This window comes from Sorangium sp. So ce295, assembly GCF_051527405.1.
GTDB classification, from domain to species: Bacteria; Myxococcota_A; Polyangia; order Polyangiales; family Polyangiaceae; genus Sorangium; species Sorangium cellulosum_B.
In genome coordinates this window covers 5,897,672-5,955,342 of record NZ_CP150324.1, presented here as the reverse complement: position 1 = coordinate 5,955,342, position 57,671 = coordinate 5,897,672, and the positions used below count along the sequence as shown (strand labels likewise).

Annotated in this window: 37 protein-coding genes (1 of these 37 cut by a window edge); 22 read left to right on the top strand and 15 right to left on the bottom strand. The window is 70.2% G+C overall.

The genetic code is table 11. The features are described 5' to 3' along the window. Positions 1-117: 117 nt before the first annotated feature. From WMF11_RS22435 to WMF11_RS22385, 11 genes are all read left to right on the top strand, one after another. Entirely contained in the window at positions 118-1,437 is a 1,320-nt protein-coding gene (locus tag WMF11_RS22435) for a CmpA/NrtA family ABC transporter substrate-binding protein (RefSeq protein ID WP_437978852.1), read from the top strand. 81 nt (positions 1,438-1,518) lie between these two features. Continuing rightward, a complete protein-coding gene (gene ntrB / locus WMF11_RS22430; protein ID WP_437554691.1) occupies positions 1,519-2,316 on the top strand; it encodes a nitrate ABC transporter permease in 798 nt (265 codons plus the stop codon). A 5-nt stretch (positions 2,317-2,321) separates the two neighbouring features. Then, a complete protein-coding gene (locus tag WMF11_RS22425) occupies positions 2,322-3,152 on the top strand; it encodes an ABC transporter ATP-binding protein (RefSeq protein WP_437978851.1) in 831 nt (276 codons plus the stop codon). Then, a complete protein-coding gene (locus WMF11_RS22420) occupies positions 3,149-4,030 on the top strand; it encodes an ABC transporter ATP-binding protein (protein WP_437554687.1) in 882 nt (293 codons plus the stop codon). The genes WMF11_RS22425 and WMF11_RS22420 overlap by 4 nt, the downstream gene beginning before the upstream one ends. A 387-nt stretch (positions 4,031-4,417) precedes the next feature. After that, complete coding sequence (locus WMF11_RS22415) at positions 4,418-6,151, top strand: hypothetical protein (RefSeq protein WP_437978850.1); 1,734 nt, start codon at positions 4,418-4,420, stop codon at positions 6,149-6,151. 67 nt (positions 6,152-6,218) lie between these two features. Continuing rightward, complete coding sequence (locus WMF11_RS22410; protein WP_437978849.1) at positions 6,219-7,445, top strand: vWA domain-containing protein; 1,227 nt, start codon at positions 6,219-6,221, stop codon at positions 7,443-7,445. Positions 7,446-7,804: 359 nt separating this feature from the next. Continuing rightward, positions 7,805-12,865, top strand: a complete 5,061-nt coding sequence (locus tag WMF11_RS22405; RefSeq protein WP_437978848.1) for an AAA family ATPase — start codon at positions 7,805-7,807, stop codon at positions 12,863-12,865. Between the two features lie 187 nt (positions 12,866-13,052). After that, positions 13,053-14,075 carry a sugar-binding protein gene (locus WMF11_RS22400; RefSeq protein ID WP_437978847.1) on the top strand — a complete coding sequence of 341 codons (1,023 nt, stop codon included), beginning with the start codon at positions 13,053-13,055 and terminating at the stop codon, positions 14,073-14,075. 79 nt (positions 14,076-14,154) lie between these two features. Then, entirely contained in the window at positions 14,155-15,678 is a 1,524-nt protein-coding gene (locus WMF11_RS22395; RefSeq protein WP_437978846.1) for a sugar ABC transporter ATP-binding protein, read from the top strand. A 45-nt stretch (positions 15,679-15,723) separates the two neighbouring features. Then, positions 15,724-16,860 (top strand): ABC transporter permease, encoded by a 1,137-nt coding sequence (locus tag WMF11_RS22390; protein WP_437910528.1) that lies wholly within the window; start codon positions 15,724-15,726, stop codon positions 16,858-16,860. A 489-nt stretch (positions 16,861-17,349) separates the two neighbouring features. Next, positions 17,350-19,977: a glycoside hydrolase family 15 protein gene (locus WMF11_RS22385; protein ID WP_437978845.1), complete on the top strand. Its 2,628-nt coding sequence runs from the start codon at positions 17,350-17,352 to the stop codon at positions 19,975-19,977. Positions 19,978-20,011: 34 nt separating this feature from the next. On the opposite strand, the gene WMF11_RS22380 is transcribed toward WMF11_RS22385, so the two are convergent. The 3 genes from WMF11_RS22380 to WMF11_RS22370 form a co-directional block, all read right to left on the bottom strand. Continuing rightward, positions 20,012-21,202 carry an ATP-binding protein gene (locus WMF11_RS22380; RefSeq protein ID WP_437978844.1) on the bottom strand — a complete coding sequence of 397 codons (1,191 nt, stop codon included), beginning with the start codon at positions 21,200-21,202 and terminating at the stop codon, positions 20,012-20,014. Further along, entirely contained in the window at positions 21,199-22,485 is a 1,287-nt protein-coding gene (locus tag WMF11_RS22375; protein WP_437978843.1) for a sensor histidine kinase, read from the bottom strand. The genes WMF11_RS22380 and WMF11_RS22375 overlap by 4 nt, the downstream gene beginning before the upstream one ends. Positions 22,486-22,663: 178 nt before the next feature. Further along, positions 22,664-24,172 (bottom strand): cobalamin-dependent protein, encoded by a 1,509-nt coding sequence (locus WMF11_RS22370; protein WP_437978842.1) that lies wholly within the window; start codon positions 24,170-24,172, stop codon positions 22,664-22,666. 226 nt (positions 24,173-24,398) lie between these two features. Here WMF11_RS22370 and pucL point away from each other — a divergent pair, with 226 nt between their 5' ends. Both pucL and WMF11_RS22360 read left to right on the top strand, forming a co-directional pair. Further along, positions 24,399-25,244, top strand: coding sequence for a factor-independent urate hydroxylase (gene pucL, locus WMF11_RS22365; protein ID WP_437978841.1), 846 nt, complete (start codon positions 24,399-24,401; stop codon positions 25,242-25,244). 59 nt (positions 25,245-25,303) lie between these two features. Beyond that, positions 25,304-26,527: a PAS domain S-box protein gene (locus WMF11_RS22360; RefSeq protein ID WP_437978840.1), complete on the top strand. Its 1,224-nt coding sequence runs from the start codon at positions 25,304-25,306 to the stop codon at positions 26,525-26,527. Positions 26,528-26,532: 5 nt separating this feature from the next. Here WMF11_RS22360 and WMF11_RS22355 read toward each other — a convergent pair whose 3' ends face one another. The 3 genes from WMF11_RS22355 to WMF11_RS22345 form a co-directional block, all read right to left on the bottom strand. Beyond that, positions 26,533-27,873: a hypothetical protein gene (locus WMF11_RS22355; RefSeq protein ID WP_437978839.1), complete on the bottom strand. Its 1,341-nt coding sequence runs from the start codon at positions 27,871-27,873 to the stop codon at positions 26,533-26,535. A gap of 37 nt (positions 27,874-27,910) precedes the next feature. Further along, positions 27,911-28,948 carry a hypothetical protein gene (locus tag WMF11_RS22350; protein WP_437910520.1) on the bottom strand — a complete coding sequence of 346 codons (1,038 nt, stop codon included), beginning with the start codon at positions 28,946-28,948 and terminating at the stop codon, positions 27,911-27,913. 323 nt (positions 28,949-29,271) lie between these two features. After that, on the bottom strand, positions 29,272-30,399 hold the full coding sequence (locus WMF11_RS22345) for a hypothetical protein (protein WP_437978838.1): 1,128 nt from the start codon (positions 30,397-30,399) through the stop codon (positions 29,272-29,274). A 908-nt stretch (positions 30,400-31,307) separates the two neighbouring features. Between WMF11_RS22345 and WMF11_RS22340 the strand changes: the two genes are divergently transcribed. Further along, a complete protein-coding gene (locus tag WMF11_RS22340) occupies positions 31,308-33,026 on the top strand; it encodes a DUF1592 domain-containing protein (RefSeq protein WP_437978837.1) in 1,719 nt (572 codons plus the stop codon). A 1-nt stretch (position 33,027) separates the two neighbouring features. After that, on the top strand, positions 33,028-34,413 hold the full coding sequence (locus tag WMF11_RS22335) for a DUF1552 domain-containing protein (protein WP_437978836.1): 1,386 nt from the start codon (positions 33,028-33,030) through the stop codon (positions 34,411-34,413). A gap of 208 nt (positions 34,414-34,621) precedes the next feature. Here WMF11_RS22335 and WMF11_RS22330 read toward each other — a convergent pair whose 3' ends face one another. Then, positions 34,622-35,419, bottom strand: a complete 798-nt coding sequence (locus tag WMF11_RS22330) for a hypothetical protein (protein WP_437978835.1) — start codon at positions 35,417-35,419, stop codon at positions 34,622-34,624. A 252-nt stretch (positions 35,420-35,671) separates the two neighbouring features. Here WMF11_RS22330 and WMF11_RS22325 point away from each other — a divergent pair, with 252 nt between their 5' ends. Both WMF11_RS22325 and WMF11_RS22320 read left to right on the top strand, forming a co-directional pair. Further along, on the top strand, positions 35,672-36,679 hold the full coding sequence (locus WMF11_RS22325; RefSeq protein WP_437978834.1) for an NAD-dependent epimerase/dehydratase family protein: 1,008 nt from the start codon (positions 35,672-35,674) through the stop codon (positions 36,677-36,679). Positions 36,680-36,829: 150 nt separating this feature from the next. Continuing rightward, positions 36,830-38,536: an RICIN domain-containing protein gene (locus tag WMF11_RS22320; RefSeq protein WP_437978833.1), complete on the top strand. Its 1,707-nt coding sequence runs from the start codon at positions 36,830-36,832 to the stop codon at positions 38,534-38,536. Positions 38,537-38,655: 119 nt separating this feature from the next. On the opposite strand, the gene WMF11_RS22315 is transcribed toward WMF11_RS22320, so the two are convergent. Next, the gene (locus WMF11_RS22315; RefSeq protein WP_437978832.1) at positions 38,656-40,608 is read right to left on the bottom strand and encodes an MYXO-CTERM sorting domain-containing protein; all 1,953 of its coding nucleotides are present in this window, start codon (positions 40,606-40,608) and stop codon (positions 38,656-38,658) included. Positions 40,609-40,872: 264 nt separating this feature from the next. After that, a complete protein-coding gene (locus tag WMF11_RS22310; protein WP_437978831.1) occupies positions 40,873-43,335 on the bottom strand; it encodes a heavy metal translocating P-type ATPase in 2,463 nt (820 codons plus the stop codon). Positions 43,336-43,526: 191 nt separating this feature from the next. Between WMF11_RS22310 and WMF11_RS22305 the strand changes: the two genes are divergently transcribed. Then, positions 43,527-44,171: a cadmium resistance transporter gene (locus tag WMF11_RS22305; RefSeq protein WP_437910511.1), complete on the top strand. Its 645-nt coding sequence runs from the start codon at positions 43,527-43,529 to the stop codon at positions 44,169-44,171. 274 nt (positions 44,172-44,445) lie between these two features. Here WMF11_RS22305 and WMF11_RS22300 read toward each other — a convergent pair whose 3' ends face one another. Beyond that, complete coding sequence (locus WMF11_RS22300) at positions 44,446-45,456, bottom strand: hypothetical protein (RefSeq protein WP_437978830.1); 1,011 nt, start codon at positions 45,454-45,456, stop codon at positions 44,446-44,448. 68 nt (positions 45,457-45,524) lie between these two features. Beyond that, positions 45,525-46,940, bottom strand: a complete 1,416-nt coding sequence (locus tag WMF11_RS22295; protein WP_437910509.1) for a protein kinase domain-containing protein — start codon at positions 46,938-46,940, stop codon at positions 45,525-45,527. Between the two features lie 270 nt (positions 46,941-47,210). Between WMF11_RS22295 and WMF11_RS22290 the strand changes: the two genes are divergently transcribed. Further along, a complete protein-coding gene (locus tag WMF11_RS22290; RefSeq protein ID WP_437978829.1) occupies positions 47,211-48,011 on the top strand; it encodes a hypothetical protein in 801 nt (266 codons plus the stop codon). Positions 48,012-48,094: 83 nt separating this feature from the next. On the opposite strand, the gene WMF11_RS22285 is transcribed toward WMF11_RS22290, so the two are convergent. Beyond that, on the bottom strand, positions 48,095-49,498 hold the full coding sequence (locus WMF11_RS22285) for a glycosyl hydrolase family 18 protein (protein WP_437978828.1): 1,404 nt from the start codon (positions 49,496-49,498) through the stop codon (positions 48,095-48,097). Positions 49,499-49,977: 479 nt separating this feature from the next. Beyond that, the gene (locus WMF11_RS22280; RefSeq protein ID WP_437978827.1) at positions 49,978-51,375 is read right to left on the bottom strand and encodes a sigma 54-interacting transcriptional regulator; all 1,398 of its coding nucleotides are present in this window, start codon (positions 51,373-51,375) and stop codon (positions 49,978-49,980) included. 482 nt (positions 51,376-51,857) lie between these two features. Between WMF11_RS22280 and WMF11_RS22275 the strand changes: the two genes are divergently transcribed. Further along, positions 51,858-53,516: a cellulose binding domain-containing protein gene (locus WMF11_RS22275; RefSeq protein WP_437978826.1), complete on the top strand. Its 1,659-nt coding sequence runs from the start codon at positions 51,858-51,860 to the stop codon at positions 53,514-53,516. A gap of 239 nt (positions 53,517-53,755) precedes the next feature. After that, on the top strand, positions 53,756-54,772 hold the full coding sequence (locus tag WMF11_RS22270; RefSeq protein WP_437978825.1) for a glycoside hydrolase family 11 protein: 1,017 nt from the start codon (positions 53,756-53,758) through the stop codon (positions 54,770-54,772). An 88-nt stretch (positions 54,773-54,860) separates the two neighbouring features. Here the strand turns inward: WMF11_RS22270 and WMF11_RS22265 are convergent, their stop codons facing one another. Then, entirely contained in the window at positions 54,861-55,661 is an 801-nt protein-coding gene (locus tag WMF11_RS22265; RefSeq protein ID WP_437978824.1) for a DeoR/GlpR family DNA-binding transcription regulator, read from the bottom strand. Positions 55,662-55,851: 190 nt separating this feature from the next. On the opposite strand from WMF11_RS22265, the gene WMF11_RS22260 reads away from it, so the two are divergent. Then, positions 55,852-57,069: an MFS transporter gene (locus tag WMF11_RS22260; RefSeq protein WP_437978823.1), complete on the top strand. Its 1,218-nt coding sequence runs from the start codon at positions 55,852-55,854 to the stop codon at positions 57,067-57,069. A 77-nt stretch (positions 57,070-57,146) separates the two neighbouring features. Here WMF11_RS22260 and WMF11_RS22255 read toward each other — a convergent pair whose 3' ends face one another. Further along, on the bottom strand, positions 57,147-57,671 hold the 3' portion of the coding sequence (locus WMF11_RS22255; RefSeq protein ID WP_437978822.1) for a class I SAM-dependent methyltransferase. It continues 105 nt past the right edge of the window; only the last 525 of its 630 coding nucleotides appear in the window; its start codon lies beyond the right edge, outside the window; the stop codon is at positions 57,147-57,149.

Sequence of the window (57,671 nt, the reverse complement as noted above, 5' to 3'; positions counted from 1 at the left end):
GGCGATTTCACGGACGGCGCCTCCGGAGCGCAGCCCGTCCAGTCTGCCCCGACCGGCGGGCGTGTCCCTCTCCATGCGCCCGAGGCTCCACGGTCATCCCAGCAAAGGATCTTTGGAATGAAGAGACGAGAACCTGCGCGTGAGGCCCCGAGCGCCACGCCCCTCCACCGCCGGCGTTTCCTCGGCGGTGCGCTCGCGCTCGGGGGAGCCGCGCTCCTCCCCGCCTGCGAATCGCGGTCCGAAGCGTCGGCGAAGCCGGCGGCGAACGCCGCGCCGCTCATCCCGGACGCCGCCAAGCCCGAGGTGTCCGATCTGCGCTTCGGCATCATCGCGCTGACCGACTGCTCTCCTCTCGTGATCGCCCACGAGAAGGGGTTCTTCAAGAAGTACGGCATCAACGCGACCATCGTGAAGGGCGCGAGCTGGGCCGCGATCCGCGACTCGCTCACGAACGGGGATCTCCAGGCGACGCACATGCTCTTCGGCATGCCGCTCGCCTCGACGATGGGGCTCCTCGGATCGCCGAAGATGCCCATGGTCATCCCGTGGCTGCTCAACCGCAACGGCCAGGCGATCACGATGAAGAGCGACCTCCGGGGCAAGGTGGCCGGCGATCCCAAGGCGCTCAAGCCGTTCATCGAGGAGGCGAAGGCGAAGGGGGCGCCCATGACCTTCGCGATGACGTTCCCGCCTGGAACGCACGCCATGTGGACCCGTTATTACCTGGGCGCGGGCGGCGTCCACCCGGACAAGGACGTCGCGCTCGTGACCATCCCGCCCGCCCAGATGGTCGCCAACATGAAGGTGGGCAAGATGGACGGCTTCTGCGTCGGCGAGCCGTGGAACGCCAGGGCGATCGCCGACCAGATCGGCTACACGGCCGTCACCACGCAGGAGCTCTGGAGGGACCACCCCGAGAAGGTGTGCGCGTTCACCGCGGAGTTCGCCGACAAGAACCCGAAGACGGTGAAGGCGGTGATCAAGGCGCTCCACGAGGCGAGCGTCTGGCTGGACAAGCTCGACAACCGCCCCGAGCAGGCGGACGTCGTGTCGAGGCCCACGTACATCAACTGTCCGCCGGAGCTCATCCTCGGCCGGCTGCAGGGGCGCTACGACTACGGCGACGGGCGCACCAAAGAGGACAAGGACTACATGATCTTCAGCGAGCGGGGCTGCAACTACCCGCAGCCGAAGTACGCGCTCTGGTGGCTCAGCCAGTTCCGCCGGTGGGGCATGGTGGAGGGGAAGCCGGACTACGAGGGCGTCGTCAAGCAGGTCATGCGCCCCGATCTCTACGAGGAGGCGATGAAGGAGCTCGGGGTCGCGCACGGCGGCCGGAGCGACGCGCCCGAGACGCTGTTCGACGGCGTGACGTTCGATCCGAAGGACCCGGAGAAGTACGCGACGTCGTTCCCGGTCCACGCCCTGAAGGGATGAACCCACATCGCCATCGCCGCGCCGGCGGGAGGCGCGGCGGCGGAATCGGAAGCGGAATCGGAAGCGGAAGAGGAGTGCTGCATGAGCGAGGCGAAGGCGATCTCTCCGAGGATTCGAGTCGACCACATGATCCTGCCCCTCTTCGGGGTGGCGTGCGTGATCGGGCTGTGGGCCGCCGCGAGCAGCCTGTGGACCCAGGCGCTGCCCTCTCCGCTCAAGACATGGGAGGTGAGCAGGCCTTACATCTTCGAGCCGTTCGAGAAGCGGGGAGAGCTCGACCAGGGCATCCTCCGCTTCACCTGGTACTCGCTCCAGCGGGTCGCCAAGGGTTACACGCTGGCGATCCTCCTCGGGACGCCGATCGGCTTCTTCCTGGGCGCGTCGAGGCTGTTCAGGTCGAGCTTCGATCCCATCATCCAGATCCTCCGCCCGGTCTCGCCGCTCGCGTGGCTCCCGCTCGGCCTCGTGCTCTTCCAGAAGCCCGACCCTGCCGGCGTCTTCACCATCGCGATGTGCTCGATGTGGCCGACGGTCCTGAACACCGCGCTCGGGGTGCGGTCGATCCCGCAGGACTACATGAACGTCGCCCGGGTGCTCCGGCTGTCGCGCATGAAGACGCTGTTCAAGGTGCAGCTCCCCGCGGCGCTCCCCTACATGTTCACGGGCTTCCGGCTCAGCCTGGGCATCGCCTGGCTCGTCATCGTCGCCGTGGAGATGCTGACCGGCTCGCCCGGGGTCGGCGGCTTCCTCTGGCAGGAGTACAACAGCCTCATCTACGAGCACATCATCCTGTGCATCATCACCATCGGGGTCGTCGGCTTCCTCCTGGACGCCCTGATGAGCCTCGTCGAGCGCCGGCTCAAGCTGGCGGGAGCGTGACGTCCATGCCGCTTGTCGAGCTCTGCAACGTCGGGAAGAGTTATGGTGGCGGGGCCACCCGCACCGAGGTGCTCAGGGACATCCACCTGGAGATCGAGAAGGGAGAGTTCGTCGCCGTGGTCGGCTATTCGGGCGCCGGCAAGACGACGCTCATGTCCCTCATCGCCGGGCTCCTCAGGCCGGACACCGGGGAGGTCAAGCTGAACGGGAAGATCGTCGAGGGGCCGGGCCCCGACCGCGGCGTCATCTTCCAGAACTATTCTCTCCTGCCCTGGCTCACGGTCTACGAGAACGTCTGCCTGGCCGTGGACCAGATCTTCGGCTCCTGGCCCGCAGAGAAGAAGCGGGAGCACACCGAGCGCTACATCGCCATGGTGAAGCTCACCGAGGCCCGCGAGAAGAAGCCGGCGCAGCTCTCCGGCGGCATGCGCCAGCGGGTCTCGGTGGCGCGGGCGCTCGCCATGGATCCGGAGGTCCTCTTGATGGACGAGCCGTTCGGCGCGCTGGACGCGCTCACGCGCGCGACGCTCCAGGACGAGATCGCGCGGATCTGGCGCGCCACCCGGAAGACCGTGCTCCTCATCACGAACGACGTCGACGAGGGCATCCTCCTCGCCGACCGGATCATCCCGCTCAGCAAGGGCCCCCGGGCCACGCTGGGGCCAGGGATCACCGTCGATCTCGAGCGCCCTCGGGATCGCAAGGCCCTCAACCACGATCCGCGCTTCAAGGAGATCCGCGGCGCGGTGATCAGCTACCTGCTCGGCCCGGGCGCCGGGCCCAGGGCGGGCGCGAGCGCGCCCGATGCAGCGCGGAGCGCGGAGGCGGTCGCATGAAGAAGTACCTCGAGATCTGGAACGTCACGAAGACCTTTCCCACGCCGAAGGGCCCCTCGATCGTCGTCAGGAACTTCGATCTGAACCTGAGGAAGGGAGAGTTCCTGTCCCTCATCGGCCACTCCGGGTGCGGCAAGTCCACCGTGCTGTCGATGGTCGCGGGCCTCTCCGAGATCACGAGCGGCGGTATCGTCCTCGCGGGCAGGCAGATCCAGGGCCCTGGCCCGGACCGCGGGGTCGTGTTCCAGTCGCCCTGCCTCCTGCACTGGATGACGGCGCTCGAGAACGTCCTGCTCGGGGTCGAGCAGGTCCACCGGCAGAAGAGCAGGAAGGACTGCATCGAGATCGCGACGCACTACCTCGAGCTCGTGGGGCTCGAGGAGTCCATGCACAAGAAGCCGCGCGAGCTGTCGTCGGGGATGCAGCAGCGGGTCGGGCTGGCGCGCGCCTTCGCCCTGTCGCCCAAGATGCTCCTCCTGGACGAGCCCTTCGGCATGCTCGACTCGCTCACCCGGTTCGAGCTCCAGGAGGTGCTCATGAACCTGTGGGCAGAGGACCAGAAGACGGCGCTGATGGTCACGCACGACGTCGACGAGGCCCTGTTCCTGTCGGACCGCATCGCGATGATGACGAACGGCCCGGGGGCGCGGGTCGGCGAGATCCTGGAGGTCCCGTTCCCGCACCCGCGGGACCGTCAGGAGGTGCTGGAGGACCCGATGTACTATCCTCTCCGAGAGCGGCTGATCACCTTCCTCGAGGCCCAGGCCCACAGGGAGAAGCCCGCCGAGGAGAGCGCCCGAGAGTCCGTCCCGGAAGGCGCCGTGAAGACGGGGCGCTTCTGGAACGCGCTCTGGAAGGGGACGAGGACATCAGCGTAGAGCGGGGGAGAAGGGAGCGGACGGCCGTCGCCGGGCTGCCCCCATGAACGTGCCTCTCCCAACAGCCTGCATGTCCTCTCTTCTCGAGGACCGTACAGCCTACAGCGTCGCTTCCTCCGTCGAGGGCTCTTTGCGACGAACCTCACCAAAGCGCGGATTGCGGTCGCGCTGACCGTTCTGGGCAGAGCTCATCACGGCCGGGCGAGCGCGAGCTCTGTGCTGCGCGCACAGGTGCGCGCAGCGCTCACGAGGCTCACCACCTCCGACAAAAATGGAGGGAGCGGGGCATGCCCTGAAACAAAAGCCATACGGACAAGCTGGAGTTGCGCGAATGTATCCTTTCTCCGACTGCGTCGGTTGCGGCAAGCGATCAAGCGAGGAAAGTGCATGCGCGTATCTCGAATCTTCGCGGCTGTCGGCATCGTATGGCTCTCTTCTGCCTGCGGCTCGTCCGAGGGCACCGGCTCGGGAGGTGAAGGTGGCGTCGCCACCAACTCAGGGCCCTCCAGCGGCGCGGCCGGGGGCAGCTCCTCCGCCGGTGGCTCCGGAGGGGCCAACGCTGGCGGCGGCGGGACGACTGGAACGGGCGGTGGCGAGGCGACCGGAACGGGCGGCGCCAGCGCGACGGCCAGCTCTGGAGAAGGCGGCGCGGGCACGGGTGTTGGTGGCGCGGGTGCCGGCGGTGCCGGTGCCGCCGGCGGCGCGGGCGGTACCGACGGCGTCGGCGGCGCGGGCGGCCCTGACACGGGGGTCGAGGTGCCGACCTGCGAGCCCTTCGGGGCCACGTGCGCGCGCTCCGGAGACTGCTGCTCCGGCATCTGCGACAGCGCGACGAGCACCTGCGCCTCGCCGCTCAGCGTCTGCCTCGGGACAGGCGCCGCTTGCGAGGAATCCTCGGAGTGCTGTACCCTCAACTGCGCTTCGGGCAGGTGCAGCGCGACCGCCTGCCTCCCCGACGGATCCGGCTGCACGGCAGGCGGCGCCGCGTGCTGCAGCGGCATGTGCGTCGGCGGGACGTGCAGCGACGTCAACGGCGCCACCGCGTGCCAGACGGGCGGCAACCCGTGCACCGAGGACACCCAGTGTTGCTCCCAGCTCTGCGGGCGAGACAATCGCTGCGTCCTCTACTCCTCGTTCTGTGTGCAGCGCAACGACGTCTGCAAGGGCGACAGCGACTGCTGTACCGGCGTGTGCGTGAAGCGGAACGCATCCGATGCCGCGGGCTACTGCGGCGCGGAGCCGTCGACGTCGAGCCGCTGCAACAGCGGCGGCATCGACGGCGCGGTCTGTGACAGCTGCGGCTTCTGCTGCAGCCGCGTCTGCGCGCCGTACGGCCCCACCGGGATCGCAATCTGCCAGCCGCCGAGCGGCTGCCGCGTGAACGGCGCCCTGTGCCGGCGCAACGAGGACTGCTGCGGCGGCGACCCCACGGCCGCTCTGCCGGGCGCCGGCAATGTCGTCTGCGACAAGTCGGGGGATCCGGACGGGGAGATCGGCCGCTGCCGCAACCCGAACGGCTGCACGCCCCAGGGCGGCGTCTGTCACTTCAAGGACAGCTATTGCTCGGATACGTCCACCAGCGCTCCCAACAACTGCTGCAACTACCTGGGGAACGCCAGCAACTGCCGCCTCGACGCCCTCGGCGTGCCTCGGTGCAATGCGCTCGCGGCCTGCCGCCAGGCAGGCGAGGACTGCGCGTCCGCCGACGACTGCTGCGACGGCGCTCCCTGCGTGCGGAACAGCGAGACGGGGAAGCTCCAGTGTTACGACACGCCAGGAGGGACGACGCCCCAGTGTGTCACGGCGGGCGGACCCTGCACGAACAACGGCGACTGCTGCGTCGGAACGACGTGCGAGTACGAGCCGGGCTCCGTTTCCGGCACGTGCACGACAGACTCCCCGTCAGGCGCGACCGGGAGCTCGAGCGCGACCGGGAGCTCGAGCGCGACCGGCGGAACGGGCGGCGCAGGCGGTTCAGGCGGCGGCGGTGGCTCGGACGGGGCGGGCGGCACCCCGCCGCGATGCGCCGAGTACGGGCAGCTCTGCGGCGCGACGTCCGACTGCTGCAACGCCGGAACCGTGCAGTGTTACAACGGCATCTGCCGCATCCCTCCGGGCTGACGCCGCGTGCGGGCGCGTTGACTCGTGTCGATGCACTCGTGATTCACTCGTGTCGAGGAGAATGGCTATGATCGACAAGAACCGCGGGATCTACGCCCGCTCCTTGTTCCTGACGTCGCTCGGGTGCCTGGGCTGGGCGCTCGCGTCGGGATGTTCGGTATCGGACGGCGGAACCGGCGCGGGCAGCGGCGGCTCCGGAGACGGCGGCGCTGGCGGAATGGACTTCGGTGGAACGGGCGGGGATCCCTCCCTCGGAGGCGGTTTCATCGCGACCGGGCCGGGCGCCAGCTCCGGCGGGGGGGAGGGCGGCGGCGACTGCGGCGGCCAGCAGGTCGAAGCTCAGCCGCGGCAGGTTCACCTCGTGATCGTGCTCGATCGCTCCGACAGCATGAAGAAAGCGTGGGAAGGGAGCGACCGCTGGACGATGATGAAGGGCGCCCTCGGCACCGCGCTCGACGTGATCCAGGACAGGATGTCCGTCGGGCTTCAGCTCTTTCCCTCCGACGAGCACTGCGGCATGCCGGCGGGGGAGGACCTGAGCGTGGCCGTGGCGCCGGGCGCGACCTCGGTCCCCGCCATCAAGACCCTCCTGGATGGCACGGACCCCGGCGGCGCGACGCCGACAGCGGATGCCCTCGCGCGCGCCCTCGGGTACCTCACCGTGGGAGCCGGCGGCACCCTCGAGGGCGACAGGTACGTCCTCCTGGCGACCGACGGCGGTCCCAACTGCAACCAGGATCCGGCCATGACCTGCGAGGCCGCGACCTGCACGACGAACATGGATGGGGACTGCCCTTCGGGCGTGCCGAACTGCTGCGTCGCCGGCTTGACGGACGTGTGCCTGGACGACGTGCGCACGGTGCAGCGGGTGAAGGACCTGCGCGCGGCCGGTATCAAGACCTTCGTCGTCGGCATCCCCGGCGCGACGGCCTATGCCGCTGTGCTGGACCAGCTCGCCGTCGAGGGCGACACGGCCACGTCGGAGACCTCGCCCCGTTATTTCGAGGTGGTGGACGCGGCGAGCCTCGGCGATACGCTGACCAGCATCACGAGGGATCTCGTGAGGACCTGCGAGCTCTCGCTGCAGACCGAGCCGCCGGACCGCGCGAAGGTGAACGTCTTCATCGACGATGAGGTGCTGCCGAAGCCGGGCGACGACGGATGGGACTACGACGATTCGACGACCCCGCCCACCATCGTGATCAAGGGCGCCACGTGTGCGCAGGTGACGTCCATGGGCGCGGAGAGCGTCCGTGTCGAGTTCGGTTGTCCCACCGTCGAGGTGCCGCAATGACCTGCGCCTGTGACGCGCCCTCCCGGCGCGCCGCGTGATCGACCTCCTCCAGCCCTCCGAGAGCCAGCCCACATCGCATGAAGCGCCGCGCCAGCGCCGCACTGCCGCGCTCGGTGACGGGCGTGAACGCCAGACTCCGTCCAAGTTGGATGTCTAGCGCACAAATACTGAAAAATGTCACCCTGGACGAATCAATGTTCCGATTTCGGTGGTGACTCGGGGGCAGCGATCTAGACATAATCCGCCCATGGTGCGCTTGTGCGAGAACACCGTCCGTCCTGCCTGCTCGACGCGAGCAGCAGCGGCGGCGGGCCGGCCCAGCGCTCCGGCGAGGTGAGATGCTCTCCGCGACCTGTTCCGTGAGCCAGCCGATCTACGTCGACTCGAGCATCGAGGTGTTCGAAGGAACCTGGGGTGACGAGCGCAAGCCTGCTGTCTTCAAGGTCCTGAAGAGCGAGTTCCCGAGCGCGCGTGAGCTCGCGGCGCTCCGGCACGAGTACAACGTGCTGTGCGCGCTCGACGTCGCGGGCGTCGTCAAGGCCTACGGGCTCGAGAAGCACAGGAACGGCCTCGCGCTCGTGCTCGAGCGGCCGAGCAGGACGACGCTCCACGACCTCCTGCGCGCCGGCCGGCTGGAGCTCAAGGCGGCGTTGACGATCGCCCGCTCGGCGGCCCGGGTCCTCGACGAGTTCCACCGCCGCAAGGTGATTCACAAGGACATCAAGCCGCACAACCTCCTCGTCGACCCGGACACGCTCGAGGTCCATTTCGTCGGCTTCGGCATCGCCACGCTCCTCCCGCAGGAGACGCAGCAGGCGATAAGCCCCGAGGCGCTCGAGGGGACGCTCGCGTACATGTCGCCGGAGCAGACCGGCCGGATGAACCGCGTGATCGACCGCCGCACCGACCTCTACTCGTTCGGCGTGACCCTCTATCAGATGCTCACCGGCGTGCTGCCGTTCACCGGCAGCGACCCGCTCGATCTCATCCATGGCCACATCGCGCGGACGCCGGTGCCGCCGCCCGAGCAAGTCCCGGGCGTGCCGGACGCGGTGTCCCGGATCGTGATGAAGCTCCTCGAGAAGAACGCGGAGGACCGGTACCAGAGCGCCTTCGGGCTCTTCGCCGACCTCGACGCGTGCCTCCGCCAGCTCTCGAGCTCCGGCGCCGTGGCGCCCTTCGCGCTCGGCCTGCGCGACATCCCCGACACGCTGCGCATCCCGCAGAAGCTCTACGGCCGCGCCGAGGAGGAGCGCGCGCTGCTCGCCGCCTTCGAGCGCGCCGCCGGCGGGGAGGGCGAGCTCCTGCTCGTGTCGGGGTACTCGGGCATGGGCAAGTCGGCCCTGGTGAACGAGATGCACAGGGCCATCGCCCAGCGAGGCGGCTACTTCACCGCGGGCAAGTTCGAGCAGCTGAACCGCGGGGCGCCGTACGCCTCGCTCGCGCGCGCCTTCCGGGAGCTCCTCCGGCACATCCTCACCGAGCGGCCGGAGCAGCTCGCGCGCTGGAGCGCGGCGCTCGCCAGCGCGGTCGGGAGCACCGGCCAGCTCCTCGTCGACCTCATCCCGGAGCTCGAGTGGATCATCGGCCAGCAGCCCCCGGTCCAGCAGCTGCCGCCAGCGGAGGCGCAGGGCCGCTTTCACGCGATCTTCAAGGCGTTCGTCCGCGTCTTCGCGACCGCCGAGCACCCCCTCGTCCTCTTCCTGGACGACCTGCAGTGGGCCGACCCCGCCTCGCTCAAGCTGCTCCAGGTCCTGGCCGCCGATCCGGAGCGCGGCCACCTGCTCCTCCTCGGCGCCTTCCGCGACAACGAGGTGTACGCGGCCCACCCGCTCCGCGTCGCGCTCGACGAGATCGAGAAGGCGGGCGCGCCGCTCCGCGAGCTCACGCTGCGGCCGCTCGCCCTCGCCGACGTGATCGCGCTGCTCTCGGACGCGCTCTCCGCGGCCCGCGCCGACGTCGAGCCGCTCGCCCGCGTTGTGTTCGACCGGACCCAGAGCAACCCGTTCTTCGTGCGGCAGTTCCTGGGCTCGCTCCACGCGGAGGGCCTGCTCCGCTTCGAGAAGGGCGCCTGGACGTGGGATCTCGACGGCATCCGGCGGCGCACGGTCACCGACAACGTCGTCGATTTCATGGCGCGCAAGATCGAGGAGCTCGAGCCCGAGCTCGTCCGCGTCCTCCGCCTCGCGGCCTGCATCGGGCACGAGTTCGACCTGCGCACCCTCGCGGTCATCAGCGAGCGGCCGGCGCACGAGACCGTGGCCGCGCTGTGGAAGATCCTGCAAGAGGGCCTGATCGCGCCGGTGGACGCCGACTACCGCCTCGCGCACGCGAGCGACGACGAGGCGCAGGCCGGCGTCGACTGGCGCGTCACCTACCGCTTCCTGCACGATCGCGTCCAGCACGCGGCGTACTCGCTCATCAGCGAGGATCACAAGCGCGAGGTCCACCTCAGGATCGCGCGGCTCATGCTCGCCAGCTGCGAGGGGGCCGCGCGGGACGAGGCGCTCTTCGACATCGTCAACCACATCAACATCGCGGCGCCCATCGTGACCTCGCCCGCGGAGCAGGCCACGGCCGCCGAGCTGAACCTCGCCGCCGGCAGGAAGGCCAAGGCCGCCACCGCCTACGAGGCGGCGGCGGGCTATTTCCGCGCGGGCCTCGGGTTTCTGCCCCACGGCGGCTTCGACGACCACTACGAGCTCGCGCTCGCGCTCCACAGGGAGCGCGCCGAGGTCGAGTCGCTGTGCGGCGCCTTCGAGGAGGCCGAGCGGCTCTGTACCGCGGCGCTCGCGCGCGCCCGGACGGCCATGGACAAGGTCGCTGTCCTCCTCGTCCAGGCGAACCAGTACCTGCTCCAGTGGCGCAATCACGAGGCGACCCTCGTCCAGAAGGCCGGCCTCCGGCTCCTCGGCTGTCCGATCCCCGAGGCCCGGGAGGAGGTCGCCGCGCTCCTCGAGCAGGAGCTCCAGGCGGTGCCCGTCCTCCTCGGCGCGCGCAGCATCGAGGAGCTCGCCCGCGCCCCGAGGACGACGAGCCCCGAGCACCCCGTGACGCTGGAGCTGCTCGTGAACCTGTTCTTCGGGGCCTACAACTCGAGCGACCAGACGCTCGCGAACCTCGCCATCGTGAAGATGGTGACGCTCTCGCTGCAGCACGGAAACAGCGATATGTCCGCGTTCGGATACGTCGCGTACGGCATGGTGGTCGGCCCGCTGCTCGGCGAGTACGAGACGGCGTACCGGTTCGGCAAGATGGCCGTCGAGCTCGCAGACCAGCTCGACAACCTCGTGCTCCGGGCCAAGACCTACCACATCTTCTCCGCGGACGTGCACAGCTGGACGCAGCCCCTGCGGAAGGCAGATCCTTATTACGACCGGGTCTACGACCTCGGGCTCCAGGCCGGCGACTGGACGGCCATGGGGTACATGATCAGCCAGAGCGGCTCGGACCGGCTCACCTACGGGATGAACCTTACGGAGCTCTCGCAGCTCACCGAGACGCACCTCGCGTTCCTGCGGCGCGCCCGCAGCCATGACATCATCGATATCCTCCTCGCGGGCGTGATCCAGCCCCTCCGGTGCCTGCAAGGGCTGACGAGGGGCCGGCTCAGCTTCGACGACGACGGGTTCGACGAGGCGTCCTACGCGGCGAAGCACGGCGGCTCGCCTTACCACATGGGGTGGCTGCTTTACGCCAAGATCCGGAATGCCTACCTGTTCGGCGACAGGGCGAGCTTTGCCGAGCTGATGCCGAAGCTCGCCGTGATCGAGGGCGCCTTGCCGACGCACGCCAAGGTGCCCGAGGCGACGTTCTACGCGGGCCTCATGCGGATCGCCGCGTGGGAGAGCGCCGAGGGCGCGGCGCGGCGGGAGCACGAGGAGCACCTCTCGCGGCTCCTCGGGCGGATGAAGCGCTGGGCCGACGCCGGGCCGGACAACGTGCTTCACAAGCACCTGCTCCTGCTCGCCGAGCAGGCCCGCGTCGAGGGGCGGAGGGCCGAGGCGATGGACCTCTACGAGCGGGGCATCGAGGCCGCTCGGCAGGCCGACTACATCAACAACCAGGCGCTGGGCAACGAGCTTTACGGCAGGTTCTGGCTCGCCCAGGGCAGGGTCGAGTTCGCGCACATCTTCCTGCGCAGGGCCGTTTACCTGTACGATCGCTGGGGGGCGACCGAGAAGGCCAAGGCGCTGCGCGAGGAGCTCGCGCCGGCCGACCCCTCGGCCCTGGGCGAGCCTCTTCCGCTCTCGCCGACCGGCACCGCGCTCCAGGGCCTCGTCGCAGGGGAGAGCTTCGATCTCGCCACGGTCCTCAGCACCGCCCAGGCCATCTCGAGCGCGATCGTGCTCGACAAGGTGATCGAGCAGGTCTTGCGCAGCGTGATCAAGAGCGCCGGGGCGAGCCGGGGGTTCCTCATCCTCTCGCGCGGCGAGGTGCTGACGGTCGAGGCGATGATCGCGGTCGGCCCCGATACGGTGAGCCTGGGCCTCTCGATGCCCCTGGAGGCGCGCCTCGATCTGGCCCGCTCGGTCGTGCATTACGTCGCGCGCTCGCGCGAGGCGCTCGTGATCGGGCGCGCGGACGACGACCCGCGCCTCGCCGGCGATCCGCACGTGATCGCGCGCCGGCCGAAATCGATCCTGGGCTTGCCGCTCCTGCACCAGGGCCGGCTGAGCGGGGTATTGTACCTGGAGAACCACCTCGCGGAGCACGCGTTCACCGCCGACCGCATCGAGCTCCTGCGGCTCCTGTCCTCGCAGGCGGCGGTGGCGGTCGAGAACGCGCTGCTCTACTCGGACCTCTCGGCCGTGAGCGCCGAGCTCCGTGAGGCCAACGAGCGGCTGGAGCAGGAGGTGAAGGAGCGGACGGAGGAGCTGTCGCTGGCCAACGTGCGCCTCTCCGCGCAGAGCGCCGAGCTCCGGGACGCCAACCTGCGCCTGCTGCACGAGCTCGGCGAGCGCGAGCGCGCCGAGGCGGCCCGGGCCGAGCTGCAAGAGGAGGTGATCCGGTTCCAGCGGGCGAAGATCTCCGAGCTGTCGACCCCGCTCGTGCCCATCACGAACGACGTCATGGTCATGCCGCTCATCGGCACGCTGGACGAGGAGCGCGCGCACGACGTGCTCGAGACCCTGCTCGACGGCGCGACGAGGAGCGGCACCCGCACCGTCATCATCGACGTCACGGGGATCAAGGGGGTCGATCAGCGCGTGGCGAACGCCCTGCTCAAGGCGGCGAACGCCCTCCGGCTGCTCGGGGTCCAGGCGGTGCTGACGGGCATCCGCGGCGAGGTCGCGCAGGCGCTCCTCCGGCTCGACATCGACATGTCGCGCATCGTGATCCGCGGGACGCTGCAGAGCGGGATCGCCTACGCCGTCGGCCGATCGGGCGGCATGAGCGCGCCGGGCACCCGGCGCTAGGGGGGCGAGACGCGCGGTTCGATCTGCGCGTCGAATCGTGTAGACACGTCCGGAGCGGATCGCGCATCATGAGCTGGCCAGTTGAACGGGGGTTCCTGCTCTGTCGTGGCCCGCGCGGCGGCACGAGGCGTATGGGCCCGTCGCGCGAGGCGGCTCTTGTCGGGTGGACGGGTGGAGGGGAGAGCGCATGTTGAAGAGCATCGGTCGGTTCATCGTCGGGGTTTGCATGGCGGCGGGGCTCACGGCCCTGGGCTGCGACAACGGCGGCGCGCCGGCGGCGGGGGGCAAGCCGAAGCTCGCCTACATCACGAACGGCGTCGCCCCGTTCTGGACCATCGCCGAGAAGGGCGTCATCGACGGCGCGAAGGAGCACAACGTCGAGGTGAGCGTCGTGATGCCGAGCGACGTGAACGACCAGCTGCACCGGGTCGAGGATCTCCTGATCCGCGGCGTCGACGGCATCGCGATCAGCCCGATCGACGCGGAGAACCAGGTCCCGCTGCTCAACAAGGCGGCCGCGAAGACGAAGCTCATCACGCAGGACTCGGACGCTCCGAAGAGCGATCGCATCGTGTACATCGGCATCGACAACTACGTCGCTGGCCGGATGGCGGGGCAGCTCGTGAAGGAGGCGATCCCCGGCGGCGGCAAGGTGGCCATCCTGGTCGGGCGGCTCGAGGGCGACAACGCCCGCAAGCGCCGTCAAGGCGTGCTCGACGAGCTGCTCGATCGCCAGGACAACAGCGCCGGGAACGACCCGCTCAACCAGGAGCTGAAGGGGGCGAAATACACCATCGTCGCGACCCTGACCGACCAGATCGACGCCGCCAAGGCGAAGAGCAACGCCGAAGACATGATGTCGGCGCACCCGGACCTCGTGGGCCTGATCGGCCTGAACGCGTACCACACGCCGGCCCTGCTCGAGGCGGTGAAGCAGGCGGGGAAGATGAGCTCGATCCAGGTCGTCGGCTTCGACGAGCAGGACGCGACGCTCCGCGCGATCCAGGACGGCGAGGTGATCGGCACGGTGGTGCAGAACCCGTACATGTACGGCAAGGAGTCGGTGCGCGTGCTCGCGGCGCTCGTGCGGGGGGATAACTCCGTCGTGCCTCAGGACAAGTTCATCTCCCTGCCGGCCCGGCAGATCCGCAAGGGCAACCTGGACGAGTTCTGGGCCGATCTGAAGCAGAAGGCGGGCAAGCAACCGTGAACCCGGCGCCGGGCAGCGCGGCGCCCGCGCGGCGCGCGCGCCCGAGCCGAGCCCGGCGACGCTCGACGCGCTGACGCGAATGACAGCCTCCTCGCCTGAACCGGACGCGACGCCGCTGCTCGAGGCGCGCGGCCTGACCAAGCGCTTCCCCGGCGTGCTCGCGCTCAGCGGCGTGCACCTCGCGCTCGGCCGAGGCGAGGTGCTCGGCATCGTCGGCGAGAACGGCGCTGGCAAGAGCACCCTCATGAAGATCCTCGCCGGGGTCGAGGCGCCCGACGCAGGCGAGATGCGCTTCGACGGGCGGCCTGTCGCGCTCGGCTCCGTCAGGGAGGCGCTCTCCCGCGGGATCGCGCTCATCCACCAGGAGCTCAACCTGGCGGACAACCTCGATGTCGCGGCCAACATCTATCTCGGCCGGGAGCCGCGGCGGGGCGGCTTCATCGACGAGGGCAGGATGGAGCGCGAGGCGCGGGCGATCATGGCGCGGGTCGGCCTCGCGTGCTCGCCGCGCGCGCTCGTCGGCGGCCTGTCGCTCGGGCAGCGGCACCTCGTCGAGATCGCGAAGGCGCTCTCCGCGAACGCGCGGGTGCTCATCATGGATGAGCCCACGTCGTGCCTGTGCCCGCACGAGGCGGAGGCGCTCTTCCAGGTGGTGAGGGAGCTCCGCGCGGGCGGGATCAGCGTCGTGTACATCTCTCACCGCCTGGGCGAGGTGAGGGCGCTCTGCGATCGCGTGCTCGTGCTGCGCGACGGCGAGAACGCGGGCGAGCTCTCGCGAGAGCAGATGAGCCACGAGCGCATCGTGCGATTGATGGTGGGCCGCGATCTCTCGCAGTTCTATCCGCACGTCCCGAACCCGCCCGGCGAGCCGGTGCTCGAGGTCTCCGGCCTCCGGACGTCGAGGCACCCCGAGCGAGCGCTCTCCTTCACGGTGCGCGGCGGGGAGATCGTCGGCGTGGCCGGGCTCCTCGGCGCGGGGCGCACGTCGCTGCTCCGGACGCTGTTCGGCGTCACGCCGGCGGCCGGAGGCGCCGTCCGCGTGGCCGGGCGGGCTATCACGCCGCGCGCTCCGCGAGACGCCATCGCCGCCGGGATAGGCCTGGTCCCGGAGGACCGCCAGCAACAGGGCATCATCCTGGAGATGGCGATCCGGGCGAACGTGAGCCTCCCGAGCCTCGACAGGGCGCAGCGCTACGGCGTCCTCGACCGCGCGGGCGAGCGCCGGATGTCGGCGCAGATGATCCGGGAGCTCGGCGTGCGGACGCCGACCGACGTGCAGCCGGTGCAGCACCTGTCCGGCGGCAACCAGCAGAAGGTCGTCATCGCAAAGTGGCTCTCGATGTCGCCGCGCGTGCTGCTCCTGGACGAGCCGACCCGCGGCATTGACGTCGGCGCCAAGCACGAGATATACCAGCTGATGGAGCGATTGGCAGCGAGCGGCATGGCCACCCTGTTCGTCTCCAGCGACATGGAAGAGGTGATAGGCATGTCCGACCGTGCGCTGGTGATGCACGAGGGGCGCATCGCCGGCGAGCTCGGCCGCGCCGAGCTGAGCGAGGAGGCGATCATGCAGCTCGCGACCGGCAGCGACGCCGCGGCGTGACGCGGCGTGACGCGGGGTGACCACTAGCCATCGAGGCCAGAGAGCATGTCTGTGACGACGACACATGACCTCCCGGCGCGCGGCGCCGCGCCGGCTGCGCTGCTCGTGCCCACCACGCGGCGGAAGGTGCTCGGCGTCTTCTGGCTCCTCCTCGCGGTGTCGCTCGGCACCGCGCTCCTGAACGGGAGGTTCCTCCTCGCGGAGAACCTCGAGAACCTGATCCGGAGGACAGCGCTGTTCGGCATCCTCAGCGTCGGGGCGGGCTTCGTGATCATCACGGGCGGTATCGACCTCTCGATCGGCTCGGTCGTGGCGCTCGCCGGCTGCATGCTGCCGTGGCTCCTCTCGGTGCAGCACTGGCCGGCCTCGCTGGCGGTGCCCGTGCTGCTCGGCATCTCCCTCTGCATCGGGCTCGCGCACGGGCTGCTCATCACGAAGCTCCGGCTCCAGCCGTTCGTCGTGACGCTCTGCGGGCTCCTGCTCTACCGGGGCACCGCGCGCGGGATCTCCGGCGATCAGACGCAGGGGTTCGGCGTCGGGTTCGAGTCGCTGCGCTACCTGTCGGTCGGCAGCCCGCTCTCGGTCCCCGTGCCGTTCCTCTCGTGGATCTCCGAGGGGCGCTTCAGCCCGTACGCGGTGCACCCGTTCACCGGCGTGAAGACGCGGCTCGCGCTGATCACGTGGATCGACATCCCGATGCCGTTCCTCTTGTTCCTCGCGATCGCTGTGGCGGCGTCGATCTTCCTGAACCGCACCGTCTATGGCCGCTATCTGATGGCGCTGGGCCGCAACGAGCAGGCGGCCCGCTACAGCGGGGTCGATACCGACAGGATGACGATCCTCGCGTATGTCCTCTGCTCGGTGCTCGCCTGCTTCGGGGGCATGCTGTTCGCGCTGGAGGTCAACTCGGCCCAGCCTGTCGATTTCGGCAATTTCTACGAGCTGTATGCGATCGCCGCGGCCGTGCTGGGCGGCTTCAGCTTGCGCGGCGGCGAGGGCGCGGTGGTGGGCGTCATCCTGGGCACCGCCCTCATGCAGGTGCTGCGCAACGCCATCAACATGCTGGGCGTCCCGACCCAGATCGAGTTCGCGGTCATCGGCGCCGTCATCCTGATCGGCGTCATCGCGGACGAGGTGGTCAGGCGCTACGCGGCGGCGAGGCGCAAGGTGGTTGGCGCGTGAGCTGATGAGCTCGCGGCGGCGCGGTCGACGCCGCGCTCCGTCGAGCCCGCGATGGGCGCCGCGCTGTCTGCGTCGATCGCCCTGCCGCGTGATGGTTTCGGTGCTGGTGGATCCGCGCCGGCACGGCGGCCGGCACGACGCATAGAGCGCAGCGTCGCTGTCCTTGCCAGGAGCTCGGCATGGCGGCGCGCAGGTGCGCTCAAGCGCGCGAGCGCGTGAAGATCGCGTGCTACGCTACAGCATTGCTGGCGTCCCACGCGGAGCCGGGGCGACGTGAGCGCAGGGGGCCCGGGCCGCGATCCGCACGCAGCACGTAAAAACATCAACCAAGTCGCTGGCTTACGGTAGCCGTGGAGCGGTCTTCACGCGACGGCCACCCGATGGAAAGGGAATGGCGTGATGCTGAAGCGCATTTCTTGTGGCACTGCAAGTATTTGCCTGACACTCGGGCTCGCGGGTTGCGCGCTCGACACGGATGCAGAGGAGCCGATGGCCGGGGAGTCCGCGGTCCCGTTCCCGTTCGGCTCCACCGGCAGGGCCCCGTCGAAGGCAGAGGCCCTGAAGGCGCTCGGCGCCGGCATTGCGGCCAAGGGGGTCGGGGTACCCTCTGTGTGGGGACCTGCGGAGAAGTCCTTCCTCGGCACCTCGACGAGCGCGGCCTCGCGGGTCTACTTCACCGGTCATCGCGGCATCGTGTCCGAGGTGTTTTATCCGGTGCTCGACACCGTGAACACCGTCGATCTGCAGTTCCTGGTGGGGGACACGGCGAAGACCTTCGTCGACGAGGAGAAGCAGCAGAGCTTCGCCGTGACCCAGCCGGACAAGCGGTCGATGCGCTGGCAGGCGACGACCACGAACAGCGCCCACAACTGGCGGATCACCAGGACCGTCTTCACCGATCCGGGGCGCAACGCGTTGATCCAGCGCGTCCGGTTCGACGCCCTGGGCGGCAGGAACGTCACCCAGTTCAACCTCTACCTGCTGCACAACCCGGCGATGGACAACTCCGGGGCCGGCGACACGTCGAGGACGGTGGAGGCAGGGGGGCGCACGCTGCTCGTCGCCTCGGAGAACAGCCGCGCCTCGGCGCTCGCCGCGTCGCGCCCATGGAAGGTGGTGAGCGGCGCGCCGATGGTGTCGAGCGGCTTCGTCGGCGAGTCGGACGGCTGGACCGACCTCCTCGGCGGGAACGTCGACAGGACGATGACCTGGCGAAACGACCTGGCGAGCGGCGGCAACGTGGCGCAGATGGGCTGGATCGACCTCGGGACCAGCGCCGTCACCAGCGTCTCGTTCGACGTGGTGCTCGGCTTCGGCGCGACCGAGGCCGAGGCGGCCTCCACCGCGAACGCGACGCTCGGCAGCAACCTGAGCACGCTGCAAACCACCTACGACAACGGCTGGAAGACGTACGCGGCCGGGCTCAGCAGCCAGAGCGCCACCGCCGACGACCAGTATTACCTCGCGGCGATGTCGCTCAAGGCGATCCAGGACAAGTCGAACGGCGCCATGATCGCGGGGATGGGCACGCCCTGGGGCGAGACCAACGGCGACGGCAACAACGGCGGCTACCACCTGGTCTGGGCGCGCGATCTGTTCAAGTTCGCCAGCGCGCTGGTGACGGCCGGCGACACCGCGACAGGGACCTCGGTGGTCAACTACCTGTTCAACACCCTGCAGCAGTCGAGCGACTGCGGCGCCGCCGAGTACGACGCGCCGGGCTGCCCGCAGGGCTACAGCCGCGTCGGCCGCTTCCCGCAGAACGCCTGGGTCAGCGGCTGGCAGTACTGGCAAGGCACGCAGATGGATGAGCAGGCGATGCCGATCATCCTCGCGTGGCGGCTCGGACCTTCCGTCTACAACCCGCTGTGGAAGAAGATCAAGAGGACGGCCGACTACATCGTCAACACCGGCCCATGGACCCAGCAGGAGCGGTGGGAGGAGAACGCCGGGTACTCCCCGTCGACCATCGCGGCGGAGATCGCGGGCCTCGTCTGCGCCGCGACGATCGCCCGCGCGAACGGCGACACCACGAGCGCGGCGCGCTACATGGCCGCCGCCGACACCTGGCAGCAGGGCGTCGACCGCTGGACGTTCACGACCACGGGGTACCACGGCGACGGCCGGTATTACATCCGCATCAACCCCTCTGCGCGGGGCAACACGGGCAGCGGGCCGCAGGTGTACAACCCGGTGTCCGGGCCGGACGCGGCGGTCAGCTTCACGATCGGCAACGGCGGCGGCACGCACGATCAGCGGTACATCGTCGACGGCGGGTTCCTCGAGCTCGTGCGGATGGGGGTGAAGCGGGCCGACGATCCCTCGATCGTCGCGACGCTGCCCGAGTACGACGCCATCCTGAAGCGGACCATCGCCGGCAAGGGCGACGCGTGGTTCCGCTACAACTACGATGGATACGGGGAGAAGAACGACGGCGGCAACTTCGACGGCAACGGCGGTCGGGGCCGGCTGTGGCCCATCTTCACGGCCGAGCGCGGCATGTTCAAGATCGCCAGCACGGGTGTCGGCGCCGACGGCAACCCCTACCTGACCGCGGTGAAGGCGTTCTCGACGCCGCAGGGCTTCATCCCAGAGCAGGTATGGGGCGAGACGACGGACGTCACCGGCTGGTCCGTCCAGAAGCCGGCGAACGTCGCGGCGGGCACCCCGACGCGGTCGATGAGCCCCCTGAACTGGGCGATGGGCGAGTACATCAGCCTGGTGGCGTCGATCCGGGCGGGCAGGGTCGTCGATGTCCCCTCGGTGGTCTGCGGCCGCTACAACGCGTGTGTGGTGCCGCCCGGCTCCGGCGAGGCAGGCGTCACGGTCAACGTCACCGCGGCCACCGTGGTCGGCCAGCACATGTACGTCACCGGCAACACCGCGGCGCTCGGCAGCTGGAACACCGATCTCGGCGTCCCTGTCGATCCGCGCGGTTACCCCGTGTGGACGAACCGCGTCAACCTGCCGGCCAGCAGCGCGCTCGAGTACAAGTACTATCGCAAGAACGCCGACGGCACCGTGACCTGGGAGAACCTCCCGGGCGGCGGCAACCGCACGATGAGCACGCCCGCGTCCGGCGGGGCGCTCACGCTCAACGACACCGTGAGCTGGTAAGTGGTCATCAGCTAAGCGCGGCGCGCGGGCGAGCCTACGCCGCGGGGCGCTCGGGCTCGCAGGCGCGCCCAGCCTTCGTTGGGACCGTGAAGAACACCCGCGTTCCCCGGCCGAGCTCGCTCTCCACGCGGATCGCGCCGCCGTGGCGCTCGACGAGGTTCTTGCAGATCGACAGGCCGAGCCCCGTGCTCTTCTCGCCGCCGGTCGACCGGGTGCTCGTCCTCCGGAATTTGCGGAACAGGCCGCTGATCTCGTCCGGGCGAATTCCCAGGCCCTGATCCTCGATCATCACCTCGATCGCCTGACCGAGCCTCCGCGCGCGCACCGTCACCGTCGTGCCCGGATGAGAGAACTTGAACGCGTTGCTGAGCAGGTTGCTCAGGACCTGCTCGATCCGCGCGACGTCGCAGCAGACGAGCGGGAGATCCGCGGGCACGTCGACGTCCACCGCGATCCCCTTCCGGCCCGCGCCGTGCTCGTTCAGGGAGACCGCCGCCAGGAGGATGCCTCTCAGGTCGGCCTCCTGCAGGCGAAGCCCGCCGCTTTCGTGCTCCAGCGTCGTGATGTCGAGCAGGTTCTCGAGCAGCTGCAGCGCGAACTCGGCGTTGTCCTGGATCTTCACGGCGTAGCGCTGCGTGTCCTCGGGCCCCGCGCCGACGCCGGCCAGCTGCATCTTCGAGAACCACTGGATCGCCGCGATCGGATTGCGCAGATCGTGCGCGGCGACGCCCATGAGCTCATGGGTCCTCTGGGCCACCTCGGCGAGCTGCTGGTTCTCGAGGTGGAGCGCGTCGGCGCTCGTCTTGAGGCTCGAGAGGAGCCGCTGGCAGCGGCTGATGCGCTCGTGCTGCGCGAACGCGTCGCTCACGACGCCGGCGAGCTCCGGCGGATCCCAGGGCTTGGAGATGAACCGGTACACGCCGCCCTCGTTGATGGCCTGGATGGCGGCGCTCGTGTCCGCGTAGGCGGTCATGAGGAGGCGGATGGTCTCCGGGAATTCGCCCTTGAGCCTCGCGTAGAACTCCGTGCCCGTCGTGCCCGGCATCCGCTGGTCGCTCAGGACGACAGGGATGGGCCGCTCGCGCAAGATCGCGTGGCCCTCCTCGGCGCTCTCCGCGATGAGGACATCGTAGTCGCGCCGGAGCTCGCGGCGGAGCGCCTTCAACGTCTCGGGCTCGTCGTCGACGATGAGCAGCGCGCGCCGCTCGCCGGAGGCGCGCGTCATCGGTCGGGCTCCTTCGGCAGCGTGATCGTGAAGGTGCTGCCCACCCCGGGGGTCGATCGGACGGTGAGCGTGCCGCCGTGCTGATCGACGATGATCTTGTGCGAGATGGTGAGGCCCAGCCCCGTGCCTTGCCCGACAGGCTTGGTCGTGAAGAACGGATCGAAGATCCGGCCGAGGACGTCAGGGGTTATCCCGGCGCCGTTGTCCTCGAACTCCAGGGCGACCCGGCGCGCTTCGTCGCGCTCGCGGATCACGATGCGGCCGTTCCCCCGGCCCCGGCACTCGACCGCCTGGGCCGCGTTGATGAGGAGGTTCAGGAACACCTGGCTGAGCTCCGCCGGCTTGCAGCGCAGCATGGGCAGCTCGGCCCACTCGACCGTCACCTGGACGCCGCCGTCCTTCAGCGCCGGGCCCGCGATCGCGAGGGTGCTCTCCAGGCACTCCTTCAGGTCGCTGCGCTCCTCCTCCGCCCGGTCGAGCCGCGTGAAGGTCCTGAGGTCCTCGACGATCTTCTGCACGCGCGCGAGGCCGCCCAGCGTGCCTTTCACGAGATCCCCCGTATCCTCGCGCAGAAAGTCGGGCTCGACCTCGGCGCGGAGCGCCTCGGCGAGGCCCTTCGCGTCGTCCGAGCCTGCGCTGACGGCGGCCCGCTCGAGCGCCTCGTAGGCGGCGAACAGCCGATCGAGCGACTCTGCCAGGGTGTGCACGTTGCTGCGGACGAAGGCGAGCGGGTTGTTGATCTCGTGGGCCACGCCGGCGGCGAGCTTGCCGAGCGCGTTCATCTTCTCGGAGTGGACGAGCATCGATTGCGTGGCGCGCAGCTGCTCAAGCGACCGCTCGAGCTCCTTCTGCTCGGACAGGAGCCGCCGCTGGAGGCTCGTGATCCGCGAGTTGAGCGCGGACACCTCGGCGACGACGCGCTCGAGCTCGATGACGTCGAACTCGGCGAGGAGCAGCAGGTCGTGGCCGAGCCGCCAGACCTCTCCCCGGAGGCTGTGCGCGATGGACCGGAGATCCCCGAAGTGCACCATACCGCGGTAGATCGGCTCCCCGGCGCCGTGCCCGGCCGCGGCGAGCTGCGCGAAGCTCGGGCTGACGAGGCGAGCCTCGGCGCGACCCGGCTCGCCCGCCCCCCCGAGCAGCCGGCGCATGCCGTGGTTGGTGAGCCTCGGCGCGCCGTCCGGCGCGAACACGCCGATCGCGAGCGCGGTCGAGGCCATGAGGAAAGCGGCGGCGAGCTCCGCGACAGGACCGCTGAGCTCGTGTCCCGGCGGCGGGGCCACCAGCGGCGCTCCTTCGTTTTCTCCTGCGCTTTGCGTCCTGCGCGGTTCCATCGGAATCATCCGAATCAAAGCCTCTCCCTCGCTCGCGGCGGAGGCCATCTGTCTTTGGCAGGCCGGCGCGGAGCTCGCTATGCGAAACGCACCCCGCGGGGCCGGCGCTCGAAGGCGCGGAGCGGGGTCATGCGCTCCGCGCCGCGAGGAGCTGCTCCGCCGCGCGGACGGCCCGCTCTGCGCTCGGCGCCGAGCCGTCGGCCCCGAGCTGCCTCCAGAGGTCGTCGACGACGCGGAACGGCTGGCCGCCGACCAGGACGACGACGCCCCTGCACCGATCGTCGCGGCGCGCCGCGGTGATCACCTGGCGGACGCTCGACAGCTGATCGCTGAGCGCGGCCGAGACCGCGAGGACGTCGGCCTTCCGCTGGACGACCTCCTGGATCACGTGCTCGGCGGGCGTGCTGGCCCCGAGATAGAAGGTGTCCCACCCCGCCATCTCGAAGTAATCGGCGACGAAGCGCGCGCCGATCTCGTGGAGGTTCCCGTCCACGGCGGTGGCCACGAGGCGGCGGCCGGCGCGATCGCCGCTGACGACGTGCGGATAGAGCTGGCCAAGGATCATCTGCGTGACCGCCGTGCAGTAGTGCTCCCCGGCGATGCTGAGCTGACGGAGCTGCCAGCGCCGGCCCAGCTCGTACTGGCACGGCTCCAGCACGTGAGCATAGATGTCCTTGATCGGCGCGCCGGCGTCGAGCGCCTCCCGGATGGTCCGCACAGCTCGCCTCCGGTCCCGCTCGATCAGCGCGTCGAGGTAGCTGCACGCGACGGCCCCGAGCGGCGCCTCCCGGCGGACGAAGCTGGGATTCTCGGCGTGCATCGAGGTGAGCCGCTCGAGCGCCCCCGCCAGGTACCGCCGCGGCGCCTCGGCGAGGCGCTCCGGCAGCGTGAGCGCGAGGACGTCGCCGAGCGCGCGGAGGTAGCCCACGAGCTCGGCGGGGTCGAGGCCGTGCTGCACCAGCAGCGTCTGCGCCCACTCCGCATAGGCGCTGAAGAGCTCCGGCGACCCGTTGTCGACCGCCGCGGCGAGCTGCGCGACGTGGCGCCTGGCGTCGTCGAGGCAGAGGGCGCGCTTCGCGCCGGCGGCGAGCGCGTCCGCCGGGCGCCGCATGAAGCTGAGCGCGACGCTCATCGGCGCGATGCGCGCCGCGGAGCGCTCGATGGCCTCCGCCGGCGAGCCGGCCGCGCCGGCGGCGCACGGGGGCTCGGGGATGGCCGCCAGCGCGGCCGGCGTCACGAGGGGCGAGGCGCAGAGGCGCTCCCGGCCCGCGGCCAGCGCGTCCTGCGCCACCGAAGAGAGCGCCGGATCGAGCTGCTCGCCGATGCTCTCGCTGAGCGCGTCGAGCGCGGCGCCGAGCGCGCGCCGGGGCACCCCGAGCGCCTCGAGGAACACCGCCGTGAACGCGCAGTACTCGCAGAGCTGCTGGGCGCCCTCCGCGCGGAGCGCCGCCGCGAGGGCGTCGATGTGCGCCGCGAGGTCCACGTGGCAGCGCGAGAGCGCCTCGCGCTCGCCGCGCGCTCCGAAGGCGCGCGGCGCGACGGACGCGGCCTCGAGGCGGGCGAGCGCGGCGTCCCTCAACGATTCACGGCGAGCGACGAGCTCGTCGGCCGCCCTGACACGCTCTGTGGTCACCATGCCCGCGTATGTGGTGACGCGCCCTCGTCGCCGCACGCGCGATATCGCACGGGCCCGCCCGACGGCGCTGCGGTGCCCGGCCGCGCGGCCGCTGCCGGAGCGCCGTCGCGCGCCGCGGGTCGTGGGCGAGGGGACCCGCCAGGCTTGAGCCGGCGTCGCGCTTCAAGCTACCGTCTCTCCCGCGTCTCAAAAGAGCGTCGTCGCCCGGCGCGGGAGCTGAAGAACGATGTCAATCTCGTTGGTGCGGAACGCCTACGGCAAATCGAGGGTGCGGCTCGTGAAGGTCCGCCGCGCGGGCGCGCGGCACGAGCTGACCGACGTCCAGGTCGATGTCCAGCTGGAGGGCGAGTTCGACGACGCTTACACGAAGGGTGACAACAGCAAGGTGCTGCCCACGGACACGATGAAGAACACCGTGTACGCGCTCGCCAAGGGCCACCCGGTCGAGCCGATCGAGGACTTCGGGGTCCTGCTCGCCGAACACTTCCTCGGCAAGCCGCACACCCTGCGGGCGAGGGTCGCTATCGCGGAGAACGTCTGGTCTCGCATCGACGCGGGCGGCGCGCCGCACCCTCACGCCTTCCTCCGCGCGGCAGGGGAGCGGCGGACCGCGGAGATCTCCGCGGCTCCCGGCGGTGTCGAGATCACGTCCGGCGTCGCGGATCTCCTCGTCCTCAAGACCACCGGCTCGGCGTTCTCGGGCTTCCCGCGCGACGAGCACACGACGCTCAAGGAGACCGGGGACCGCATCCTCTCGACGCTCATGGTGGCCCGCTGGCGCGCGGCCGGCCGCGACCCGGCGCCCACGGCGACGTGGGAGCGCGCCCGCCGCGCCCTGATCGAGACGTTCGCAGAGCGACACAGCCTCTCGGTGCAGCACACCATTCATGACCTGGGGGAGGCGGTGCTCGCCGCCTGTCCTGCCATCGACGAGGTGAGCCTCTCGCTCCCCAACAAGCACTGCCTGCTCGTCGATCTCGCACCCTTCGGGCTCACCAACGACAACGAGATATTCGTCCCGGTCGACGAGCCGCACGGGCTCATCGAGGCGACGATGAAGCGAGGGAGCTGACCGCCGGGCGCGGCCGTTTTTCTCGACATGCCGAGGACGTGCCCGGTAGAGTGCGGTGCATGGACCAGGTGGCCGGCCCGGACGAGCTCGAGATCGCGACGAGCTACATGAACGCGGTCCTCAACGGACCGTTCATCGCCGTGGAGTGCACCGGCGACGCCGGGTCTCTCGTGATCGCCGCGTGGAGCGCCGGGGCGGAGCGGCTGCTGGGTTATACCGGGGAAGAGGTGATTGGCTGCCGCCTCGCGGACACGGCGCTCCGCAGCGCCGACGCCGACCTCTGGCGACGCCTCTGCGACGGCCTCTCCGACGGGCAGCGCGGCGCGCCGCTCTCCGCCGAGCACCGGCGGAAGGACGGGCGCGTCGTCGCGTGCGCGTGGGTGCACGAGCCGATGCGCGGCGCCGACGGCCAGGTGGTGCGCAGGCTCTTCATCGGGCAGGACGTGACCGACCGCGGCCGCCTGGCGGAAGCGTCGCGGGACGACTCGATCATCCTGCGCGCCATCCTCGATCACGTCCCGATCGCGGCGTGCAAGTATGATCGCGATGGGGTCTTCACCCACCATGACGGCAAGGGGCTCGAGAACTCGGGCGTGAAGCCCGGGGCGCTCATCGGCAAGAACGTGTTCGACCTCTACGGGTCCAACCAGGCGGCCGCGGACGGGATGCGGCGCGTGCTGGCGGGAGAGGTGGTGGACAGTCAGGCCGAGGCCCACGGCGTCTCATGGCGATCCTGGCTGCTCCCCATCTTCGACGAGAGCGGCGCGCAGAACGGCGCGGTGTCCGTGACGTTCGACATCACGGACGTGAAGCGCAAGGAGGCCGAGCTCCAGGCGAGGCTCGACATGATCCAGGCCCAGCAGCAGGTGATTCGCGCGCTGTCGACGCCCATCATCGAGGTCTGGGATCGCGTGCTGACGCTCCCGATGGTCGGCGTCGTCGACAGCGTGAGGACCTCCGAGGTGATGGACAGCCTCCTCGACGCGATCTCGACCAAGGGGGCGCGCTTCGCGATACTCGATCTGACCGGGGTCGACGCCGTCGACACGAAGACGGCGAGCTACCTCATCGAGATGGTCCGCGCGATACGGCTCCTCGGCGCGGAGGGCGTGATCACGGGTATCCGCTCGAACGTGGCGCAGACGATGATCGCGCTCGGGGTCGATCTCTCGGGGATCATCACGATGGGCAACCTCCGCGCCGGCCTCAAGCTCTGCATCCAGCGGATGAACCGCGCCGACGCCGCCGCGGCCGACGGCGCGCGGCGGGCCGAGGCACGCTGATCGGGCTATGGCTCTCTCGTCAGCGGCGGCGAGACGTCGAGGTCCGCCATCCTTCCCTCTCGCTCCAGCCGCCAGATGTCCTCGTCGGTGACGAACTCCTGCGCGAGGAGCTCTCGCGCCCGCTTGATCTTGGCGAGGAGGACGGGCTCCATGACCGGTGTGCTCGACTCCTTGGTCGGCGCGGGCGGCGGCTTCATCAGCGAGAACGTCCCGCGCGCCGCGTGCCCCTCCGCCGTCTCTCCCTCGAGCATGTACGTGACGGTGAAGACATCCGGTTCACGCGCCGTGTCGAGCCTCACCTCCACATCGACCCCTTGCCCGGGTGGGATCTCGACAAGGCCGAGCGAGGCCTTGTCGAGCGGTGAGGCGCCCTTCGCCCCCGCGAAGTGCCGCATCGCCGTGACCGTATCGATCCGGACCGGCGCGTCGCGGTGATGCCAGAGGCGGAAGGTCTGCCGGACCACGCCGTCGGCGTCCTGCCGGGGAAAGCGGGGCGTCGGCGTCGCCGCGATGGTCACGACCCCCCGCTCCGCGAGGTCCTGAAACATCATGTTCGGGATCTGGAGCAGGGCGCGGCCGGTGAGCTTCTCGCCCGCTTCGCCCTGGACCTCCACCCGGATCAGAAACTCGGAGACGAGCGCGGTTTGCGGGCGGCGCTCGTAGCTGTGGGTCACGAACGGCGCCTTCGTCTTCTCCGAGCCGCCGTCGTCGAACACCCAGGCATAACTCGCGGGCTTGAACGGCCTCGCGTCGGGATCGTCCTTGAGCCCGACGTCGACGATCTGCGCCGTGAGCTCGAATTCACCGGGGGTGCTCGGCAGGAGCCTGTGGGTGATGACGACGATCCGCTCCGGCTTGCAGGCGTTGACCTTGTATCTCGGGACCTCGATCTGAGTCACCGCGTTGTTACGCCCGAACACGGAGATGGTGGGCATCTCGTACGACCCGTCCATCTCGGGCCAGATGCGGAGCGGCACCCGCGATCCGGCGCGCGTGCCGATGACGCCGTGGAGGTATTCATCTGTCCCGTTCGTGGTATGCGATCGCACGGTGATGAGGTTCTCCTCGCCGGCGCACACTTCCGGCTTCTCGACCTCGATCTCGTCGATGATGGGCGCCGGGTCCTCCGCGGGCGCCCTCGCCGCGGCGGCGCTCGCCGCGGCGGCGCTCGCCGCGCGTCCGGCGCGCGGCGGGGCCTCCGGCGCGCTCGCCTTCGGCGCTGCCTGCACGGGCTCGGGCGCCTTGGCAGGGCGGACCGACCAGACCAGGACCCACAGCGCGGCGGCGAGCACCACCACACCGACCCATTGCGCCTTTGACCGATGCTCGCCGATCCTGGTCGTCATGGCCGGAGCTCCTCACGTTACTGTGCTCGAACGTCCGTCAGTACCAGCACCCGTAGACGTTGCCTCCGGAGTTCCACTGGACGTTGTGGTTCGTATCGGCGGACCAGACGGTCGCGCCGGCCTGCGTCCCCCAGGGGTGCCCGCTCCAGCCGCCGATGCGGTCGGGGCTGATGGACACGGCGACGGTCTTCGGGTCGTCTCGGACTCCTCTCCACACGCTGCCGCTGCCGGTGTTGCATGCGTGCGAGGCCATGCAGTTCGCGACCTGATTGGCGGCCTTCTCGCAGACGTCCGAGAGGCAGACGATCGATGTGCCGATCGAGCCCCAGAACCCCAGGCTGTTCTCGCAGCTGTCCATCACCCCGCCGTGAAGGGCGTTGGCCGCGCTGGTGAGCTTGGCGTGGCTGTACGTGTACGGCGGGATGGCGCCCTGGCCGTCGAGGTGGTGCGCGTAGGCCAGGAATGAGGAGCAAACCATACCGTTGTTCCACGCCGGCCCGCCGGTGGGCGTGCCCTCGGTGTCACGGTACTGGAAGAACGAGTAGCGCACCCGGCCGCCGCGAACGCTCAGCCGAGCGATCTCGACCCCTTCGTCGATGCTCGAGCGCTCGGCGTAGTAGGGCACCTCCCACCAGATGGTTTCGCCGATCGACGCGGCCCGCTTGGGGTCGCCGACCTGGTAGGTCAGCGCGGCCGGGCCGCTCCCGCCGCTCCCGTAGAGGAAGCGGTAGATCCCACCCTGGTTGACCTGCGCGAGCCCGGGATAACCATCGAGCAGATCGCTCGATACGATGGGCGTGCTGCACACCTCAGGCCAGGAGTTCTCGCGCGGCTGCTTCATGGTGGCATGCGTCACCCACCGTCCGGGTCCGTGTGACAGCATCGAGTGCGTCCGGAACTCGCCGACGGCGTTAAGGACGTCTCCGATCGGCCCCGAGCCGGCGCTGAACACCGCCGCGCCGTTCGGCGCGTTCCAGCCGGCGCTGGAGTACCCGCACGCCTGCTCGGCGGCGGCAGCGGCGGAGGCGAGGCACGACGATACGATGGCGAGCGGCAGGACGAACGCTGGTTTCACGGGCGCACCTCCGATCGAGAGCATGGCTGTCGGGACACGGGGCAGCGAAGCGGGCGCGAGGAGCGTCCTGGGCTCTGACGGACGAACGCCGCGAGCGGCCCGAGCCGGGGGGCGCTCGCTCGAGATACGGAAGGATGACGCTCCAGGGGCGGCGCGTGCGGGTGCCCCACCCCCGGCAGATAGTGTGGTCTAAGGAAACCGTGGGCAAGCAGAAAATGGAGGCGCGATTGCCTTCTACCGCCGTGATCGAGCCCCTCAGGCGGGGGGGCCTGGCTGATGCACAGGGTGATGCACAGGACGGACCGGCGGGACCCGAGGACGCCTCATCGGTTGACGGGAGGCGGCGATCCCGGTCCCGGGGCTCCGAGCACCTCGACCGCCCCCTCCGACGACAACAAGATCTGCGGGTTGGCCTGCGCCGGCGAGATCACGTTGAGCACGCCCCTCGCGCGCACGCGCAGGCCTTGTTTGATGAACTTGTTGCGCGCGTCCACCGGGGCGCCGGGGTGCGCCGCCCAGCCCCGCGCGAGTTTGTCGCGGATCGCCTTGAAGAGCTCCGGATCGCTGAAATTGACGAGCGTATACTCGCGCTCCACCCGATCCCTGTCGACGACGCGCAGCGCCCAGATGTCGAATTTTATCTGCGGGCTCCTCGGGAAGAGCACGAGATCGCCCTCCAGCTCGATCGGCTGGCCATGACCTGCCTGCACGCGCTCCAGCACCTCGATCGGCCTCGAGACGGCCGGATCGAGCCGCAGGTGGATCGGGCGATCGGGGTGCTCGGCGATCACGTAATGCAGCCGGATCTTGTCATTGCGCCACAGATCTCGGACGTGCTCCGGGCGGGTCACGAAGACCGGCACCACCTTGTCTGCGAGCTCGACAACGAGGACCTTGCCCTCGGCGTCGACGCCGTGCACACGACCCACGAGCGCGCGCCCCCCGAGGAGCGCCGCGTGCGTGGTCGTGTCGTGTGCATACGACGGCGCGTCCACGCCGGAGGAAAACCGCGTGAGCACCTCGATGCGGCGCACGCGGACGTGGCGCTGAGGTCCCTTCTTCTCGAGGCTGCCGAACACGCGCAGCCGGTCATGCCGCTGGAGCCCGGCGAGCTCCCGCGCGACCTCCGACGACCCCGGGATCATCGGAAAGTCAGCGTAACGGAAGAAATCGTTCGGGAGCCGGTAGGTGAATACGAAGAGACCGGACGCAGCCGCCGCGCCGTGCATCCATCCATCGAGCCCGTCGCCGGCGAGCGCCGCGGCGATGCCGGCATCATCGTCCGGGTCAATCACGGCCGACGGATCGCGCGCGGCCGGCGTCGCGTGATGGATCGGAGTCGCGCGCGCGGGCAGCGCGGCCGGAGCCTGTGTCGGCGGGGGATGACAGCCGGACGGAACGACCAGGAGGGCGAGGAGCCAGCCGAACACCGCGACCACGCGTTGATCCATACGCAAGCATAGCAGGTTCGGAGTCGAACCTGCACGGAGGCCGTGGAGGGCCTGAGCGGCGCTGCCGCGCGCTCCGGTCGAATCGCGCCCGCAAGGCGATCCACACGAACGTTGGACGCTCATGTGGACGCCTGGAGCTGCCTCTCGCGGTGGAGCTGGAGATCAGGCTTTCCCGGATGCTGCGATGGCGCGGGTCGGCCGTCCAGCGTGGATGAAACACGATGTGGAGCGTGAAGGGCTCGACCTCGAAGGGGACCGGTCGGGTCGTGAGCGGGAGCCCCGAGGCGCGGACGATGCGCGCGGGCGGCTCGGCGCCGTCGTGGCGCTCGCGGCGGCGCTCGTGATCTGGGCCGGCGTTGGCAGCCCATCGGCGACGAGGCCGTGGGACAGCGGAGCCTGGAGCGCCTGCGCGAGCTCGTCCGCGCCCACCCGAGCCTGCGCGTCGTCGACGGGCACGAGGCGCCCAGGGGATCTGCGATGTCCCCCGCGCCGTGACGCCTCGAGGCGCGCGGCGCGCGTGACGCCGCTGGTAAAAATTGGAGAGCTTTCGGCGGTTCGTGATCAATACGCGCCGGTGCGGGAATTCTTCCAATGACTACTCGTGTGCGCGGCGCGGGTGGCCTGGAGAGGTGCGACGGAGTCGCGCTCTCGCCTCGCTGCCCAGGCCTCATTTTGCCCGGTTCTGCTGGGCTGACGCGGCGCGTGCCGCGTCAAGTGACGGCAGTCGATCCATAATATGACGGGAGTGGAGTCTTCGGGCAGTATCAGACTTCGCCGGCGGATGGTCCGTTGTTGACCGCTGTCCGGCCATTGAACGTGGGCGTCTTGCTCTGTGGATTGCTGGGAGCAACGCTTGACGTCTGGCGAGGCTTCACCGTAGGTTGTGACCGACGGTAGGAGGTCACGGTATGGCTGACTTGGGATATCGTCGCTGGCGAGCCGGTCACGCGCTCCTGGCGACGCTCGCGCTGACGGCCGCGGCCGGGTGCGGCAACGGGCAGATCGGAGCGGCGGACACCGGCTCCGGCTCCGGGGAGGACGGCTCGACGTCCGGACAAGGAGGCGATCCTCCGGTGTGCGGCGCCGAGCGGATCCTCGCACCACAGCGGCGTTTGACGCGCTTCGAATACAACAACACGGTCCGAGATCTCCTCGGAACGTCCCTCACCCCTGCCGATCAATTCCCCCCGGATGAGATCGCCGGCGGCTTCAACAACAACGCGACGGTGCTGACCGTGTCTGCGCTGCACGCGGAGAAGTACCTCCTCGCTGCCGAGGCGCTCGCGACGGAGGCCGTCGGGGGCGATCTGTCGAAGCTCGTGCCGTGTGATCCGGCCGCGGTCGAGGGGCAAGTCGCCCAGGAGGAGGCGTGCGCGCGGCAATTCGTCCAGGACTTCGGCCGTCGCGCGTACCGTCGACCGCTCGAGGCGTCGGAGGTCGACCGGCTGATGCGCGCCTACGCCGCGGGACGCACGGACGGGTCGTTCCGTGAGGGCATCGAGGTCGTCCTCCGGGCCGCGCTGCAATCGCCGAAGTTCCTGTTCCGCCTGGAGCTGCGTCACGATCTCGATGCCTCCTCGTCGCGGGTGCGCCTCGACCCGTACGAGATGGCGTCGCGCCTGTCGTACCTCGTCTGGGCGTCGGGCCCCGACGACGAGCTGCTCGATGCCGCCGAGGCGGGCCTGCTCGATACCCGCGAGCAGCTCGCCGAGCGGACCCGCCAGATGCTGGAGCACCCGCGGGCGCGCCGGGCCGTCACGGAGTTCTACAAGCAATGGCTCAACCTCGGGAAGCTCGAGACCATCGTCAAGGAGGAGAGCCAGTTCCCCGGGTACGACGACGAGCTCGTCGCGGGGATCCGCGCCGAGACTCCCGCGTTCGTCGAGCACGTGCTGTGGTCCGGGGACCACAAGCTCTCGAGCCTGCTCACGCTGCCCGTCGGCTTTGCCACCGAGTCCGTCGCCGAGCTCTACGGCGTGACGGTCCCGCCCGGCTCGACCACACCCCAGCTCGTGGAGCTGCCGCCGGACCAGCGCTCGGGGGTGCTCACGCAGCCCGCGTTCCTGGCCGTCCACGCGCACCCCGATCAGACCTCTCCGGTGCTGCGCGGCAAGGCCATCCGTTCGAAGTTCATGTGCCAGGACCCGCCGCCTCCTCCTGACGACGTCGACCTCACGCCGCCCACCGGCGAGGAGGGCGTCACAGCGCGTGAACGGTTCAACCAGCACGCCTCCAATGCCAGGTGCGCCGGCTGCCATCAGCTGATGGATCCGATCGGCTTCGCGTTCGAGAACTTCGACGCCGTGGGCGCGTACCGCACCGAGGAGGGCGGGCAGGTCATCGACGTCTCCGGGGAGATGGTCCTGTCCGATGACATGGACGGCCCGTTCGTCGGCGTCCGCCAGCTGGCGGAGAAGCTCGCCGGGAGCGCGCAGGTCCGCGAGTGCCTCGCGACGCAATGGTTCCGCTACACGGCGGGGCGCTTCGAGAACATCGACGACGAGTGCTCGCTCGACGGGCTGCGCGCAGGGTTCCACGGCTCCGAGGGGGATCTCGTGGAGCTCATCGTGGCGACGACGCAGACCGACGCGTTCCTGTACCGCAGCGCGATCGCAGAGGAGGAGTGACATGAAACCGCGAATGATCTCTCGACGGCGGATGCTCCAGGGCGCGCTGGCGGCGACGGCGACGATCCCGCTGCTGAGCTCCGAGCTGGCCCGCGGGCAAGAGACCACGGCGCCCAAGCGCTTCGTGGTGTTCTACACGCCGAACGGCACCATGGAGTCGAAATGGATGCCCACGGGCACCGAGAACAACTTCACGCTGAGCCCGCTGCTCCAGCCGCTCTCGCCGTTCAAGTCGAAGATTATCCCGATGCGCGGCGTCAACATGAACGTCGTTGTCAACTCGAACATCGGCTCCGAGCACGCTCGGGGCATCGGGGGGCTGCTGACGGGGCGGGCGCTGCTCAAGGGCAACTTCAAGAGCTTCATGTCCACCAACGCCGGCTGGTCGTCGGGGATCTCGCTCGATCAGCACATCGCGAACAAGCTTCAGCCGAGCACGCTGTTCAAGACCCTGGAGCTCGGCGTCCAGGTCCGTGACGCGGAGGTGCGCGGTCGGCTCAGCTACGCCGGGCCGGACCAGCCCATCCCCCCCCGCGAGGACCCTTACGACACGTTCCAGCAGCTCTTCGGTGCCACGGTGCCCGACCCGGGCCAGGACCCGGGCGGCGCTACCGCGCTGGATCGGCTCCGCGCGCAGCGGCGGACCGTGTTCGATCTCCTCCGCGAGGACATCGCCGACGTGCGGCCTCGCATCGGCAAGGAAGATCGCATCAAGCTCGACTCGCACCTGCAGTCGATCCGGGACATCGAGGCGCGCCTGGCCGGCGGCGGCTCTTCGAACGGCGGCGGCGGCACCCCGACCACGGGCAGCTGCCAGGCCCCGGCGCTGGGCGACCGCATCGACCTCTCGAAGGACGACAACATGCCCGCCATCGGCAAGCTCCAGATGGACATGATGGCCGCGGCGCTCGCGTGCGACCTCACGCGGGTCGCCACGATCCAGTGGTCGTACGCCGAGAGCGAGCACCTTTACCCGTTCCTCGGTCTCACGCAGAATCACCATGCCATCTCCCACGAGTGGAACGCGGCGGGTGACGAGAAGTACATGAAGATCCACACGTGGTTCGCGGAGCAGCTCGCCTACCTGCTCGGGAAGCTCGACTCGTACGCGGAAGGGGATCGCACGCTCCTCGACAACACCGTCGTCCTGTGGGTCACCGAGATCGGCGAGTCGAGGCAGCACGCGCTCACGAACATCCCGTTCTTGCTCGCCGGCAGCGGGGGCGGGGTCTTCAAGACCGGCCGCTTCGTGGACTATCTGGCGAACGGCGGCTCTGCCCGCCAGCACAACGATCTTCTCGTCACGATCGCGAACGCGATGGGGACCGACGACAAGACGTTCGGCGACCCGAATTACAGCACCGGCGCGCTTCCGTCGCTCACCTGAGTCCCGCCCACCAGAAGTCCGGCCATCAATGGATGGATGGCCGGACTTCTAGCCTTCGTCCTGCGCGCGGGAGAGCGCGGGCGCGGGGAGCGTCAGGCGGCGTTCATTGCCCGGCCGTCACGGCGCGGAACCGGGTGGTGGGCGGCTCCGTTGCTGTCTCAGCAGCAGGTGGTGATCCGGTGCTGAGGCGCGCGCAGGATCCGTGTCGTCACGGGCCGCCGAGCGCGCCCGGGCAGGCGCCCGAGAAGGCCTGGAGCGCGCCGGTGAGATCGGGGAAGACGACCACCTCGCGCGCAGGCTCGCCGGGGTCGTAGCGCAGCCAGAGCAGAGGCCACGCGTAGGCGCGCACTGCCTGCGCCACGATCCGGCCGCCCGCGGCGAACGCGCCGAGCGTGGCCACCGCGCTCTCGATCGTGCCGGCAAAATGGTGGCCATGAAAATCCGGCTCGACCGCCCGGTCGCCGCCGCCTCGGTAGGCGGTGCGCACCGCCCGGGGGCGGAGGTCGAGGCAGCGCAGCGGCTCGGGGGGATCCGCGGCGCCCAGCGCGCGCTTCAGGGCGCTGTCGAACGAGAACAGCGCCGGCACGAAGGACATCTCGCGCGGCGCGTAGAGCTCACGCACCTCGATCGGGCGGTCCTGCACGTGGCGGATGCGCGCCCGCCGCAGATGGCCGTCGCCCATGCAGGACGCGCAGACGACGGGGCTCGCGCTGGCGCCGGCGCACGCGGCGCAGGGCCGGAGGCCGAGATGCTCGACCAGGCGCCGGTGGGCACGCGCCTCGAAGGCCTCGGGGAGCGGCGGCTCTCCCGGCGCGATCTGCAGCGCGTCCTCCACGCTGAGGTCGACGACCTCGGTCCAGCCTTCACGGCGCACGATCGACGCGAGCACCACCAGCGCTGCCACGCGGCGCTCCTCGGCCGGCGCGCCGGGCGGCAGCGCGAGCCCCTCGGCGCGGGCACGCCCGAGGGTTGGCAGGTACCGGGCCACGGGGTCGGACGGATCCACGCTGGCAAGGCTAGTACGTCGTCGCCCAAGGACGAATTTGCGGCGGCGAACCGTCGTGAACGGTAGGGATTTTCGACGCGCGGAGCTAGCCGAGCCCGGCCCGGCGGACACGAGCTCCCCGAAGCCCGGGTCCCGCGCGACGCGCGATGTGCGACGCGCGGCACATGGCCCGCGCAGGTCTTGCATTTTTGCCGGTATATGTTGCGTTTCTGGGCTTTGTCTTGCGTGATTGCAAGACTCATCCTGGCCCCCATGAACAACGCACCGCTTGTCCCGAACTCCTCGCCTCGCCTCCACGTGGTGCTCGGCGCCGGCCAGATCGGCCCGCGGGTCGCCGCTCTCTTGCTGGCGCAGGGCCATCGTGTGCGCCTGGTGCAGCGCACCCGCCGCGCTCCGGAGCGGCCGGGGCTCACGTCGGTGTGCGGCGACATCACCGATCTCGCCTTTGCCGAGGAGGCCACGCGCGGAGCCAGCGTGGTCTACGATTGCATGAACCCGCCCTACCACCTCTGGGCCACGCAGCTCCTGCCCATCGCGCGCGGCGCGGTGCATGGCGCGAGCAAGGCGGGCGCCAAGCTCGTGGCCCTCGACTGCCTGTACATGTACGGCGTGCCCGACGGGGCCATGCGGGAGGACTCGCCGCGCCGCCCTTGCAGCAAGAAGGGCGCGCTGCGCGTCGAGCTCGAGGAGCTGCGCCTCGCGGCCCAGCGCCGCGGCGACGTGCGCGTGGCCATCGGGCGCGCCAGCGACTTCTTCGGCGCCGACGTGCCGCTGTCTGCCTGGGGCGACCGAATCTACGCGCGCGCGCTCGCCGGAAAAGCCGTGGAGTGCATGGGTGATCCCGAGATGCCTCACTCGTATACCTACGTGGAGGACGTGGCGCGGGGCCTCGTGACGCTGGGCGAGCGGGAGGACGCCATGGGCCATGTCTGGCACCTGCCGACGGCGCCTGCCGAGAGCACGCGGGCGCTCGCGCAGCGCCTCGGGCGCGCCCTTGGCGTCGAGGTCGAGGTGGCGCGACTCCCGCGCCTCCTGCTGCGCGCGGTGGGCCTGTTCTCGCCCTTCCTGCGGGAGGCGGCCGAGATGGCGTACCAGTGGGACGTGCCCTATGTCATCGACGATACGCGCTTCCGCGAGGCCTTCGGCTGGTCGGCGACCCCCGTCGAGCGGCAGGTCGCCGGCATCGCCGCCTGGGCCCGCGACAGGTACAAGATCGCCGCCCCGCGCGGAGCGGCGGTGATCCCCGCGGCGCGGGCCTGATCGGGCCACGAGCGCGCTGCCGCGATCTCCGCGGCGCACAGGCTGGCAGATCGCACGGGAGCGGATCAAATCACCCAGGCCGCTGTGCGTGAGAAGGACTTGACTCGTCCGGTTGAAGGCACCGAGATCTCGCTCTTTCTGGAGGGCGTCATGCGTCTCGGTTCCTCGTCTCCGGTGATGGGCCTGCTGGTCGTGGGGCTCGGCGTCGCCTCCTGCGCTTTCGGCTCCGAAGCGCCCCCTCAGGGCTCATCGGAGGGCGGCGGCGCTTCCGGGGTCGGCGCGTCGGTCGGCTCGTCGTCCGGTGGCGGCGGGGCGCCCGGCGCGTCGGTCGGCTCGTCGTCCGGCGGCGGCGGGGCGCCCGTCACCTCGAGCGTTTCGGCGGGCGGGGCGCCCGGCACCTCCGGCGCATCTGTCGGCTCGTCGTCCGGCGGCGGCGGGGCGCCTGGCGAGGGTGGGGGACCGGAGCTGCCGCCGGCGGTCGGCCCCCTGGTCAACGGGATCCAGTGGGCCGACACCTCGGGCAAACCCATCCAGGCGCACGGGGGAGGGGTGATCCGGGTGGGCGACCATTACTACTGGTTCGGGGAGAACCGGAACCCGGACGGGACGTTCTATGCCGTCTCCTGCTACCGCTCGACCGATCTGCGGCGCTGGGAGTTCAGGAACCATGTCTTGACGATGGACTCGGACAAGGACCTCGATCCGGCCAACATCGAGCGCCCGAAGGTGGTCTACAACGCGTCCACGAATAGATTCGTGATGTGGATGCACTGGGAGAACGGGGTGAACTACGGCGAGGCCCGCGCCGCGGTCGCGAGCTCGAGCACCGTGGACGGCGACTACACGTATCACGGCAGCTTCCGGCCGCTCGCCGGCAGCGGGGTGACCGATCACGGCAAGCCCGGGTACATGTCCCGCGACTGCGGGCTCTTCGTCGACGACGACGCCAAGGGCTATTTCATCTCCGCCACGAACGAGAACTACGATCTCAACCTCTACGAGCTGGCCCCCGACTACCTGTCCATCGCCCGCCTCTCCGCCACGCTCTTCCCCGGCGGGCACCGGGAGGCGCCGGCGCTGTTCAAGCGGAACGGGACCTATTTCCTGCTGACCTCAGGCGCCACGGGCTGGTCGCCCAACCAGGCGAAATACGCGACGTCCCGCGCTCTCGACAGGGGCTGGTCGGCGATGACCAACGTCGGTGACGGCACGACCTACCACTCCCAGTCGACCTACGTGCTCCCGGTCCAGGGCAGCGCCGGGACGGCCTACCTGTACATGGGAGACCGGTGGGCAGGGGCCTGGAGCGGACCGGTCAACAACTCGACGTACGTCTGGCAGCCGATCTCCTTCCCGTCGGACACCACCATGAGCATGCGCTGGAACAACACGCTGACCATCGACACGTCGGCGGGCGCCGTCGCCGGAGCGACGAACAATTTCAAGCTCGTCAACAAGAAGAGCGGCAAGGTGATGGATGTCGCCGGCGCGTCGGGCGAGGACGGGGCGGACGTCGTCCAGAACGCGGACAGGGGAGGAGACAGCCAGAAGTGGAGCTTCAACTACAATGGATCAGGCTACTTCCGGTTGACCAACGTCAAGAGCGGCAAGGTGCTCGATGTCCCTGACGAGTCGACGAGCGACGGGGTCGCGCTGGTGCAATGGGAGAACCACGACGGCGACAACCAGGCGTGGCTGTTCATCGATCTGGGCGGCGGTGATTTCCAGATCAGGAACAAGAAGAGCGGCAAGCTGATCGGGGTCTACCAGGGCTCCACAGCGGACGCCGCCGCGATCGAGCAGCGGGCGGGCGGCAGCGGCGAGGAGCAGCGATGGCAGATCGTCGTCGCCGAGTGATGGGTGGATGACGGGCGGGGCGCCCGCGAGGGCAGGGCCGCTGCGAGGCCGGCGCCGCTGAGCGCGGCGGCCCGGCCTGATCGAGGTCGACCGGGCCGGAAGGGAGGCTCGCGGCGCCGCTACGACCGCGCGCGCCGCCGCCGCCCGAGCACGAGGCCCGCGACCGCCGCCGCGAGCGCGGCGGCGCTGCCCGCGGAGCCCGCCGGGCCAGAGGCGCTGCACCCGGCCGCGGCCGGCGCGAAGCCGCCGTCCGTGTCCGCGTCGGCCGACGCCGGCAGCGCGTCGGGCTCGTGCAGATCCCGAGCCCACATCGGCTCATCGAGCACCTCGTCCACGGCGAACGAGGTAGACAGCACCTCTCGCTCGCCGCCCAGGCCCTCTTCCGGCGCGAACTCCGCGCTCCCCGGCGCGGCGAGCTGCGCGACGGCGCCCTGCGGGCTCGAGACCTGGAAGATCGTGTTGCCGATGGTCACATACCAGCTCCCGTCGAGCCAGCGACCGTGCCCGAGAGACGAGCCGATGGTCTCGGGCGCGCCCCCCGCCCGGCCCAGATAGCGCTTGCCGCCGTTCAGGAAGAGGACCTCGCCGGTGTCGCTGATGCCGTCATGGCCGACCCGGAGCTTCACCTGATCGAACTGGCTCGACGTCGTGAAATCGCTGATCTGATGCTGCTCGCCGTCGGGGGTCCGCAGCCAGACCTGGTTGACGGCGCCGTCGCTCCTCAGGAAGGCGGCGTGGCCCGCGTGAACCAGCAGCCCGGCCGAGGTGCCGGTGATCGAGTCGCCCAGGAACACCTCCTCTCCCTCCGCCGTGTACAGGTAGCTCGAGCTCGTCATGCCGTCCCACCACCGGCCGGCGACGTTCGTCCCGTCGGTGATCGGCCGCTGCAGGTTGCCCTCGTGATCGCCGAGGCGCACCCCGCTCGGCCCGACGATGGCGGAATCCTCGTAGGTGCCGAAATAGACGCCGCCGGAAGGCGTGATGTCGGCCTGGAACGGCGACCTGCTCCCGTCGATGCGCCAGAGGGTCCTGCTCGTCCCCGCCGACAGCGAGGTCGCGACGGCCCAGTCGTCGCTGTTCGTCGTCCACACGATGTTGTCGCCGTTCACCGCGTCGAGGCGCGCCGCGCTCGTGATGGTGCGCCGGGCGCCGTTGACCCAGGCGAGGATGTGGCCCGTCGTCGACTGGTGTACGGACCCGGACGGCGTGAGCGCCCCGTAGACCTCGCTGAACGGCAGATCTCCTCGAGGGATGGTCGCGACCCAGGTCACCTGCTGCGTGGCGCGGTCGAAGATCCCGAGGCGCTGGTAGAGGTCCCGGAAGAGGATCCGCGCGGCGTCGAAATCGAGGATCGTGCCGGGCGCGCGCTGGACGGCGGTGAGCCTCGGGCTCCTGTCGACGTAGATGGGGCCGATGGTCCTCGTGATGGTGGGCCCGATGTAGTCGTCCACCTCGATCGTGAGCGTGTACGTCCTACCCGACGGGATCATGCGGCCGTCGTACATCCCCTCCATGACGTAGAGGCGCCCCGGCACAGGCTGCGGGACGGGAAACCCCGGCTCGGCGAGGAGCTCGTAGCTTCCGTTGTCGGTCTGGAACCTCGCCCGGAGGCTCTTGCACGCGTACGGCGGCGTCGGGATGCACTTCGCGGCGAAGCGCCAGCCGTCGGTGAGGGTGTCGTGCGTGACCACGTTCCATCCGAGCGTCGGCGGCGCGTACCGGTGCACGGTGCCCTGCGCGCTCGCCACCTCGCCAAGCGTGCTGTACGCGTGGACCGTCACGACGTGGGGCCCATAGGCGAGCTCGCCCGCCAGCTCGCCGAGGTCGAACGCTCCCTGGAAATGACCCCCTTCCGTCGGCGCGAGCTCGATGGTGAGCCCTTCGAACTCCGCCTCGACATAGTAGATGTCCTCGGGGGACGACGCCGTTGCGTGCACCGGGATCGTGCTGCTCTCGATGATCGCATTGGTCGGCTCGATGAGCCCGACGGTGACGGCGGCATCGGCGGCGTGGGCCGAGAGGGACAGGGCAAAGGCAATGGCTGTGCCAAGTTGCTGGCGATAAGCTCTCATGGATCCTCCGTATTTTGAACGCTTCGGTGCAGTTGCGGCTCCAATCATTCACTCACCGGGTAGCCGCCCTGCGAGCGGGCGTGAAGCGGAGCGACGCGCTGGCGCCCGGGCCGAGCGCTCCGCTGGCGCGATGAGCCGGCTGCTCGGGATAACAGCGCGACGAGCGCGCTGCTCGTCGGCTTCTTGCTTTACCGCGTCGGGCTGCAAAGGCGACAGGAACGCGCCGCTTTTGCTGTATCCGCCAGCGCGCCCGTGTGTGCCGGTCTACGGCCGACCGAACGCGCGTAGGCGGAGGGAGTTGGTGAGCACCGACACGCTCGACAGCGACATCGCCGCGCTCGCGAGGACGGGCGACAGGAGCCATCCGGTGAACGGGTAGAGCAGGCCCGCCGCGATCGGGATGCCGATCACGTTGTAGATGAACGCCCAGAACAGGTTTTGCCGGATCGTCCGCAGCGTGGCGCGGGCGAGGCCGAGCGCGACGGGCAAGCCCGCGATCCCGCCGCGGATCAGCGCCACGTCCGCGGACGCGACGGCGATGTCCGTGCCGGTGCCCACGGCGATCCCCACGTCCGCGCCGGCGAGCGCGGGCGCGTCGTTGATGCCGTCGCCGACCATGGCCACCCTGCGGCCGGCGGCCCGCTGCTCGCGGACGATCCTCGCCTTGTCCTCGGGCCTCACCTCCGCGAACACGGCGCGGATGCCGAGCTCGTCGGCGACGGCGCGCGCGGCGCCCGCCCGATCGCCGGTCACCATCGCCACCTCGACGCCGAGCTCGGCCATGGCCGCGACGGCGCGGCGCGCCTCCTCGGTGGGCCGATCGGCGACCGCCACGAGGCCCGCGAGCCGCCCATCGACGGCCACGAACGACGGCGTGCGGCCCAGCGCGGCCAGGCGATCGGCCTCGGCCTCCAGCGCGGCCGGGTCGACGCCCGCCCGCTGGAGCCACGCCGCGGTCCCGATGCGCACGAGGCGCCCCGAGACCCGCGCCTCGATGCCGTGGCCGATCTCCGCGCGGAACGCCGAGGCCGGCGCCATGCCGACCCCGCGGCCGCGGGCGCCCTCGACGATCGCCCGCGCGACCGGGTGCTCGCTCTCGCGCTCGGCGGCCGCCACGAGGCCGAGGAGCGCCGCCTCGCCGTCGCCCGCGAGGTCCACGACGTCCGTGAGCACGGGCCGGCCCGTGGTCAGGGTCCCGGTCTTGTCGAGCAGCACCGTGTCGACGCGGCTCGCCGCCTCGAGCGCCGCGCCGCCCTTGACGAGGACGCCGAGCTCCGCGCCGCGCCCTGTCCCGACGGCCACGGCGGCCGGCGTGGCCAGCCCGAGCGCGCACGGACAGGCGATCACGAGCACGGCGACGAACCGCTCGACCGCCGTGGCGAGCCCCGCGGCGGTCGGGTCGATCGCGATCCACGCGGCGAAGGCGAGCGACGCGACGCCGAGGACGACGGGCACGAAGACGCCGCTCACCACGTCGGCGAGGCGCGCGATCGGCGCGCGGGACCCCTGCGCCTGCTCGACGGCCTCGACGATGCGCGCGAGCGCCGTGTCCGCGCCGGTCTTCGTGACGCGGAAGACGAGGGCGCCGCTCTGGTTGAGCGTCCCGCCGAGCACGGCCGAGCCCGCCGTCTTGTCGACGGGCATGCTCTCGCCGGTGAGCATCGCCTCGTCGACCGCGGACGCGCCGTCGACCACCTCGCCGTCGGTCGCGATGCGCTCGCCGGGCCGCACCCGCACGAGGTCGCCCGGGGCGAGCGACGAGGCGGGCACCTCGTCCTCGGCGTCGCCGCGGACGCGCCGCGCGGTCTTCGGCTGGAGCGCCACGAGCCCGCGCACCGCGTCGGCGAGCCGCTTCCGCGCGCGCGTCTCGAGGAGCTTGCCGAGCAGCACGAAGGTGACGATCGCGGCCGCGGCCTCGAAGTAGACGGGCGGCGCGTGGCCGTGCTCGGCGTGCGGGAAGAGGCCGGGGGCCGCGACCGCGGCGGTCGAGTAGAGCCAGGCGGCGCCGGTCCCGAGGCTCACGAGGGTGTTCATGTCCGCGGCGCGGTGCCGGAGCGCGCTCCAGGCGAGGCGAAAGAACCGGCGCCCCGGCCCGAAGACCACGATCGTCGCGAGCGCGAGCGAGAGCCAGCGCGCGGAGGCGCCTTCGAGCGCCGGGATCGCGCCGTGGGACATGGCCACGGCGAGCAGCGGCGCGGTGAGCAGCGCGGCGATCGCGACGTCGCGCCGGAGCGTCCGCTGCTCCTTCTGTTCGGCCGCGTCCATGGCGGCGGCGCGCTCGGCCGCGCTCGGCTGCGGGCGCTGCGGTGGGGCGTCCGCCCTCGCCGCCGGGCGCTCGGGCGCCGTGGAGTCCGCGCGGGCGCCGGTGCTCGGCGGGCTTGCGGGGACGCCGTCGGCCTGCAGGGCTGCAGGAAGGCCGGCGATCGGCGCGGCTTCAGGGACGCTGGCCGCCGGGGGCACCTCGGGCACCTCGTACCCCGCCTCCACGATGGCGCTGGCGAGCGCGGCCGGCGTTGTCGCCTGCGCGTCGTAGGTGATCGTCGCGCGCCGGGTCACCAGGTTCACGGCCGCGTCCTGGACGCCGGGCGCCGCGCGCAGCGCCTTCTCGACGCGGCGCACGCACGCCGCGCAGGTCATGCCCTGCACCGGAAGCTCCGTCCGGGCGCCCTGCGCGGCGGGCGCGGCCTTCGCGCTGGTCGGCTGCACGGGCTGGGGAATCGTCGCCATGGCTTCTCCTTACACGAGCTCGCGGCTCGTCTCCTGTCGCCTGTGCAGACGCGCCGTCGCTCCGGTGATTACGGTCTACCCCGGCAGGCCCGGGTGAGCTCCGGCGTCGGCCGGTTCGGAGCGGCGCCCGCGGCGCCGGCGCCCCCCGAGCAGACGCGAGCCGCGGGGGGTGGTACGTCCGCGGGCGCGCCATGGAGCAGATCCTTCCGATTCTCGGGGTGAGCGTGGTCGTGTTCGTGTCCACGAACATCGATGACATCCTCCTTCTCTCGGCCTTCTTCGCGGATCCAGGCTTTACCCCCGCTCAGGTGGTGGCCGGCCAGTTCCTCGGCAACGCGGCGCTCGTGATCGCGAGCGTCGCGTGTGCGCTGCTCGCGGTCCGCGTGCCGGACGGATGGATCGGCCTGCTCGGCCTGGCTCCCCTGGCGCTCGGCCTGAGAGGCCTCTGGGCGCTCTGGCGGGGCTCCAGGGCCAGGGAAGCAGGCGTGGCGAGCGGAGCGGACGAAGCAGACGCAGCGGAGAGCGCGCGCGAGCCCCATGGCAGCGCGTCACGCTTCAAGGTGATCGCCGTGGCGAGCGTGACCGTCGCGAACGGCGGGGACAACCTCGGCGTTTATATCCCGCTGTTCTCCAGCTCCCCTGCGCACATCCCGCTTCATGCGGCCGTGTTCGCGGTCATGACCGGCGCCTGGTGCGCGCTCGGGCACCGCCTTGTCAACCACCCGATCCTGGGCACGCGCATCCGGCGTTCCGGCCGTGCGGCGCTGCCGTTCGTTTTGATTGGCCTCGGGCTGTGGATCCTGTCCGACGCCCTCGTGCTTGTTCGTGCGGGGTAGCGCCCCAGGGGCGCCGTGAGCTCACCTTGGTGAGAGGCGCCAGTTCCACCCACGCGGAGTCCGGCCGGGGATCCAGAGAGAGAATTCAACGCAAAGGCACAAAGGTGCAAAGGCGCAAGAACGAACAAACTTTGTGCAGGTTTGCGCCTTTGCGCTCTTGGCGTCTTTGCGTCAAATCTCTCTTGGTTCGCGAGACAGATCCCTGGCAGGACTGCTCCACGGGGCCGAACCGTTGCGCCGGCTCATGGGCCCGCAGCGGCGCGCGCGAGCCGCGTCACCAGCGGCCACGCACCACGACGCCGCCTCCGGCCTGGCCCGCCGTCAGCTCCCAGCTCACCTCGGGCGCCGGCTGGCGGCGCTGGGATGGCTCCAGCAGGAAGAGCAGCGCCGACGCGCCTGCGAGCGCCACGCCGGCGCCGAAGCCGACCGTGCTCACCAGCCCAAGCTGCTTCGCGCGGTTGCCAGCGTCGAGCCCGTCGGGCTTGCATCGCGCCCGGTCGGGGCTCACGTCCCTGCAGTTGTCGGCCGCGACGCCGCTCGCGTCGAGCGCCATCCACCCGGTCACCGATCCGACGATCAGCCCGGCCACGCCGAGCCCGCCCGTCACATAGGTGACCACCCGCAGGCCGCTGGGCCCCTGAGCCGGCACCGGCGCTGGCGCCGGCGCCGGCGGTTTGGCGGGCGGCGGCTTGGCGCCCGCCGGGGGCTTCACCTCGAGCACGATCGCCTTCGACTCCGACCGGTCGATCGTGAATCGCGTCTCGGTCGCGGGCCCTCCCGGCGCCTGCGTCGTCACGACGTGCTCTCCGGGATCGACGGGGAGCGCGACGCCGAGCGAGGGTTGCTCCAGCGTCATGCCGTCGCACTGCACGCGCGTCCCCGCCGGCGCGCCCGGAGGCAGCGACAGCGTGAGCTGCGGCACGAGCGGCGCGAGCGCGCTGCGCTGCCCGAGCGCGATCTTGCGTCGCGCCGACTGCTTGTCCCGCTCGGCCTCACTCATGCGATCGACCATCGCGAGATAGTCGTTGTAGCGAGCGACCGCGGTCGCGATACGCCCCCATTTGGCCTCGCACTCGGCGAGCGTGAATAGCCGCCCCGGGCGCGGATCGAGACGCTGGCTTTCGGCGAGGGCAGGGCAGCCGGTCTCGTACCGGCCAGCCAGCATGTCGGCGCGCCCGCGGTCGAAGTGGGACTCCGCGACGGCGAGCGCCTGCGCGCTGGCCGGCGCGGCGACGGCGACGCCCAGCACGCCAAGGCAGGTGGACCGGAACCAGGAGAAGCGCATGCGTGAGCCGCCAAATACCATCGTTCCCGCTCGCTCCTGGCAAAGGAGTGTCCGCCCTGCCATCGTGCTCAGTCCGGCTTGTACAGCAGCTCAGGGCTCGGCTCCGCGGCCGACCGGGCTGGCGCGAGCCTGCGCCGTGAGCCGAGCGCTGGCGGCGGCGGCGCGCTCGCCGCCCCCGTCGCGGGGGCGAGCGCGCGGCTGCCCTTGCCCAGCGGCACGGAGGCCTCGGGAGCGGGCGTCGCGACGTCCGGCGCCGTGGCTGTCGCCGAGGCGTCGGGGAGAGGCGGCGTCGGATGGACTTCAGGGGGCGCGGAGGCGGGCGAGCGCGCGTCCCCCGCGGTCTGCGCGGGCTCCGCGCTCCTGCCGGCGGTGAGCGCGCCGCGGCTCAGTGAGGCGAAGGCGAAGGCGCCGCCGCCGAGGAGGACGAGCGCCGCGACGGTGATCGCGGCTCGGCTCCGTTGCTTCGTGGGGGGCAGCGCGGTCACCACGGCCGCGGTCGGGAGCTGGACGTCGCTCTGCAGCGACAAGGAGCGGGAGCTCAGGGGTGCATGTCCACTCGGCGTCTCCGCGGGGAGCAGGCGCGATGATCGCACCGGCGCGGCGGGCAGGTCGAAGACCTCGGCGAGCGCCTCGATCGCGGCCGAAGCGGTGGCGAAGCGCGCCTCGGGGGCGCGGGCCGTCACCTTGGCGAACCACGCGTCGAAGGCCGGAGGCAGCTTCACCCCCTCGGCGTCCGCGCGCGTGGACGCGAGCTCCTGCGGGCCGTTCACGGCGAGGGTCGCGAAGGCGAGCGCACTGTCGTACTTCCGCCTGTCGTTCAACCAGTACGCCTTGCCGACGAGGAGCGTGTACGCGATCATGCCGAGGGCGAAGATGTCGGCAGCCCGCGAGACCGACTCGCCGCTGAATTGCTCGGGCGCCATGTAGAGCGGCGTGCCGAGGACCGCGGTCGCCGCCGAGTCCGCCGCCGTCTCGACGACGAGCTTGGCAATGCCGAAGTCGAGCACCTTGATCCGGGGCGCCCCGTCGTCGGTCTCGGCCAGGAAGAGGTTGGCAGGCTTGAGGTCGCGGTGGACGACCCCGGCGGCGTGTGTCTTGTCGAGGGCGATGGCGGTCTGGCGCAGGAAGGTGACGGCCTCTTCCGGCGGCAGGCGCCCGGCGTGGCGGAGGCGCTCGTCGAGCAGCGTGCCGCGGAGCAGCTCCATCACGAGGAACGGCTTGCCGGTCTCGGCGTCGATCCCGGCGTCGAACACCTCCACGATGTGGTCGCTCTCGATGCGCGCGGCGACGCGCGCCTCCAGCTTGAACCGGGCCTGGAAATCGGGGTTGCCGGCGAGGTGCGAGTGCATCACTTTGAGCGCCCGCCGGCGCTCCGTCTCGATGTGCAGAACCTCGTAGACCGCGCCCATCGCGCCGCTGGCGATTCCGCGCACCACGCGGTACCTGCCAGCAAACAGCATCCCGTCGTCCAGACTCAGCGACATGGGTTCCACCAGCAGGCGAACTTATACACCAGCGTACGCGACGCCTGCACTCAGGAACTGACGGATCGAAGCGTATTTTACAGTGTTCCAGTAAAGATCTAGGGCGCGCTCCGTCGGTCTGCGCCATCGCGCGGCGGAATGGCCGGTGGTCGCTCGCTGACTGATCGGTTACAGCCGAATGACTCGATGGGGGCATCATTCCATTTCGGCGGCCACCCTGATATCCTCCGCGACCAAAACATCTCGAAATTTCACATGAAAATGAAGACGATGCTGGCTTTCGTTCGGTGCGCCGGCGGATGTGCCATGGCGCTGCTCGGGCTCGGATGCGCGCAGCTCTTCGGCTTCGACAAGATCTACGAGCCCGAGGACCAGAGCTCCGGAGGCGGTGGCGCAGCGGGCTCAGCGGCCGGGAGTGGCGGCGGTGCGGGGGATCCATGCGAGATCCTCGCGGTGCTGCCCGGGGAGACCCTCGCCCTGTCGATGATCGACGACATGGAAGACGGAGATACCCGGATCTCCGGAGGGAACGGGGCGAACCCTTGGGCAGGGTTCTGGTTCGAGGACAACGACGAGTCACCGGAAGGAAGGCAGGATCCTGCGAACCCCGCGGACCTCGTGAGCACCCTCGACCCTCCGCGCGGCGCCAGCGCCAGGGCCGTGCACACGAGCGCCGATGACGGCTTCATCCTCTGGGGAGCCGGCGTCGGCTTCCATCTGGACGACGAGGCCTACTACGACGCGACCGAGTACCGTGGCCTCACGTTCTGGGCCCGCGCCGAGGAGGGCTCCACCAGGAAAATGAAGGTGATGTTCATCGATCAGCAGACCTATCACCTGGGGGGCATCTGCAACGAGGCCGAGGACGGATGCAACAATCACTTCCACAAGCCCGTCTTTCTGGAGAGCGACTGGAAGCACTTCAAGATCCCGGTGGAGTGCCTCAAGCAGGAGCCCTACGGTAAACAGCTGCTGGCGCCCGCCCTGGAGCGGCTCTGGGCCATCGAGTTCTTCTTCGACAAGGAGCAGGCGTTCGACATCTGGATCGACGATGTCGCCTTCTACCGATAGGCGCAGATCTCCTTCGATCGAGGGGAGCGCGCGCTGTCCGCGATCGGCGGGCGGAATCGCCGCGCGCTCCACGCGATCCCGCTTCAGTCCGTGACGAGAGGTCCCACGCCGTTGGCGAACTGCCACCCCTTGCTCTCGTCGACGTGGATCTCCCAGTCGAACACGCCGCGGAGCGCCGGGTGGTTGCTCTCGACTTGATTCCACGTGGGGATCGCCTCGTCGATCGACATGTAGTATTGCCGGTCCGCGAGCCCGAACCCCACGACGACGTGCGTCGGACCGAGCAGCGAGACCCACTCGTTCACGCTGTTCACGACGTAAGACTGCTCGGCGAGGTCGGGGCCATCGTAGTACTGCGGGGCCGCGTAGTCCATGGCGCCGGCGTCCACCATCTCCTTGCAAAACGTCTTGTCGCGGCTGTTCCAGGGGGCCGGAGGCGCGGTGATGACGAAGCCGGGGATGCGCCGCTTCAGCTCCTGGCTGATCCAGATCATCTCGGAGGTGTCGGGGGCCTGATCGGCCTCGAAGGTGTTCCAGTCGAGGCCGTCGAACCCACCCAGGCTGTCGTAGATCCCGATCACGCTATTGACGAACTTCTCCGACTTCGCGCGCGTCGGGAAGCTCATACCATTTTTTTCGCCGCCGACGGTGAGGATGATCCTGCGATCCTGGGTCGTCCGTGCGTACTCGATGTCGTCCTTCAGGTTCGTCGCTGCTCCCTTGCCATCACCCGGCGGCTCCCAGTAGACGGCGCCCGTGGTGCCGGGCGATCCTCCGAAGGGCTTCGCGGCAAAGAGATAGATCACGTTGTAGTTGCTGTTGATGTCCCGGATGCGGACGGGCGCGTCCGTCCAGTTGGGGTAGTAGCCAGCGACGACCTTTGCGGGGAGCCCACGGGCCGTGCGGGGCCTGCCGTCGTCGCCGGGGCTGCCGCCGCAGGAGTACGGCTCCCAGAAGTACGTGCTGACGGTCGGGATGTAGCCGGGATTGTCGTACTTGGCGATGTAGGCCGACCCCTCGTAATTCACGATGTCCCCCGCGACATACGGCTGATCCTTTTGCCATTGCGGATAGCTGCACGAGCCCTCGGTCGGCTCGGAGCTGGAGCCCTCGGTCGGCTCGGAGCTGGAGCCCTCGGTCGGCTCGGAGCTGGAGCCCTCGGTCGGCTCGGAGCTGGAGCCCTCGGTCGGCTCGGAGCTGTCGCTGCAGCCGGAGTACGGCTCCCAGAAGTACGTGCTGACGGTCGGGATGTAGCCGGGATTGTCGTACTTGGCGATGTAGGCCGACCCCTCGTAATTCACGATGTCCCCCGCGGCATACGGCTGATCCTTCTGCCACTCCGGAAAGTCTGCGCACGCGGCGGATTCGTTCTGATCCACCTCGAGCTCCTCCGGCGAGCTGGAAGCAAGGCATCCGAGCCCGCTCGCGGTGAAGGCGACGAGGAGAAGTGAAAGCTTGGGAGCAATCTTGGAAAGATGGAGAGACATGGTGGCCTTTCTTCGACGAGAGATGAACGATCGCCGATGGTGGTCTCGCCGAACGCAGCATTGCCATGCTGCAATCCGGCGCCGCTGGGCCGTGACGCGCCGCTGGGCTCGACCTCGATCACCACCCGTTGATGGGGACATCGTGGTACCGAGCGCGGCCGGGTCGTCGTGGCCCGATGCAACTGCGCTGCTGCTTCAGGGAAGAGCAAGCGATGTACCAGTCGTGATCATGGCCCCGACGATGGGCGCGCGGCGTCGGGGCAGCCCGTCGCTGACCTCTTCCTGGAGCCGAAGCGCGGCGATCGCGCCCGGCGAGCCGGGGGCGCGCGTGGGCGATCGGGGAGATCGCACCGCGATCGCCTCGATCGCGAGCGTGGGAACTCCTGGATCGCCCCCGGCGATCCGGCGCTCTCGGGCCGCCTGGAGCTAGCCCGCGGCCTGTCGCGCGCCTCTCGTCCCGCGCGCCGGCGCCGCGGGCGTCAGGTGGAGCGCCGGGCGCGCAGGATCTGGAAGTACCGCCGCGCGATGCCCGACGCGGCCGCCGCGTTGCTGACGTTGCCCCCGTGCTGCGCGAGGACGCGCTGCACGTAGCGCCGCTCGAAGTGATCGACGATCCGCTCCCGCGCGCGCGGCAGGGGCAGGTTCAGCGCGAGGATCTCCTCGACGATGTCGCCGGATGTCCCGGGCTCTGCGCCGCCGCGCGTGGAGGGCGGCGCCGGCGCGCCCGGGGAGGCCAGTCCGGCCCGGGTGATCTCGATCGGCGCGGCGTCTCCGAGCGCCACGCGCCGCGCCACGGCGTTGTAGAGCTCGCGCACGTTGCCCGGCCAGTCGTAGTCTTCCAGCCGCTCGCCGAACCCCTGCGGGAAGAGCGCGCCGCGGCCCGCGAGCTGCCGAAAGAAGTGGTGCGCGAGCACCGTGACGTCGCCCCGCCGCTTGCGCAGCGGCGGCAGCTCGATCCGGGCCACCGCGAGCCGGAAGAACAGATCGTCCCGGAACCGCCCCGCCTGGATCTCGCGCTCCAGATCGCGCCGCGTCGCCGCGAGCACCCGGATGTCCACGCGGATCCAGCGGTTCGAGCCGACGCGCTGCACCTCCGACCGCTGGATCGCGCGCAGCAGCTTGGCCTGCAGGCTGAGGTCGAGATCGCCGATCTCGTCGAGCAGCAGGGTGCCGCCGTGCGCCTCCTCGAAGACGCCGCGGCGTGCCTCGTTCGCGCCGGTGAAGGCGCCGCGCTCGTGCCCGAAGAGCGCCGACTCCACGAGCGTCGGCGGCACCGCGGTGCAGTCGAAGACCACGAACGGCCCGGCCGCCCGCGGCCCCTGCTCGTGGAGCGCCTCCGCGAGCACCTCCTTGCCGGTCCCCGTCTCGCCCTCGATGACGACGGGGACGCTCGAGGCCGCGATGCGCTCGCACAGCGGATAGAGCCGCCGCATCTCCTCGCTGGCGCCGAGGAGCCTGCCGAACTGCACGGCGGGCGACAGCTCGGCCGCCTGCATGACGCCGAGCGCCTCGACGCGGAGCACGGTCTCGCCGATCCGGACGAGCTCGCTGCCCTGGAGGTACGCGTCGCCGACGCGGATCCCCTGGACGAAGGTGCCGTTCGTCGATCCGAGGTCGGTGACGCGGAGCCGGGCGCCCGCGAGCTCGAAGGCGGCGTGGCGGCGCGAAACGAGGCGATCGGTGAGGGAGATGTCGCAGGCGGGGCTCGTGCCGGCGAGGACGCGCGAGGGCAGCCCCGGCGCCACCGTGAACCGGCGGCCCTCGTCCGGGCCCGCCATGACGGAGAGGGCGAAGCTCTCGGCCGGGGCCGCGGCGGGGCGCACCGGCCCGGGCAGGAGTTCGGTGGAGGCGGCATCGTCGTCGCTCAGCGGAGGCATGCTGCCATCTCAGCAGGCCTCCGCGCCGACGTCACGCGAGGCCCATCGCACCCCAAGGATCGCCGGGATCCGAAGGATCGCCGGGATCGCCCTCGTACGCACTCCCGGCAATGCTCCGTTGAGCCTGTCGCTTCGAAGCCCGATTCGGGGCTGCTCAGCGCTGGCACGCACCGTGCTTGAACGTCCTTGGAGGCGGCCGTCGCGCCCAGACCGGGCGACGGCGGATCGGCCCGCGAGACGATCAGCACGCTCCACGGAGCGCAGGAGCGCGGCGGCAGGAGTCCTCCGCAGGTGCAGTCTCGGATCGACAACCACAGCGTGCGCCGCTCGACGCGAGGCTCGGAGTCGACCGCGGCTCGGCGATGTCGCGCGATGCGGGCGTGAAAGGAGCACGATTGACAATCATGAACTCGAGATATCTACATGCTGTCGAGCAGATGAGACGGACCGGCCGGCGCACACGTGTGACGCTCCTCGAAGGGATGGCCGATTTCTTGCGGGCTCGTGCCCTCCGCCTCGCGTGCTTGGGCATCTTCGTCGCGCTCTCGACTTGCGGTCACTCGAGCGGTAGTTCCGCCGGGACGAGCGACTTTACCGTTCAGTACCGCAACTATGACGCCGCCGCGCCGAACGACACCATCATCGAGGCCGGGATAACAATCCGCAACAACACCGCTGCCCCGATACCTCTGAGCAGCATCGTCCTGCGCTACTGGTTCACGAAGAACGGCGCGACGACGGTGACCCCGGCGTGCTGGTGGTGGAGCTCGGACTGCAGCCGAATCACGCTGACAACCGGGACGGTGTCCTATACAGGCGCCGATCGTTACGTGCAGATCGGCTTCACCAGCGCCGCCGGGAGCTTGGCTGCGGGGGCGACGATCCAGCCGATCGACCTCGGGATCGAGTTCGACACGAACGTTGTCGAGACCGACGATTACTCGTATGGAAACCAGACGGCCTTCTCCAACTTTGGCCGTATCACCGTGCACGACGCCGGCTCCGCGCCCACGGGCGGCCTGCGGAGCGGTACGCCGCCGAGCGGCAGCGTGTCGCCGCCTCCGGCGCCGATCTCCCTGACGGCCACGGCGTCGAGCGCGAGCGCGATCTCCCTGAGCTGGGCGGCGAGCAGCGGTGCGACGAGCTATGATGTCTACCGATCGACCACGTCGGGTTTCACGCCTGGCACGGGAAACCAGATCGCCAGCGGCGTGACCTCTACCGGCTATGACAGCACCGGCCTGGCCGCGTCGACCACCTACTATTACAAAGTCACGGCCCTGAATGCGGGCGGCGCGTCTGCCGCATCCAATGAGGCGAGCGCGACGACCCGGGCCGGCAGCGCGGTCACGGCCGAGTTCTTCGACGACTTCAGCTACAACGGGACCAGCGACGCCAACTTCAAGAGCTGGTGGTCGCTGCGGAGCTGGTCGGGGGCGCCAGGGGTGAGCGACGCGGCGTGGCTGGAATCCAACGTTTCGCTGGTCGCTGACCCGCAGAGCTCCACGAACAAGCTGATGCGCCTCGAGGCGAGCACGAGCGGCACCGGAGCGACCACCTCGCAGGCCGAGGTGATCACCCATGCCCAGAAGTTCCGCTTCGGCACCTACGCTGCCAGGGTCAAGTTCAACGACACCCCGCTGTCCGGCGCGCGTTTTTACGCCGACAAGCCCGTCGAGACCTTCTTCACCTTGACCGAGTGGGCCGTCGGCGACCCGGACTACTCGGAGCAGGATTTCGAGTACATGCCCAACGGCGGTTGGGGCCAGGACAACACGAGCACGATGTGGCTGACGTCGTGGGAGACGTCGGACGTGAACCTCTCGAGCTTGGTCTCCGCGAACTTCAACGGCTTTCACACGCTCGTTCTCCAGGTTACCGGCACGTCCATCAGCTATACCATCGATGGGGTGCATCGCGCGACGCACGGCTCCATGTACGCTCCAGAGGTGGATCAATTCATCTTTTTCAACCTCTGGTACGATGAGCTCGATGCGGCAAAGGGCAGCTCGCGGACGTACCACGAGGATGTCGACTGGGTGTACTTCGCCGAGGACGCGATCCTGTCGTCCGCCGAGGTCGACGCGAAGATAGCCAACTTCCGCTCTTCGTCGATTTCCCGACGAGACACGGTGCCTTAGAGCGGAGAGCACTCTCTTCGGACACAGACCTCGGCGTGCGACATATCACCGCGCCACGATGGATGCTTCGTGGAGGGCACGCCGTCGACCTTCAGCCCTCCCGCGTCGAGCAGCGCATGGCACGGGATGTTCGCGCGGGTCTGGAAACTTCTGCCCGATGCGGCGACCCGACGACGAGCTGCCCTTCCAGCGGTTCGCCTCCCTTGATCATCCTGTGCATCCCCTGGCATGCTCCAACCATGAAGGTTCTCGCTCCGTCGCGTTGGTCGCTGGGTACTTTTGCCGCTTGCCTCGCTGCCGTGGCTTTCACGGGCTGTTCCGGCTCCGGGGAGGGGAAGGAAGACGACGGGAGCGGCGGATCGATCGCAGGATCCACCAGCGGGAACGGAGGCGGTGGTCAACCGGGCGCCGGGGGCGCGGGCGCTACTTCCGGAGGCGTCACGGGGAGCGGCGGCGCGAGCAGCAGCAGCAGCAGCGGGCTCCCTGGTGCGGGCGGAGCGACGGGTGGAGGTGGCTCCCCCGGCGACGGCGGCGGCGGGTCCACCGGCGAAGGCGGGTCCACGGGCAGCGGCGCGAACACCTGCCCGCCGGCGACCCCCCTGACCGGAGGCAGGGAGTATTGCTCGAACAGCAAAGGCAATGCGGGCAATGGTTACGGTTATGAGCTCTGGGCGGAGGGAAGCGGGACGGGCTGCATGACCGTGCACGGCGTCGACGCCGCGTTCAGCGCAAAATGGAACAACGTCGAGGATTTCCTGGCGCGCGTCGGGCTCGACTTCAACCAGACCCGGAAGCACGCCCAGATCGGCACCTTCTCGGCGGAGTTCGCGCATACCAAGACGGAGGAGAACGGCGGCTTGACGTACATCGGTATCTACGGCTGGACGGTCAACCCGCTGCGCGAGTTCTACATCCTCGACGACTGGGGGAGCGTGAAGCCGGCAGGGTTTTCTTCCGACGGGACGCCGCGCGACGAGGTTGGCACGCTCACCGCCGATGGCGAGACCTACGACGTGTGGAAGAAGACCCGCGTGAACAAGCCGGCCATCACGGGGAATAGCGAGACGTTCGATCAGTATTTCAGCATCCGGCGGACGGCTCGCACGTGCGGCACCATCTCCGTTTCCGAACACTTCACCAAGTGGGAAGCGCTCGGCCTTCCCCTGGGGAACCTGCACGAGGTCAAGCTGCTGGTCGAGTCCCAGAACAACAGCGGGACAGTCAAGTTCACGACGGCGAAGGTCGTCGTGAAATGAGCGAGGGCGTCCAGGCACCTCGAGATCGGCATGGCCAGCGCGAGCCTGCGCCTCCTGGACGTCGTGGCAGGCTCTCTGACCGGCTGGTTCAGGCGGGCTCGGCCTCGAGGTCTTGCGTGACGGTGACGCCGGCAGCCCGGTAGGGCGCGAGCGCCTCCTTCGACACGCCGCGCTCGGTGAAGAGCCACGTGAGCTCGCTCAGCGGCGCGACCACGTACGGCGACACGGTGCCCAGCTTGTCCGCGGTCAACAGCGCGACGACCTCGGCCGAGGCCTCCACCATCGCCCGCTTCACGTACGACTCGTCGAGATCCAGCGTGGTGACGCCGAACGTGGGATCGAGCGTGCACACCCCCAGGTAGCAGAGGTCCGCCCGGATCTGGCGCACCCCCGCGATGGTCACCCCGTCGGCGGCGGCCAGCGGGTCCTTGCGCACGCGCCCGCCCAGCAGGACCACCTCCACCCGCGGGTGCTCCGAGAGCGCGATGGCGACAGGAGGGCTGTTGGTCACGACCGTCGCCTCGAGATCGCGCGGGAGGTGGCGCGCCACGGCCACGTTGGTCGTCCCGCTGTCGATGAACACGACCTGACCCCGCTTGATCAAGGTCGCCGCGGCCCGCGCGAGCTCCTCCTTGGCCTTCGGCCGCTCCCGCTCGCGCGCAGGGAAGCTCGGGTTCACCCGCGAGACCGGCAGGCCGCCGCCGTGAACCCGCTGCAAGAGCCCCTCGTTCGCCATCTCGCGCAGATCGCGCCGGATCGTGTCCTCCGAGACCCCGAAGGCACGGCTCAGCTCTGCCGCCACCACCTTCCCGTCACGTTCCAGTACCGCGAGAATATGCTGGCGCCGCTCGGCCACCATCAGGCCGGAGGTGTCTGCGTTGTTTTGCACGGTTGTTCCTGTTTGTGCACGAAGTTGCTTGCTCCGGTCCAATCCGGCCCCAAGATCTTTCCCTGATGTTCACGAAAATGCACGAACCTTCCGGGGAGCCTCCAGCTTTGACCGCCGTCCTCTGGACGGCCTTCCCCGGGCCGCGGCTGTGCGCCAGCGGCTCGTCTGGTCCTGCGCGGGGGGTGCTGTGATGGGCGCCTCCCTCTCGCTCGTCGACGACGTCGCGCGCGCTCGCCGCGCCGTCTCGATCATGTTCGTGGCGAACGGCATCGCCTTCGCGTCCTGGGCCGCGCGTGTCCCTGCGGTCCGCGAGCGGCTCGGGCTGCGCGACGGCCTGCTCGGCCTCGCCCTCCTCGGCCTCGCCTGCGGCGCGATGCTCGCCTTCCGCGCCGCAGGGCCGCTCGTCGCCCGCTTCGGGAGCCGGCGCATCACCCGGGTCTCGGCCCTGCTCCTGTGCGCGGCGCTGCCCCTGCCCGCGCTCGCCCCTTCCTTCGCCGCGCTCGTCGCGGCCCTCCTGCTGCTCGGCGTGTGCAACGGCCTCATGGACGTCGCGATGAACGCGCAGGCCGTCGAGGTCGAGCGGCGCTCCGGTCGGCCCATCCTCGCCTCGGTCCACGGCATGTTCAGCCTCGGCGGGCTGATCGGGGCGGCCCTTGGCGCGCTCGCGGCCGACCGGGCGCTGTCGCCCGCGGCGCACCTCGCCGCCGTCGCCGCCGTCATCGCCGCGGCCGTCGCGCGCGAGGGCGGGGCGCTCTCGGCCGACGCGCGCCCCGAGCCCGCGACCGCGGCCGGCCCCGGGGCCGCACGCTCGACAGGGCTCCTCCTGCTCGGTCTCGTTGCCTTCTGCTCGTCCGTGGGTGAGGGCGCGATGGCCAACTGGTCGGCCGTCTACCTCCGCGACGAGCTCCACACCACCGCGGCCTTCGCGGCGACCGGCTACGCCGCGTTCTCGCTTGCGATGCTCCTCGGGCGGTTCTCCGGGGACGGGCTGACGCAGCGCTTCGGCGCCGATCGGGTCGTGCGCGCGGCCGGGGTCGTCGTCGCGGGCGGGCTCGGCGCGGCGCTGCTCGCCAACGCCCCCGTCGCCATGCTGCTGGGGTTCGGGTGCGTGGGCGCCGGACTGTCCGTCGTGGTGCCGCTGGTCTTCCGCGCCGGGGCGAGCGCCCCCGGCGTCGCGCCCGGCAAGGCGCTGGCGACGCTCGCCACCCTGTCGTACGGCGGCTTTCTCGTCGGCCCTCCGGCCATCGGCCTTGTCTCCGACCGCCTCACCTTGCGCGGCGGCCTCGCCCTCGTCGTGGCGCTGGCCCTCGTGATCGTCGCGCTGGGCCCGGCGGTCATCCGCGGGCCCGCGCCCCGCGCCTCCACCGCCCGCACGCCCGCGCGCCCGCAGGTGATCAGGGCGCACTGACCGCGGGCGCCCGCGCGTCTCCGCCCGCTTCGGGGCGATTGACCGCAAGCTGGCTGCAAGCTGCTCGCGCCGAGGGCTCAGCGCTTGCGCCACACCGTCGCCAGCCACGGCTGCTGCTCGCGCGGCCGGCCCGCCGGTCGATAGTAGTGCTCGATCTCCTCGAACCCGGCGGCAGTCACGTGCTCTCGCCACCGCTCGAGCGACCAATAACAGCCGTACCGGTCGCCCGACCACCCCTCCCGATCGTCGCCGCGCGGGTTCGAGCTGAAGAGGACGCCGCGCGGGCGGAGCGCGGCGTGGAGCTCGCGGAGCACGCGCGGCAGCTCCTTGCTCGGCACGTGGAACAGCGACGCGTTGGCGAAGATCCCGTCGAAGCGCCCGGCCTCGAGGTCGAGGCGCAGGAAGTCCTGGTGGAGCACCTCGCAGCCCGCGTGCCGCCGCGCCATCTCGACGAACCGCGCGGACCCGTCGAGGCCGATAGGGTTGTGCCCCGCGGCCCGGAACGCCGCGAGATCGCGCCCGGGGCCGCAGCCGAGATCGAGGATCGTGAACGGGCCTGCCCCCTCCAGGGCCGCGAGCAGCGCGGCGCGGTTCTGCGAGAC

What these genes read in the sequence shown, in the direction of transcription:
- WMF11_RS22340 (WP_437978837.1), top strand. Translation starts at nt 31,308, where the DNA reads ATGGCTGACTTGGGATATCGTCGCTGGCGAGCCGGTCACGCGCTCCTG.
- ntrB (WP_437554691.1), top strand. Translation starts at nt 1,519, where the DNA reads ATGAGCGAGGCGAAGGCGATCTCTCCGAGGATTCGAGTCGACCACATG.
- WMF11_RS22360 (WP_437978840.1), top strand. Translation starts at nt 25,304, where the DNA reads ATGGACCAGGTGGCCGGCCCGGACGAGCTCGAGATCGCGACGAGCTAC.
- WMF11_RS22335 (WP_437978836.1), top strand. Translation starts at nt 33,028, where the DNA reads ATGAAACCGCGAATGATCTCTCGACGGCGGATGCTCCAGGGCGCGCTG.
- WMF11_RS22395 (WP_437978846.1), top strand. Translation starts at nt 14,155, where the DNA reads ATGACAGCCTCCTCGCCTGAACCGGACGCGACGCCGCTGCTCGAGGCG.
- WMF11_RS22280 (WP_437978827.1), bottom strand. Translation starts at nt 51,375, where the DNA reads ATGCCTCCGCTGAGCGACGACGATGCCGCCTCCACCGAACTCCTGCCC.
- WMF11_RS22260 (WP_437978823.1), top strand. Translation starts at nt 55,852, where the DNA reads ATGGGCGCCTCCCTCTCGCTCGTCGACGACGTCGCGCGCGCTCGCCGC.
- WMF11_RS22285 (WP_437978828.1), bottom strand. Translation starts at nt 49,498, where the DNA reads ATGTCTCTCCATCTTTCCAAGATTGCTCCCAAGCTTTCACTTCTCCTC.
- WMF11_RS22425 (WP_437978851.1), top strand. Translation starts at nt 2,322, where the DNA reads ATGCCGCTTGTCGAGCTCTGCAACGTCGGGAAGAGTTATGGTGGCGGG.
- WMF11_RS22370 (WP_437978842.1), bottom strand. Translation starts at nt 24,172, where the DNA reads ATGGTGACCACAGAGCGTGTCAGGGCGGCCGACGAGCTCGTCGCTCGC.
- WMF11_RS22415 (WP_437978850.1), top strand. Translation starts at nt 4,418, where the DNA reads ATGCGCGTATCTCGAATCTTCGCGGCTGTCGGCATCGTATGGCTCTCT.
- WMF11_RS22385 (WP_437978845.1), top strand. Translation starts at nt 17,350, where the DNA reads ATGGCCGGGGAGTCCGCGGTCCCGTTCCCGTTCGGCTCCACCGGCAGG.
- WMF11_RS22320 (WP_437978833.1), top strand. Translation starts at nt 36,830, where the DNA reads ATGCGTCTCGGTTCCTCGTCTCCGGTGATGGGCCTGCTGGTCGTGGGG.
- WMF11_RS22295 (WP_437910509.1), bottom strand. Translation starts at nt 46,940, where the DNA reads ATGTCGCTGAGTCTGGACGACGGGATGCTGTTTGCTGGCAGGTACCGC.
- WMF11_RS22435 (WP_437978852.1), top strand. Translation starts at nt 118, where the DNA reads ATGAAGAGACGAGAACCTGCGCGTGAGGCCCCGAGCGCCACGCCCCTC.
- WMF11_RS22390 (WP_437910528.1), top strand. Translation starts at nt 15,724, where the DNA reads ATGTCTGTGACGACGACACATGACCTCCCGGCGCGCGGCGCCGCGCCG.
- pucL (WP_437978841.1), top strand. Translation starts at nt 24,399, where the DNA reads ATGTCAATCTCGTTGGTGCGGAACGCCTACGGCAAATCGAGGGTGCGG.
- WMF11_RS22290 (WP_437978829.1), top strand. Translation starts at nt 47,211, where the DNA reads ATGCTGGCTTTCGTTCGGTGCGCCGGCGGATGTGCCATGGCGCTGCTC.
- WMF11_RS22325 (WP_437978834.1), top strand. Translation starts at nt 35,672, where the DNA reads ATGAACAACGCACCGCTTGTCCCGAACTCCTCGCCTCGCCTCCACGTG.
- WMF11_RS22420 (WP_437554687.1), top strand. Translation starts at nt 3,149, where the DNA reads ATGAAGAAGTACCTCGAGATCTGGAACGTCACGAAGACCTTTCCCACG.
- WMF11_RS22410 (WP_437978849.1), top strand. Translation starts at nt 6,219, where the DNA reads ATGATCGACAAGAACCGCGGGATCTACGCCCGCTCCTTGTTCCTGACG.
- WMF11_RS22270 (WP_437978825.1), top strand. Translation starts at nt 53,756, where the DNA reads ATGAAGGTTCTCGCTCCGTCGCGTTGGTCGCTGGGTACTTTTGCCGCT.
- WMF11_RS22315 (WP_437978832.1), bottom strand. Translation starts at nt 40,608, where the DNA reads ATGAGAGCTTATCGCCAGCAACTTGGCACAGCCATTGCCTTTGCCCTG.
- WMF11_RS22400 (WP_437978847.1), top strand. Translation starts at nt 13,053, where the DNA reads ATGTTGAAGAGCATCGGTCGGTTCATCGTCGGGGTTTGCATGGCGGCG.
- WMF11_RS22275 (WP_437978826.1), top strand. Translation starts at nt 51,858, where the DNA reads ATGGCCGATTTCTTGCGGGCTCGTGCCCTCCGCCTCGCGTGCTTGGGC.
- WMF11_RS22310 (WP_437978831.1), bottom strand. Translation starts at nt 43,335, where the DNA reads ATGGCGACGATTCCCCAGCCCGTGCAGCCGACCAGCGCGAAGGCCGCG.
- WMF11_RS22305 (WP_437910511.1), top strand. Translation starts at nt 43,527, where the DNA reads ATGGAGCAGATCCTTCCGATTCTCGGGGTGAGCGTGGTCGTGTTCGTG.
- WMF11_RS22355 (WP_437978839.1), bottom strand. Translation starts at nt 27,873, where the DNA reads ATGACGACCAGGATCGGCGAGCATCGGTCAAAGGCGCAATGGGTCGGT.
- WMF11_RS22380 (WP_437978844.1), bottom strand. Translation starts at nt 21,202, where the DNA reads ATGACGCGCGCCTCCGGCGAGCGGCGCGCGCTGCTCATCGTCGACGAC.
- WMF11_RS22345 (WP_437978838.1), bottom strand. Translation starts at nt 30,399, where the DNA reads ATGGATCAACGCGTGGTCGCGGTGTTCGGCTGGCTCCTCGCCCTCCTG.
- WMF11_RS22300 (WP_437978830.1), bottom strand. Translation starts at nt 45,456, where the DNA reads ATGCGCTTCTCCTGGTTCCGGTCCACCTGCCTTGGCGTGCTGGGCGTC.